The following is a 56544-nucleotide window of genomic DNA, read 5'->3' as shown; positions in this document are numbered from 1 at the left end:
GCAACTGATCGGCGCCGTCTCGGCCGTCGAAAGCCAGGGCCGCCAGAAGGACGTCAAGATCTTCGGCTGGGACCTGACCGCGCAGGCCGTGAAAGGCATCGAGGAAGGCTGGGTCACCGCCGTCGTCCAGCAGGATCCGGCCGGTGAAGGCAAGGCTGCCGTCGAAGCGCTGGTCAAGCTCAAGAAGGGCGAAACCATCGAGCCGATCATCAATGTTCCCGTGACGATCGTCACCAAGGACAATGTTGCCGAGTTCAAGGGCATGTTCAAGTAAGACAGTCGTCTTTTGGCCGAAAGCCCCCTCCGGTAGTCGGCTGCCTTCTCCCCGCTCGCGGGGAGAAGGATTTCGCGACACGCTCCGTCATTCCCTCTCCGTATCGACAGGATGAAGGTAAGGGGTTGTCGAGCCGCAAGACAGGCGGCAGATCTTGAACCGTTACGAACAGGCCAGCACCAACAGGAACGCCACCATGACCGACGGCGAAACTTACCGTGTCCGGATGACCGGTATTTCGAAACGCTACAATCCCATCCAGACGCTGGACAATGTCTCGCTCACCCTCAAGCCCGGCGAAGTGCTGGGGCTGGTCGGTGACAACGGCGCCGGTAAATCGACGCTGAGCAAGGTGCTGTCAGGCGCTGTCATTCCCGATAGCGGCACCATCGAAATCGATGGCAAGACCGTTTCCTTCGCCTCGCCCGCCGATGCCCGTGCCACGCATGTCGAGATGGTCTATCAGGACCTTTCGCTCTGCGACACGGTGGATGTCGCCGGCAATCTGTTTCTCGGCCGCGAACCGCGCCGCCATGTTCTGGGCATTCCTTTTCTTGACAAGAAGAAGATGCACGGCCTGACGCGCGACATGCTCGACCGTCTCGGCATCGTCATCGCAGATACGCGGCTCAAGGTCGAAAACCTGTCGGGCGGCCAGCGCCAGTCGATCGCCATCGGCCGCGCCGCCTCTTTCGAGCCGAAAGTCCTGATCATGGACGAGCCGACGGCAGCGCTTGCCGTCGCCGAGGTCGAGGCCGTGCTCGAACTGATCCGTACCGTCAGCGCCCGCGGCGTCAGCGTCATTCTCATCACCCACCGCCTGCAGGATCTGTTCCTCGTCTGCGATCGCATCCAGGTCATGTATGAAGGCCGCAATGTCGCCGAACGGCTGATCGGCGAAACCAGCATCGAGGAAGTCGTCAATCTCATCGTCGGGCGCAAGTTTTCCGCCCGCTCTGCCCGGCAAGGCAATGAAACCGGAGTGTCCGCATGAGCCTGTCTTCTCCCCAAAATGGGCCAGTGCAGACCGGGCATGCCGGGTCGCACGTTTCTCCATCCCGCCTGCGCAAGGCGACGCTCTGGGACAAGCTGCTGGCCAATGGCAGCGTCGTCTCCATCGCCCTGTTCTTCATTGTCGTCTGCGTCGTGTTCTCGGTCATCACCGATGCCTTCCTGACAGCGCCCAACCTGCTCAACATCATCCGCCAGTCGGCGCCGCTTCTGATCGTGGCCGCCGCCATGACCTTCGTCATCACCACCGGTGGCATCGATCTGTCCGTCGGCTCGGTGCTGGCGCTGGTTGCGACATTGTCGGCAACGGCGCTGCAGGCCGGGCTCGCATGGCCTCTGGTCATTCTGGTGATGCTGCTGCTCGGCGCGATCATCGGCGCGATCCACGGCTTCTTCGTCGCCTATGAGCGCATCCCGGCCTTCATCGTCACACTGGCCGGTCTTTCGGTCATCCGTGGCCTGGCGCTGCTGATTACAGGCGGTTATTCGATCCCGGTCGATCCATCGAGTTTCTTCACCGTCATCGGCCGGTCGTGGTTCCTCGGCGTTCCGGTTCCGGCGCTGATCGCGCTTGCGGTGCTGGTGGTCGCCTATATCGTCTTCAACGAAACGCCGTTCGGCCGCTACGTCACCGGCATCGGCGCCAATGCGGAAGCCGTCCGGCGCGCCGGCATCGATACCCGCTTCACGACGCTGTTCGTCTATATGCTGTCCAGCACGGCTGCGGCGCTGGCCGGCATCATCGTCACCGCGCGTCTCGGATCCGGATCCTCCAATGCGGGGCAGGGTTTCGAACTTGAAGTGATCGCCGCTGTCGTGCTCGGCGGTACCAGCCTGTTCGGCGGTCGCGGCACGGTTGTCGGGACAGTGCTCGGTGCACTGACCGTTGCCGTCATCGCCAATGGCCTGATCCTCGCCCACATGTCGCCCTTCCTGACGCCGATCGTCACGGGCACAATCATCTTGATTGCCGTCTGGCTCAACTTCCGGCTGTTCCGTGGCGCGGTCAGGGGGAAGTAGGCATGGATCATCTGTTCGATACGGCGCCAAGGGAGCGGGCGGAGATCGGCGTCAAATCCGGAACGGTGATGACGGTTCTCGGTCCCGTACCGGTGGCAGACATGGGCATCACCCTGATGCACGAGCATATCCTGCTCGATGGTGCAAAGTCCTGGCGCTGCCCCTGCCATCCGGACGCGCAGGCCATCGGAGAGCAGAAGGTCAGCATGGAGATCATCGGCGAGCTGCGGATGAACCCCTATATGAACCGCGACAACGTCTCGCTCGACGACAGCGACCTGGCGCTGTCGGAGCTGAAGCGCTTTCAGGCGCTGGGCGGTCATACGGTTGTCGACACGACGAATATCGGCATAGGCCGCGAGCCGGGCAAACTCGCCCGTATCGCCAAGATGTCCGGCCTGAAGATCGTCATGGGCACCGGCTTCTATCTCGAATTCAGTCATCCCGACTGGTTGAAAGCCATGGATGTCGATGCCGTGACAGAGTTCATCGTCAATGATGTCGGCGGCGGCGAGACGCAGCCCGAGGTCATGGCCGGCATTATTGGCGAGATCGGTGTCAGCAAGGATTTCACGTCCGAGGAGCGCAAGTCGCTCCGGGGTGCCGCACGGGCGTCGAGGATCACTGGTGTGCCGCTGTCCATCCATCTGCCCGGCTGGGAGCGTCTGGCCCACGAGGTTCTCGATATCGTCGAGGAGGAGGGCGCTGAGCTCCGGCATACTATTCTCTGCCACATGAACCCCAGCCACGACGATCTGCCCTACCAGAAGGCCCTGGCCGAACGCGGTGCTTTCCTCGAATACGACATGATAGGCATGGATTTCTACTATGCTGATCAGGATGCGCAATCGCCGTCCGACGAGCAGAACGCCCGCGCCATCCGATCATTGATCGACATGGGTTATGCCGACCGCATCCTGCTGTCGCAGGACGTATTCCTGAAAATCATGCTCACCCGTTATGGCGGTTTCGGCTATGGCTTCATCTTGAAACACTTTCTGCCGCGCCTGAAGCGTCACGGGGTCGATCAACTGGCCATCGACCGCATGCTGATCGACAACCCGAAATCCGTTTTTTCCAGAGTATTCTGAAACGCTGACCTACACGTCCAAGGAGTTTCCATGTCCAAGTCCAAAGTTCTTCTCGCCGGCGAATCCTGGGTATCCACCGCCACCCATATCAAGGGCTTCGATCAGTTCCCGACGGTCACCTATCACACCGGTGCCGACGAGCTTCTCGCCGCGCTGAAGGACAGCCCTTTCGACGTCCAGTTCATGCCGGCGCACGAGGCGCAACGAGATTTTCCGCAGTCGCTGGAAGCCCTGTCCGCCTATGATGCGATCATCCTGTCGGATATCGGCGCCAACACGCTGCTACTGCATCCCGATACCTGGATCCACTCCAAGACCACGCCGAACCGCCTTCGTCTGCTGCGCGAATATGTCCAGAATGGCGGCGCGCTCCTGATGTTTGGCGGCTATTACAGCTTCCAGGGCATCAATGGCGGTGCGCGCTATCGCAAGACGCCGGTCGAAGAGGTGCTGCCGGTTTCCTGCCTTGCCTATGATGACCGCGTCGAAGTGCCGGAAGGCTTCGCGCCCGTCGTCACCGGCGATGCGGGCCACCCGATCCTGAAAGGTCTCGGGACCGATTGGCCGATCCTGCTCGGCTACAATGAAGTGACGGTCAAGGACGGCTCGGAAGTTCTGGCGACGGTCTCGACCGATTATGGATCGCAGCCGCTGCTGGTGACCGGAACCTATGGCAAGGGCCGCACGGTCGCCTGGACCTCCGATGTCGGTCCCCATTGGCTGCCGTCGAGCTTCATCGCATGGCCGGGCTACAAGACCCTGTTCGAACAGATGCTTTCCTGGGCGACAGCGAAAGCCTGAGCCATGCGCGTCCATGTCGTCGGCAATGTCTGCATCGACACGACCTTCCGTCTCGACCGCCTGCCAGAAGCGGGCGAAACGCGGAACGCGATGAGCCATGCCGATGGCCTGGGCGGCAAGGGCGCCAATCAGGCGGTAGCGGCGAGCCGAACGGGGGTGCCTGCTGCCCTCTGGACGGCCATCGGCCGGGATGCCAATGGCGACTGGATCCGTGATGCGCTGGGCGGCGAAATCGACACCATCCGATTGACGGTGTTCGATCGGCCGACCGACCGATCGACCGTCGCTGTCGATGCGACGGGCGAGAACATCATCCTCAGCGACGTCTCATGCGCTCTTGCCTTCGATCCACTGACGCAGACCGACCTGGTCGACGCGATCAAACCGGGTGACGTGCTGGTGATGCAGGGGAACCTTGCCTCAGCCGCCACCGGCGCCTGCCTGCGCATTGCGCGGAAAAAAGGCCTCACGACAGTTTTCAATGCCAGCCCGCTGGCTTCGGGTGTGCAGCCCGAGCTTGCCAATGTGGACTTCGTCATTGTCAATGAAGGCGAGGCGCAGGCCATCTCCGGCGCACGGAATCCGGAAGAAGCCGCAGTAAGGATCAGGGATGTCGGTGCAGGCGGCGTGGTTGTCACGCTGGGCGCGCTCGGCTGCGTGCTTCTTGGCAGCGGCAGTGCCGACCCCGTTTATATCCCTGCCCCTAAGGTTGCGGTTGTCGATACCAGCGGGGCAGGCGATGTGTTGTGCGGTATCTTTGCCGGATGCCTCGGCCGGGGACTGACGCCAGAGGCGGCACTGCGCATCGCGGTCGCGGCATCGGCTCTGGCAGTCACACGGGCGGGTACGCTTGCCTCGTGTCCTACAGTCGATGAAGTATCAAGTCTCATCCAACAATCAGAAACGGAACGCGCATGACACAGTCCTCGAAACCGATCGGTCCCAATCCCGCCGATGCTGCCGGCGACGCGATCACCTCCCTCTTCGGCCGCAGCAAGGCCATCATCGGCGTGGTGCATCTGGCCCCTCTGCCAGGCGCCCCGCGTTATAATGGGGACGCTGTCGAGAATGTCTACCAACAGGGACTGGACGACGCCCGCGCCTATCTCGACGGTGGTTGTGATGGCATCATCATCGAAAACCATGGTGATATTCCCTTTTCCAAGCCGGACGATATCGGCCCTGAAACAGCCGCCTATATGTCCGTCATTTCCGACCGCATTCGCCGTGAACTTGGACGGCCGATCGGCATCAATGTGCTGGCCAATGCTGCCATTCCAGCCCTTGCCATTGCGAGTGCCGCGGGCGCCGGCTTCGTGCGCGTCAATCAATGGGCCAATGCCTATGTCGCCAATGAAGGTTTCATCGAGGGCGAGGCGGCTCGCGCCATGCGTTACCGCGCGAAACTTCGGGCGAACGGCATCAGGATCTTCGCGGACGCCCATGTGAAACACGGTTCGCATGCAATCGTGGCAGACAGGCCTGTCGAGGAGCAGGTCAAAGATCTCGTCTTCTTCGATGCCGATGCCATCATCGCCACCGGCCAGCGCACCGGCCACGCCGCCGATCTCGGTTACATCAGGATGATCAAGGAGGCAGCCGGACTGCCGACGCTGGTCGGCAGCGGTGTCACGCCGGACAATGCGCGCGATATTCTCGATATCGTCGATGGCGTCATCGTTGCGAGTTCGCTGAAATATGACGGTGTCTGGTGGAACAAGGTCGAGAAGGCGCGGGTCACGGCTTTCATCGCTGGTCTGAAAGCATGATGCCACGCGCAAAGGTCAACGGCGAACGGCTCCTGAAGCGGCTCGACGATTTCGCCGCGATTGGTGCGACGCCGGCGGGTGGCGTCAACAGGCAGGCTCTGTCGACCGAGGACCGCAATGCGCGCGCCCTTCTGGCCAGCCTCGCGATCGAACGGGGCTTTGCGGTGTTTCAGGATGGGATGGCCAATCTGTTCATTCGTCGCGCAGGAAAGAACGCCGACAGCCCGCCCTTCCTGATCGGCAGTCATCTCGACAGCCAGCCAACAGGGGGACGTTACGACGGCGCTCTGGGAACGCTTGCAGCCTTCGAAGTTCTGGAGACGCTGGAAGATGCGGGCATCGAAACGGATGTCCCGATCGAAGCGGTTGCCTGGACCAATGAGGAAGGCAGCCGGTTTGCGCCGGGAACCATGGGCTCCCAGGCATTTTCGCAGGCGAGCGTTCCGGAGGAATGGCATGGCATTCGCGGGACTGATGGGATGGCGTGGCGCGATGAACTGGCTGCCACGCTTCTGGCACTGCCTTGCGCTGAGCAGCGGATGCTCGGCTTTCCGATAAGGGGCTATCTGGAGCTGCACATCGAGCAGGGGCCAATGCTCGAGAATGAAAATATTCCGATCGGAATCGTCACCGGCGTCCAAGGGACGCGCTGGCTGGAGATCACCGTAACAGGGCAGGCGGCGCATGCCGGCACCACGCAACTGGCCTTTCGCCGCGATCCCATGGTTGCCGTCACCTCGGCCCTGCACAGGCTCTACAGCACAATCATGCCGGGGGACGCAAACGCCCGCCTGACGGTGGGTCGGGTCGCCGCATATCCGGGTTCCATCAATGCCATTCCAGGTTCTGTCAGTCTGACGATCGACCTGCGCCATCCGCACATCGACAGGCTGAATGCCATGGAAGCCGATGCGCTTGCCGACTTTCAGGCGTCAGCGGCCATGGAGGGATGCGAGGTCAACCTTCGTCGGACATTCGACATGAGCCCAGCCTCATTCTCAAGCGTGGTGGTCGATGGCATCGAACAGGCGGCACGTGAGCTTGGCGTGCCCTCCAAGCAGATGGTGTCAGGCGCGTTTCACGATGCTCTCTATATTGCCCGGGTGGCACCGGCCGCGATGATTTTCGTGCCCTGCAGAGGCGGTTTAAGCCACAACGAAGCGGAATATGTCGAACCCCGGCATAGCGTCGCCGGAGCGCAGATGTTGTTTCAATCCACTTTGCAAGTCCTGGGTAAGTTAGCCACCATTTCACCGCGTCGACCGTAAAGCCGTTAGAGGGGACGTTGGTGAATGACGGCAGAACCCGTCCGCAAGCGACGTAAGCCGCGTGACTGGTCGGATGACGAAAAGGCGCGGATCGTCGCCGCAACGTTGCAGCCTGGGGCTAATGTCTCGGCAGTTGCCCGGTCTGAAGGCTTGGATCGCTCGCAGCCTTACGGGTGGCGTCGCAAGGCACGGGCATCGGGAGTTGTTGCGCCCCTGACGGAGAGAACGGGCAAGGAGATCAAGTTCGCCCGCGTTGAAACTGTCAGCAGCTCTGCGGTGGAAATCGTCATCGGCGATATCGTGGTGCGCCTCGGCGGCGATTTTAACTCTGATCACTTAGTGAAGGTTCTGCAGGCGGTTCGCAAGGCATGATCGCGTCGGGTGTGGTGGTTTATATGTCGTGCCAGCCGGTCGACTTCCGCAAGGGAGCCGCCTCCTTGATGGCGCCGGTGCGGGCTGGCGGTCTCGATCCTTTCAATGGCGCGCTTTACGTCTTTCGGTCGAAACGGGCCGATTGTATTCGTATTGTCTGGTGGGATGGCAGTGGTGTCTGCCTCTATTCGAAAACCTTGGAAGATCAAGGCTTCTGCCGGCCGGGCATATCGGCGGCACGGATACGTCTGGACCATTCTCAGCCTATGGCATTGCTGGCGGGAATGGATTGAAAAAGATCCGCCCGACCAAGGTCAGGCGGCCCTTGTTGACGGGCTGACAACGCCTGCGGCAAGATGAATCATGCCGCTGTAATGGTTGGGAAAACGGCTGTTTTTGTGCTCTAGTCCTTCCCATGGATTTGCCTCTTCACGACTTGCCGGACGACGTTGACGCGCTAAAAGCGATGGTTCTTGCGCTGGCCCGCGAACAAGCCGCCTGGGAGGTTCGGCTTGTCGCCGCCGAAGCTGAGATCGCCCGACTGGAAGCCGTCGAGAAGAGCGCCAAAGAGCGGATTACCAATCTCAGATCGATCCTGAAGGTTCTGCAGCGCACACAACATGGCACCCGTTCCGAGCGGCTGAGCCTTGGCGTCAATGACGAACAGGTGTCCTTTGCCTTCGAGGAAGTCGAGACCGGCCTTTCCGCAATCCAGAGCGAGCTTGATCACGCGGCTAAAGACAAGCCGAAACGAGCACCACGTTCGCGCAAGGGTTTTGCCGTTCATCTCGAACGCATCGAGCAAGTGATCGAGCCGGAGATCCCGGCCGGCTGCGAGGGACTGGAAAAGGTCTTGATCGGTGAGGATCGCTCCGAACGACTGGATGTCGTGCCGCCGAAGTTCCGGGTCATCGTGACGCGCCGCCCCAACTACGCCTTCCGCGGCCACGATGGCCTGCTCCAGGCTTTGGCAACGGCGCACATCATCGAAAGCGGCCTGCCGACGGAGCGGCTGCTCGCCTATATCGCCGTCTCCAAATACGCCGACGGCCTTCCGCTTTACCGGCAGGAAGCAATCTATCTACGCGACGGTGTCGAGATCAGCCGATCGTTGATGGCCCAGTGGATGGGGCATCTGGGTTTCGAGCTTCAGATTTGCGCCGATTATATCCTCGAGCGCGTCAAGGAGGGAGAAAGGGTCTTCACCGACGTGACGACCTTGCCCACGCTTGCACCCGGTTCGGGGAAAACGACGAAAGCATGGCTTTGGGCTTATGCTCGCGACGATAGACCTATGGCGGAACCAGCCCACCGATGGTTGCCTATCGTTTTGAGGACAGCAGAGGCGCTAATTGCGTGGTGCGTCATCTCGCCGGCTTCAGCGGCATACTGCAAGTGGACGGATATTCGGAAAGAGCGCCTTCGCGCTTCGCTTTCTAGGCTCCCTGAGCCAGTGACGATCCGACTGCGTAGCGTGATGACATCGTCGATATCGCCCGCTCACTGGTCAGGGCAGGGGTAGTACAGGGCGGAATTGGGCAGGCCAGGTAGCGCACTGGTGCGCTGAAAGTGGAATGAGACGACGGGGTCAACCTCCGCCTGCCGGACCAAGGTCAACGCCTTTTCGTTAGCATCGTCGAGTTGGTTGCCAGCCGATCTGAGCTCCTCTTCAATGGGCCGGTCGAGGAAGACCTTCCACTCTCCGAAGGGGAGGATTGGAGGTGATCATGATGGAACGCCGCTCATATCTTGCGCAGATACCATGCGCGGTATTACGGCGGCTGACGATCTCATCGATGAAGGCGCGGTAAGAAACGAGATCGCCAAAATCCCTGGTTCCACGCATCAGCAGAGCATCGCGGATCGCATTCTTGAGATGGCCGTGGGAACTTTCAATCGAGCCGTTGCCAACGGCCCGGTCGCTATTGCAAGAGAAGGCGATCGATTTGGAGAACGAGATGCGCGGGCTCTTGCGCAACTTCGGACTAAATGTTGGTCAGGCCTCGGGCGGCACGTTCGATGGAAGAATACGTGAGCTTGTTGAACACGACGCCGAACTGACGGAAATCATGGAGCCATTGCTCGCCGGACGACGCAAGTTGCGCGAAGGTCTTGCCAAACTTGAAAAGAGGGTTCTAGCCGAGGCGAAGCAGGACGAGGTTTGCAGGCGGCTGATGACTGTGCGTGCCCATCATGTCGACCCAGCGAACGCACACAAGATCCTTTTGTCAGCGCACCGGCTCAACAACTATGTTGTGCGTCCGATCTCCCGTCGCGCAGGCCGCCGACTACATGCTGAAGCGCTGGGTTGGCTTCACGTCCTTCCTCGATGACGGCAGGATTTGCCTGACGAACAATGCTGCCGAACGGGCGCTCAGGGGTTTTGCGCTCGGACGGAAGTCATGGCTCTTCGCCGGATCGGATCGTGGTGCTGAACGTGCGGCGTTCATGGCGACACTGACCATGAGCGCCAAGCTCAATGACATCGAGCCACCTCAGCTACGAAGAAGGACATATGCTCTTGCGAAATATCCACTTCTGGCTCCGCATATCCTTAAAGCGCAGACTTTCCGCGTTGACCTGGGCTCCAGCAGGAGATTGTTAACTACCGTCACGATTTCATTGCGAGCATAAAGCCGGACGTCGTCGCCCGATCGACTCGCAACCCATCTAAAGGGAATGGATGCGATATCACGGACAGAGGCAACGACGCCTTCATGAGCAACCGAAGGGAATTTATGTAATGCGACGCAATTTACGTGTGCTCGCTCGCAAGAGTTCTTAACCAGACCCACATTTTCCAAACGCAACCCGTTGGGCGGCACACTAGGCACGAACAACAACATCTGCAGGAGACAAAAGAATGCGCGCAACCTACAAAGGCCCCTCGATCAGGGCAACTTTGTACCTGCAGATATTCATGCCACTTGCTGGACTAATGGCCCTCTCGATCCTGCAGATGCAAGAGTCTTACAACACATTTGCGAAGCTAAAGGCTGCAACGTATGTTCAGGAGATTGCCAATGTAGGTGGCGAACTGGCCCAAGCTCTGCCGCAAGAGGTCTTTGCGCCCGTCGACCAACTCGAGCACGCCCGGAAGCGCACGGATGCCGCATTCGAGGCAGTTTCTGAAGCTTATCGGAATGGGACCGTCAACGGGATACTGGATGATACAATCGCCCAGAATGTTCGCTTCGTCGAAGCCGAGCACAAAAGGCTCACCGACTACCGCAATGGAATTGATCACGCTAATGAGCAAAACGTTTCCGACATGCGAGCTGCGGGAATCACTCTCCAGCCTATAGCAGCAGCCGGGATTGATTTGACGCGAAGAGCTGGAGCAATTATCGACGATGTGAGCCTTTCTCATATCATCAATGGGTATTTTTCATTGATGCAATTGAATGATGCAGGACTGATCGAAGCTACATTTGCTTCAAAGTACCTTGAAACTGGCGCGCTAGATCCGGAACAGCATGGATTTGTCATTCAATCACGAGATCTATTTAACACATACACAAATCCTGTGTTGGAATTTCTGCCAGATGACATCACGAAAGAATACAGGGAGTTTTTGAAAAGCGGCGAATTCAACTCTATAAAGGACGTTCGTGATGGAATGTATTTATTGAGGCCTACGAGCTCGATCGATGGAAACGTTAGTGCAGATTTCGAGAGTGTCTCTCAAGTTCGGACGGAGCTTCTAACGGAAGCTTTGCGCGTGACAAGTGAGTACTTGAGAAGCGAAACCGAAAAGAAGCTGAATGCATCTTGGATTGCGATGATCGTCTATGGGATTGTTGCAATTGGTGGATTTTTCCTAAGCGTCGCAGTCTCCTTTGTCTGCATTGCTACCATAAGCACCCCTCTTCGCCGGATAGCACACAGAATGGCCGCCTTGGCCGTAGGCGATACATCAAGTAACGTACCTTACGAGGGACGTCCGGATGAAATCGGGGTAATGGCACATGCCGTAGCTCACTTCCGTGACCTGGCAATTGAGAAGGCTCAGTTGGAATCTGCGCATGAATACAACCGCGTCAATGCGGAGCGGCAGCGCTTAGCTGATCAAGCGGAGGCGGAAGCAGAAGCTGACCGCCGACTGAATGAGACGACTAAAGCGCTCGCCCAAGGTCTGAAACGACTATCCGTAGGCGATATGCATTGTGAGATCAGCGAAACTTTCGCACCGCAGTTTGAAGCACTGAGGAGTGATTTCAATACATCGGTCAGTCAGCTGCGTGATGCATTGTCTGCGGTTCGTGGGCTCGCGGATGAGGTGAATAGTGGCAGTGCCGAGATTTCGCAGGCCGCATCAGACCTTGCAAGGCGCACCGAACAGCAGGCGGCCTCACTTGAGGAAACCGCAGCTGCTCTTGAGGAGATCACTTCGAACGTCTTATCCACCACGACAAGAACGAAGGATGCTCGCTCGCTGGTTCTGGATGCACGAACCCGGGCTGAGCGGTCTTCGGAAGTGGTTACTAATGCGGTGGATGCCATGAAGAAAATTGAGGAATCTTCCCGCCAGATTGGCCAGAGAATCGGTATCATTGATGAAATAGCCTTCCAGACCAACCTGCTTGCATTGAATGCTGGCGTGGAAGCGGCCAGGGCTGGAGATGCTGGTAAGGGGTTCGCCGTCGTTGCTCAGGAGGTGCGCGAGCTCGCCCAGCGTTCTGCGAGTGCAGCAAAGGAAATCAAGCAGCTGATCTCCAACTCCGCGGACGCGGTGAGTGAAGGCGTCAAGCTCGTGGACGAGACTGGTTCAGGTCTTTCGGAAATCGATCGTTTGGTCCGCACCGTCAGCGAGCACATGGGCGCGATCGCCCTTGCTGCCCAAGAGCAATCGACCGGTTTGGCCGAAGTCAATAGGGCGGTCAACCACATGGATCAGGCGACGCAGCAGAATGCTGCGATGGTCGAGGAAATGAACGCTGCAGGCGTCGGCCTCGCCTCGGAAAGCGCACAGCTAAACCAGTTGCTTTCCCGATTCGAGATTGATGCAGATGGCCAGCAGCTACGACAGATGGCAACAGCCATGAGAAAAATCCCAACGAAAGCGCGGCAGATTGCATAACAGAAATACCTCGCCGAAAAGCGACTCGTAGATCTATGCAATCTTGCTACCCCGTCTAAAGTTAGCGCGGGGTCCACCGGTGGACGTCTCAACTATCTAGTGAAATTACATGGTCACCCTGTACCCGAGATGGCTCATCCATTCCGGTTCCATTCGCAGGCCACTGGCTGAGCCACCCTGCTTCTCATCACGTGAGAAAGATCACTCGACACTATCTTTCGTTCAATTGTCCAAATTGAGCGAAAAGGACAGGGCCCGCAATCCTTGATTGGCTACATTTACGCTGCATCTTCGAAACTCGAAAAACTGCGAAAGTGCTAAGTATTTCAATGGCCTGAAGTGTAGATGATAAGTCTTGTTGTAAATTCTTTAATGACTTTCCTATAGCCTCAGCGATAGGAAGTGAACATTGTTTCGAGGAGTAACTATGCGATTGTTTGGTGCCAAGCTGTCGTTTGAGCAGAAGATATCTGACCTGGTTTTCGAAAACTCGCCGGATGCCTATTTCGTCATCGAACAGGGAAAGTTTATCCATTGCAATAAGGCAGCACAGACTGCGCTAGGGCTTTCTCGTCAGGAGATTCTCGGCATGACTCCGGCTGATTTTACGCCGAAGTATCAACCCGACGGGCGCGACCCAGCCAAAGTCGTAGCGGAAAACACCGCTAAAGTATTGAAAGATGGTTGGGCTAGGTTTGAATGGGTCCATCAGAAATCCGATGGAACTCCCCTTCCAGTTTTGGTTACCCTAATGGCCGCCAAAATTGAAAGCCGGACATACGAAATCGTATTTTGGCAGGATATTCGGGCACTTACCGAAACCCGTGAAGCCGAACGTCTAACGCAAGAGCGTGAACGAAGGAAGACGATCGACCGCGATGCAGCAATCACGAGTATTGCAAGATCCTTGCACCGACTTGCAATAGGTGACCTCAACTGCGCAATTAATTCTGAGCTTCCGGAGGGATTTGAAGCACTGAGGAGTGATTTCAATACATCGGTCAGTCAGCTGCGTGATGCATTGTCTGCGGTTCGTGGGCTCGCGGATGAGGTGAATAGTGGCAGTGCCGAGATTTCGCAGGCCGCATCAGACCTTGCAAGGCGCACCGAACAGCAGGCGGCCTCACTTGAGGAAACCGCAGCTGCTCTTGAGGAGATCACTTCGAACGTCTTATCCACCACGACAAGAACGAAGGATGCTCGCTCGCTGGTTCTGGATGCACGAACCCGGGCTGAGCGGTCTTCGGAAGTGGTTACTAATGCGGTGGATGCCATGAAGAAAATTGAGGAATCTTCCCGCCAGATTGGCCAGAGAATCGGTATCATTGATGAAATAGCCTTCCAGACCAACCTGCTTGCATTGAATGCTGGCGTGGAAGCGGCCAGGGCTGGAGATGCTGGTAAGGGGTTCGCCGTCGTTGCTCAGGAGGTGCGCGAGCTCGCCCAGCGTTCTGCGAGTGCAGCAAAGGAAATCAAGCAGCTGATCTCCAACTCCGCGGACGCGGTGAGTGAAGGCGTCAAGCTCGTGGACGAGACTGGTTCAGGTCTTTCGGAAATCGATCGTTTGGTCCGCACTGTCAGCGAGCACATGGGCGCGATCGCCCTTGCTGCCCAAGAGCAATCGACCGGTTTGGCCGAAGTCAATAGGGCGGTCAACCACATGGATCAGGCGACGCAGCAGAATGCTGCGATGGTCGAGGAAATGAACGCCGCAGGCGTCGGCCTCGCCTCGGAAAGCGCACAGCTAAACCAGTTGCTTTCCCGATTCGAGATTGATGCAGATGGCCAGCAGCTACGACAGATGGCAACAACCATGAGAAGTGCCCCAACGAAAGCGCGGCAGATCTTGCAAGTCGCCAATTGAGCGACAGCTTCGGATACTGCTTCCATTTAGGAAGCTAGCTGTGCGGGAACACAATAATATGCGGATTTGGGATATATCGGCCAGAAGTGGCGCTTCCGCACTCTCCGTTGCTCTTCTAGAATGAGGTGGCGCTGGAAGCTCACTTACTCTTACCTTCCCGCGCGCGACGCCATGCGAGGAACAGTTGGAGGCTTGGGTAATGGATTCACTGATGTCGGCGGGGAGCAGTGGACCTGCACCGCTCCAGGCTGACGGTACGTCTGGAGAATGGCTTGGTGCTGCGTCGGTCGTAGATTCACGTGGGCCGACGCCGGTGAAATTTGGTGATTGGCAAGCGGATTACGCGCGCCAGCTTGACCACATGACAGCATCGATGTTGAAGGGGCGCAATATTCGTATCGCGTTGATCACCCTAGACGACAAGCAATCTGGCATCCGGACTCTATGGTCTTCACCCGGGCCGGTGATCGAGGCATTTCCGGGTGAAACCCTTGATAGACTGATATCGACGCTTTCAAAAGCGGCGCAGTTCGGACGAGAGCTTTGGTTCTCGCTACATACGCAGGCGAAGCCAAGTATTTCCGGGCTGGTCCTTCGGTGGCAGGGTCTGTCTGCGCCCACTGCCTTGGTCGCCTGGGGAGACGATCTGGATGCTCTGAGGACGATGACGCAAATCTCCGATCGATTGGCTAACCTCGATGACCTGAGGAGGCCCCACAAGCTCGGCCTTACCTTGCGTGAGCTCCAGATCGTAGCTCTGATGGCCGAAGGGCATACCTCCGTCGAGGTTGGTCGGCTGTGTAGAATCGCCGATGCGACGGTGAACATCCACATAGCAAATGCCATGCTGAAGACCGGTGCCAAGAACAGAATGCATCTGATCGCCAGCACACTTAGGGCCGGCATTGTTTGACCGATGCAGGGAAGTAATTGTTGCGCCTCGACGATAAATGATACATTCGGCGATCGAAACCACGACACCTGTCGCTCATGCGAGAGGAGGGGGCATGCGACAGGATCGGGCGGCTCATAGCGGCACCTTAGTTAAAGAGGATGAAATTCTTCAATGGCTGCTGGTCGGAACCCGTACCGAACTTAGCATAGAGAAGATCTTTGTGGATTTGTGCGTCAAGCTAGCGAGTTCCGGTCTTCCGCTTGCGCGAGCATCTCTTCACTTTAGAACTCACAATCCGGAATGGTTGGGGTCTCGCATTCTATGGCAGGCGGCAATTCTGGGCTGTAGAACTGAAAGCGTTGCCTACGAAGTGGAAGAAACAACAGCTTTTACCCTCAGTCCTTTCAAAACGATAATAGACGGTGCGGACGAAGTCCGGCAGCATCTTGAAAAAGCGCTGCCTGGCTCAAAGGAATATCCCATCTACACGGGACTTCGGACGGAAGGTCTAACCGACTATATCGCGTTACCGCTCGATCACACGGGTGACAGGCGACATCTCGTTACCTTCTTGAGCGATGTTCCAGGCGGCTTTCGTTCACAGCACATCAGCACTCTCAGAGGACTGCTCCCGGCCCTGGCGCTCGTTACCGAAATTCGCTTGAAGAACCAGTTAGCCAAAACCCTGCTGGATACCTATGTCGGCCCCCGTGCAGGTAACCAGATCTTGGAAGGCGTCACGAGGCGAGGCAGTGGAGCTACCGTGAATGCGGGAATCATGATGTGCGATCTTAGAAATTTTACGGCACTATCCTGTAAGCTGAGCCGCGACGAGACGATCAGTCTTCTGAACGGATATTTCGACGCTCTGGCCGAGCCAATTCAGGCCAATGGAGGAGAGATCTTGAAATTTATGGGAGATGGGGTGCTGGCGATCTTCCCTCTCGAAAATGTCACTATCTGCCAAGCGATGATCAGGGCGATTGACGAAGCGAGAGTGTCGCTTGCGGCGATGAATGAGCGAAATTTAGAGTCCGGCCGAACCGTGGTCGGCTACGGTATCGGCGTCCATGTCGGCGAAGTTATGTATGGCAACATCGGGTCGCGGAACAGGTTGGATTTTACAGTGATCGGGCCTGCTGTAAACACGGCCTCCCGGATCGAGGGCTTGGCGAAGGAACTTAAATGCACGGTTCTATGCTCTGACGCCTTCGTCAGACTAGCGGGTTGCCAAGACCGTTCGGAATATATGGGGAATCATTTGCTTCGGGGCATCGACGAGCCAATCGGCGTCTATTCTCTCTTTAGGGAATAGTGTTGGTTGTCGCGGGAGCTTGCGGAGAAGCTCGTGCGTTACGCGTCGGTATCCGTACAGGGCAGCTCGTCCTGGATGTCCTCAATGATTGCAACGAGTTCGCCATCCCCGAGGTTTAAGGCTCTCGCAGTTGATCGGTAAGAGCTGATGTTGTGGACGGCCCCACCCCCTGAGTTTGTGGCAAAGTGTGGTCGTTTTGAAACGCTCACATGAGGAGCCGTCCATGGAAACGATGTAAGCGCTAATTTCGGCGCACCTTTTTCCGTCGACGCCTCTGCCGCATGAAGTGTCCACTTAAAATAGAGCGCGTCCGCTTTACTCGGGGTCATATCCGCACGATTTGAAGTAGTTGGCGCATTCATGCGGCTCGAACAGTGTGACGGCATGGCCGACGGTATTCCATAAGCCATCGACCGTTCGCTCAGCTTTGGCGCGCAAGACGGCCTTGAGCTTCGCGAAGGCCTTCTCGATGGGGTTGAAGTCTGGACTGTAGGGAGGAAGGTAGAGCAACCGGCACCCCGCGCCTTCGATTGCGAGACGCACGCCCTCCGCCTTATGTGCCGGCAGGTTGTCCATGATGACGATGTCGCCCGGCACCAAGGTTGGAATGAGAACCTGTTCGACATAGGCCTGGAACGCGACGCCGTTCATCGCACCGTCGAGGACCATGGGCGCGGTCATGCCGGATAGCCTGAGCGCGCCGGTAAATGTCGTTGTCTTCCAGTGCCCGTGCGGGATCGGTGAGCGGCAGCGATCTCCGCAATTGGCCCGTCCGCGAAGCCGAGACATTTTCGTGCTCAGGCCGGTTTCATCGATGAAGACGAGGCGCGCCGGATCGAGGTCGAGTTGGCCGTCGAACCAGTCCTGGCGACGTTTCAGCAGGTCAGGACGGTGCTGCTCCAGTGCATGTGCGGTCTTTTTTTGAAAGTCCAGCCGCGCTTTCGCAGCCAGACGTCAAGCGCACTGCGGCCGATCGATACGGCTCTGTCCTCATGCAATCGCAGAACCATCTCGTTAAGCGTAAGACCGTATGTCCGTCTTCGTGGCTGAGGTGGCTCGCCCTACACTGGTCTTCCGAGGGTTGCTCGGACAGGCCGAGCCGATCCTCATCACAGGAGGACGAGCCGTGGCAAATTATAGAGAAGCTTTTGTTGGAATCGACGTCGCCAAGTTAAAGAATGCGATTGCTGTTGCTGAATCCGGCCGGGAGGGAGAGGTTCGCTTTTGGGGTGAGGTTGACACGTCCGATACCAGCATGCGCCGCATCATCCAGCGGATAGCAGCAAAGTTTGATCGCGTTCATTTCTGCTACGAGGCGGGTCCGACCGGATATGGCCTTCATCGGCTGATCCAATCGCTTGGCCAATGAATGTGTGGTCGTCGCGCCTTCCTTGATTCCCAGGAAACCAGGCGACAGAGTCAAGACCAACCGTCGAGATGCACTCGCGCTCGCCCGGCTATTGAGAACCGGCGAGCTCACAGCGGCTTGGGATCCCGACGAGAGTCATGAAGTAGTGCGAGATCTCGTTCGCGCCCGGGCTTCTGCAGTCGAGACGTTGCGGGTTCACCGGCAACAGATCAGCGCCTTCATGCTCAAACACAGTCGCATCTACCCACGCAAGACGGGGTAGACGATGCGATACTTGATCTGGCTCCCTGAGCAGCATTTCGATCATCCGGCGCACCAGATCGCGCTACAAGAAATGGTCGACTCGGGCACGTCTCCAGGGAGCGTGTCAATCGACTGTGGAAGGTAATCGAGGAGTTCGTCCCGAACTCATCGACCTACAACATTCACATGCTCTACAATTTGTTCGGCACGAGCGGAGTGACCGCCAGCCAGAACTATCAAATCGTACCGTTTTTCTCCCGTAATTTCATCTGGAACGATGGTCAGGTTTCGAAAAGGTACGTGTATTGAAAGTGTATTTCAAGGAGATCAAGTCTCTTAACGCGTCGTAGAAGACTGCTTTTGTTCTCACTCCCCGTCGAGAAAATGCAGGGTGGCCGCAAGCGCGAAGGGTATCCAGAAGACGTGCATGCCGATCTGCAGGAACAACAAGGCCGCAGAGCCACATCCGAGCGCAAATGCACAGACCGCGCTCAGCATTCGGCTGAGGCGGTTGCGCCGCAAACGCTTCTCATCGTCCGGAACTCGTAGGGCGAGATCGGAGAGGTCCATCATGATCTGTGTCGTGGTGCCCGTCATCAATGTCGTCGGCGGAGAAGCGCCGAGATGGACGCGGTGGATAGCGTTCTGGATCGCCATAGCGCTGACGAGGACCATCCCGGTCAGAACCGCCTGCCAAGTACCAGCATCGTGGAACGGACCATAGCGGACTGCAAGGACCGCGGCGATTCCGAACAGCAGACATTTGATCGTCAGCATGACGCGCAGGCTTTTTGTTCCGCGTTCTTTGAGAAAATGGTCAAGTAAACGAACAGAGAACACGACGATGCAAAATACGGGCAGCGCCATGAGTTTTGCAACAGCGCCGGAGGTGCCGAGAACCAAGGAGGCACCGAAGGTCACGAAATTCCCCGTCACATGGGCAGTAAATAGCCCCTGCAAGGCGAGGAAGCCTGCAGTATCAACGTAGCCGCCACCAAAACTCATCAAAACAGGCAAGGACGGTTTTATCATTTATGCTCCGGCATTTTCAATGCTCCGCCACATGGTTGTGGTGCAGCCGAACGTAAACAAATATCCCCCAACCAATTTGGAGGAACTCTCATGCAGTTAAAATCGCCTACTCACTTCCTGCCAGACGACAAACAAAAGTCCGCCCGCCCGCTAAAATGCTCAAAGAACGCGTTCGTGATCGCTAAGCGCTCTGCGCCATCTGGCAACTCCAAGACCACAAAGCAACAAAGGTGGCGGCAAGCGTGAATAGTGCAAGGGAGAGTACTTCGAGCCACCGAAACACTGCCGTTAGGATGCATGGGCGCGCTGTTCTCAATCAGGACCACACCGGACGCGATTTGGCACGGCGGGTACGATGCCAAGGTGGTTCATTTCGCCGATAGCTGCCTCGAAATTGAGGGACTTTGTGACGCCGCCCTGTAGGTAGGCCGCACAAAGCCCCCGCAATCCGAGGAACTTTACTATTTGGGAGGAGAGGACGGCATTGAAATGCGCCACGTGTGTGAAGTTCAGCTAACTTTGACATGATGCATTAAACCGCTCAGCAAGAACAGCTGAGCGCCCCAATGAAGCCTTTCGCGTCAGCGATCGGAAGTTTCGAGGACCAGGCGTCTGCAAGGTCGTGTCCATGCAGGCTATACGAACTGGCTCAGCCGCAAACGCCGGTAGCCTTTGCACGCAAGGAATTCTGGTCTGCGCCTTCCAGTTCACCCCACGCGGCATAGCCTTTGAAATATTGACCGACGGGCCAGTCAGGCGTGGGAGGCGGCTCGTCGTTCTCATCGAGTGCGGCAAAGAGCCGATATCGTACACGACATGCCGCTCCCCATAGTAAGCTCGGAGCTCCTGCTGTGGAGAATCAGGCCATTTTAGCGGCGATCTTGGCGACGTGAGCGCCTTGGAACTTGGCACCTTCCAGTTCAATTGCCGAAGGCTGACGTGAACCATCACCGTCGGTAATCGTAGACGCGCCGTAAGGTGACCCCCCCTTGATTTCGTCGACACCCATCTGACCAGCGAAGGCATATGGGAGACCAACATAGACCATACCATGGTGCAGGAAGGTCGGAACAAAACCGAGGATCGTGGATTCCTGCCCCCCGTGCTGGGTCGCCGAAGATGTAAACATTGAGCCAACCTTGCCGACCAGCTTGCCCGCAAACCAAAGGCCACCAGTCTGGTCCCAGAAATTGCGCATCTGTGAGGCAACGGTGCCAAAACGTGTACCGGCGCCGACGATGATGGCATCATACTCAGCCAGCTCATCGACAGTCGCAATTGGAGCCGGCTGATCCATCTTGAAGTGCGAAGATTTTGCGACATCTTCCGGAACAAGTTCCGGTACGCGTTTAACTACAACTTCTGCACCCGCTGCTTTCGCACCCTCAGCAACGGCATATGCCATCGCCTCAATGTGACCATAAGCTGAGTAGTAAAGAACGAGAACTTTCGCCACTTTTAGAGTATCCTTGTTGGGAGATATTGAATATTTACTGATCGGAAAGCCGAATATAAGCCGTTTTATGAAATCAAAGATCATTCAGATCTACCTCAATTCCGTTGATGGAGTGACGGTAACTTAACCGCCTTGAACTTTCTAGCGATGGAGCGAAGACAGACTGTTCGAAAAGCGTGAACGCTCAACACTTCAAACCGCCCGATTGGATTTCAAGCAGCATTGCCATAAGACTGCGGCTTCCTGGAAGTAACTGGACGGCTTGTCCCGGGATCGTGTCCCATGACGTGGTGTAGCTTAGAGTCGGACTCGAAAAGCCCTCAACGATATCGATACCTTGCGAGGCGTCGGGTGATGAGACGAATGTGGGCGATCATGATTCACGCCTCGGCTGATGCGATGGAGCGCTCGACGTCCTTGGCCAATCTTCGGCATCTACCGAGCCACGCGAAGGTCCGCTCGACCACCCAGCGACGCGGCAAACCTTGAAAGCCTTTCGCTTTGTCCGGGCGCTTGATGATCTAGATCGTCCAGCGCCCGATCTTCTTCAGCCGCCGCTTCAACTTGTCGCCCGCATAACCACCATCGGCGAAGACATGCAGCAACCAGGGCCACCTGTGGCGTATGGATTTCGGGAGATCGGGAGCACCGTCGCGATCCTGGATATCGGCGCTGTGTACCATAAGACCGACCATCAGCCTAAGCGTATCGACGATGATATGGCGCTTGCGCCCTTTGGTTTTCTGCCCGCATCATAGCCTCGTATACCGCCGCTTTCCGTGATTTTCACGCTCTGGCTGTCGATCACACCGGCCGTCGGGCTTGCCTCTCTGCCCTCCAGCTCGCGGGCCTCCATCACCAGATGATGGTTGATGCGCGCCCAAAGTCCCAGTGCCCGCCATTCATAGAAATAGCGCTGGACGGTTGAACAGGGCGGAAAGTCCTTCGGCAGCATGCGCCACTGGCAACCGGTCATGGCGATGTAAAGCAGAGCGTTGACGACCTCACGTAAATCCGAGGTCCGTGGACGGCCCAAGCGGCGCGGCATTGGTAGGAAAGGCTGAACCAGCCCCCATTCCCGATCTGTCATATCGCTTGCGTAGCGTGCCGTTCGCCGGGCATATTGCCGACGGGTGATTTCAGTCCAGGCCATCGTGAACTCCATCGAATCTTTGTAAATCCGAAGGAATCATAACCTATTGAAATCACCCACTTCTTTTTGAGGCAGCCTCTTAGGGCATTCTTGGTGGGATAACCCAACTGCCGAATAGTCGCCTTAATCCGCTTGCCGAGCTTGATATAAAGCTCGATTTCTCGAAGTCTGTCTGCGTACGAATACATGAACTACCTCCTGGTGGTCCAAGTTTTCGTCCCATCCCCTTTGGTTCAAATTCTGCTGAAACTCAACAATGCTGGGATCAGAACTCTTCCCAGTTGCCCTGCAAAGTCACCGCGGCAGCACTGCCGCCACCAAGGGCCTTGGCCAAGCCGCTGACCATCTTGCGCGCCGGAGAGGCGACCGGGCGGGCCTGAGCGGGAGCTGCAACTGGACGTGGTGCTGCCGCACGCGAGGTCGGGGCTGCCGGCTGGTAACCGGTGGTCTGGCTTGCGCCACCGGCGATACGGAACTGCGAGACGAGGCCCGCGAGGTTGCGGGCGCTTTCGCCGAGGCGGTGCGTGACGGCGGTTGCCTCTTCCACCATGGCGGCGTTCTTCTGGGTGAACTGGTCCATGTGGTTGACCGAGTCGTTGATCTCGTTCAGGACGGTCGACTGCTCATGCGCCGCAGACGCGATCGCCGTGATGTGGTCATTGATCACCGCCACCTGATTGGAAATCTCGCCGAGCGCGCTGCCGGTCTGCCGGACCAGCGACACACCGCCGGCGACGGCTTCGCCCGACTTGTGAATCAGCGCCTTGATGTCCTTGGCGGCGTTCGCCGAACGCTGAGCGAGTTCACGGACTTCCTGTGCGACGACTGCAAAACCCTTGCCGGCATCCCCGGCGCGCGCGGCCTCCACACCGGCGTTCAGTGCCAGCAGATTGGTCTGGAAAGCGATTTCGTCGATTACGTTGATGATCTTGGAGATTTCGCTCGAAGCCTGCTCGATGCGGCTCATCGCCTCGATCGCGTTGGATACGACCTTGCTCGAGCTTTCGGTGCTCTGGCGGGCCTTGGTTGCAATTGTTGCTGCTTCGTCGGCCTTGGCCGAGGATCCACGAACCGTGGAGGTGATCTCTTCCAGGGCGGCAGAGGTTTCTTCGAGCGACGCTGCCTGCTGTTCGGTTCGCTTCGACAGGTCGTCGGTTGCAGAGCGCATCTCGGCGGAGCTCGCCTCGATGCCGGAGGTTTCCTCGCGGATCTCCGAGAGCGTACTGCTGAGCTTTTCGACGGAGGCGTTGAAGTCGACACGCAGGCGGTCGAGATTGCCGGCGAAGGTGCGGTCGATTCTCACGGTCAAGTCGCCATCGCTGAGCTTGTTCAGGCCGTCTGCGAGACAGTCGACGGCGTCCTGCACGGCGCGGGCGTCCTCGGCCTTTGCGATTTCGCGCTCGGTGCGGTCCTTCTCACCCTGTGCGGCAGCGTCTGCTGCAGCGCGCTCGATCTCGATCTTCTGGATGGCGCTTTCGCGGAAGAGTTTGATAGCCCGGGCGAGGGCGCCGATCTCGTTCTTCCGTTCCTGATCCGGCACCAAGGTCTCGAGCTGGCCCGAGGCCAGGCGTTCGGCGACAGCTGTCAGGCGCGGGAGCGAGCCGACAATGCGGCGGACGAGCAGTGCGATGAGGGTCGCTGCGATCAGGAGCACGATCAGCGCGGTGGTGCCTATCGCGTAGGTCATATCGGTGGCGATGCTGTTGATGTCGGCTTTGCGGACGCCGGCATAGAGAATGCCGAGCACATCACCGGCCGGCGAGAAGATCGGCTGGTAGATCGTGTAGTATGGGGTCTCCAAAATTACGGCTTCGCCGCGATAGACCTCACCCTTGACGGAGAAGGAATAGACAGCGCCGCTCTGGCCGAGTGCCGTGCCAACGGCGCGGTTGCCATCGGGCTTGATGATGTTCGTCGTGCGGCGCCAGAAATCCTTGCTCTTGGCATCCCAGGCGAAGATCGTTGCCGTCTGACCGGTCATCCTGCCGATCGTGTCGATCATGCCGTGTTCGGTGAATACTGCAGGGATGCCATCCATCACGATGCGCTCGACATTGCCGTCCTTGGCCCAGGTGACCTTGGTGCCGGGCAGATCCCGTTCGATGATGGTTGCGGCGGTTCGAAGGCTCGCATCCTGCCCAGCGATTGCCTGTTTCTGGATGCGCGTCTGGACAATCGCGGAAATGACCAACGACACCGTGACCAAGGAAAGCAAGAGAACTAATGTCGCGACTACGGTTATCGTTCTTGTAATACTGAGTCGAAGTGGATTTTTCGTCATTTTCCCCTCGGATTTCCTTGGTTCATAGTTCATTGAAGATTCAGAAAAGGTCTTTTATTTGTAAATATTTGATAAATGTGCTTGAATTAGGCAGCGATAGTTACGATTTTAACGCGGAATATGGATAGCAGTGCGTTTTGTGTGCTGGCCACAACTAGGCATTTTACCCAACTCTTGGCTTGAGGGCGTCCGTAGAAAGACCTTGCTCTAGAAGTCTAAGTCCCGGTCCCAATAAGGCACGGTGCCGAGCGCGCCCACCAGATGGTCGACAAACGCCCGGACCTTGCCGACGTCGATCCGCCCCGGAGGCATGACGGCATAAAAGGATGGCTCCAGTACTTTCCAATCGCATAGCAGCGGAGTGAGAGTACCCGATTTCAGGTGTTCCGAAGCTATAAAAGTCGGAGCAAGGACCACGCCGACGCCAGCGACTGCAGCCTGGACCAGTGTCTCTCCATTGTTGCTACGAAGCCTGCCTGACACCCGGATATTCTCGGTCTGACCATACCGTTCGAAACTCCAGGTGCTCCTTCGCGCCAGGTAGTCGTACACGAGACATTGGTGCCGCTCGAGATCCGCTGGATTCTCGGGGGTACCGTTTACGTCGAGGTAACTGGGAGATGCGCAAACGACCATTCGCGCCGGCCCCAGATGGCGCGCCACCAACGTAGAATCTTCAAGTCGTCCTACACGGATAGCGATGTCGTAGCCCTCTTCCACGACGTTTATCGTCCTGTCGTCAAGCGTGAGCTCAACGTCCACATAGGGATGCATGCAGAGAAAATCGCTCACAATTTCGCTGAGATGGAGCGTGCCGAACGACATTGGTGCGTTTAGCCGTAAAGTCCCCTTCGGCGACGAGGTCGCCCCCCTGATGTCCTGTTCGGCACCTTCAAGAAGACCGAACATCGTCGACGCTGTTGAGCAGAGAGTGCGACCGGCCTCGGTGAGGCTCAGCTGCCGCGTGGTTCGGTTGAACAGCTTCGCACCGAGCTCTTTTTCCAGAGCAGCGACGTGCTTGGTGGCGAGTGGTCTCGAAATCCCGAGCTTGTCCGCCGCTTTGGCGAAACTGCCCTGGGACGCGATAGTGACGAAAGTTTTCAGCGAGATAAGGTCGCGAATCATAGGTTACATCCGATCTTTCCACTATTCAGCGTTACGAAATAGTATGTTCGTTTTCTTCGGAATTGTTATCAAGGCGGACATGGAGGAGTTTTGCTTCTAGCGATCTGAAAATCGCTTCACAAGGAGACGAATCATGAAAATCTCAAATATCTTCAACGCCCTCGCACTGGTCCTTTCCTTGGGCCTAATTGGTGCGAATGCGGAGGCTGCTCCTGGGGCGAATAGCCTGCTGACACCTGAAAACCACGCGCTGCTGCTCATTGACCACCAGCCGCAAATGGCATTTGCCACCCGCTCGATCGACATCGCGGAACTGCGCAACAACGTCACCGGCCTAACCAAGTCCGCAAAGGCCTTCAACGTACCTACCATTCTGACGACAGTCGCTGGGCAATCTTTCAGTGGCCCCATCTTCCCCGAAATCCAGGCTGTTTTTCCTGAACAAACGCCGATCGACCGTACGACGATGAATTCCTGGGAAGACCAGCGCGTTGTGGACGCCGTTGCAAAGTCCGGACGCAAGAAGCTCGTTGTGGCTGCTCTCTGGACGGAAGTCTGCGGCGTGATGCCGGTGCTCTCCGCTATCGATCAGGGCTACGAGGTCTATTTCGTGACCGACGCATCCGGAGGCATCAGCAATGAGGCTAACGACAGAGCGATCGAGCGGATGGTTCAAGCTGGTGCCCATCCGATCACGTGGGTTCAGTACCTTCTCGAGCTTCAGCGTGACTGGGCGCGCGGCGAAACCTATGCCGCTGTCACGGATATCGCGAAGGAACATGCGGGTGGCTACGGGCTGGGCATCTTCTATGCGCAGACGATGCTCCATGCCAAGGAAGGCCAGTAACCTTGGCGGGCGGCCGGTCTTCCCGGCCGCTTTCTTCCCAGCAATCATCATCGAAGGTCCGCTACTCATGAAGTTATGGGTACTTGCTATCGTTTTGCTCACTGCCATCACTGCATCGGCAATCGCCCAGGATCGCGCCGCTGAAGAAGTCTATCGCGACTACTGCTCTGCCTGCCACGCGCCTACAAATGTGATGGTGAGTTCCCCGAAAGCCGGCGTTTCCAAGGACTGGGGTCCTCGACTGGGAAAGGGTCTCCCCGCATTGCTGAAGTCGGCCATCGAAGGATTTAATGCGATGCCTAGGAAAGGCACGTGCGAAGACTGTTCGGCCAAAGAACTGGAATCTGCGATCCGGTTTATGGTGGGTGAGTGATTGAAATTTAGAAGCCACCGAAGACGTTATCGGTATCTATCGAGGCCCCTATGCCCTGACTTCTCTGCACTCGCCCGAGGGTCAATAAGATGTAGGTGCTGCGCTTCGTCGCAAGCAGCGGGACGCTCCGTCGATCCAAGCTTCAACTTCACCACACCACACCACAAACAACAACATCAAGGCGTCCCCATTATGCATCCATGTCAGATTGAAGATGAATCGAGACCAAGCAAGCCGATTCCCTCCGACATCGAGGTGGAAGCACGCATCTTTGAGGCAATCTACGATGTCGCCGCCCTGCGTCTTGGTGCGAAGAGGAAAGCACCGAAGCAGGAGTTCGATTTCTTCGGCTCGATGGTTAGGGCACACCGAATCTTCAGCAGAGGTCAAACTTGAAGCTTAAGTGGCAGGCAAGGAGACCCCATCTGGCGTGGTGATGCGGGGTGAAGTTTTCCGGACACCCGCAGGAGCGCAGACCTTGACATCGACCACTTCAAGCGCGTGAACGACACCTATGGACATGGTGCCGGCGACACGGCGTTGAGAACATTGTAAGCGGCAAGGAGGCCCCATCTGGCGCTGGTGATACTGGGCAGGGTATTTCGGGCAAACGACTTCTCTGAATGTGAGGATCTATGTCTAGGCCTGCGGCTAGGCAGTGTGGACGGATTTGATCAAGATGAAGCCTGCGGCGATTGCGACGATGGAGGAGAAATTTTGTTTGGTCTTCTCGCATCGTAGCGCGACGCGCTTGAAGCGCTTGAGTTTTCCGACTGCTTGCTCGATGCGGGCGCGACCTTTGTAGAGCGCTTTGGGAAAGAACGTCGGCTTTGATTTTGCCGTTGAACGATAAGGAATGACGGGAACCGCACCCCGCCTTCTTGCGGCCCGCCGGTTAGCCTTGCTGTCATTTCCCTTGTCGCCCATGGCGGCGCGGGGATCTACATCGGGGCCAAGGCCAAGCAGGATTGGAAAGTGCGGAGCGTCACCTTTCTCGCCCCCGGTCAGATCAAAGGCGATGGGATGTCCGTCGAAATCGGTCTTCAGGTGGATTTTGGTCGAGAAGCCGCCTCGCGAGCGGCCAAGCGCTTGGCCATATTGCCCCCTTTTGCTCCTGCTGCCGAAACATGCGCGCGCACCACGGTGCTGTCGAACATCTGAACCAGATCGGCCGACGTGCTCAGGCTGGCAAGGTGCTCGAAGAAAATCTCAAAAACACCCGCCTTGCTCAATCGGGAAAAGCGCCTCCAGACACTGTTCCAATGTCCATAGCGCTCCGGCAGACCGCGCCAGGTGATATTGTTGACGGAGAATTAGTGCAGGGCCTCCAAAAACAGCCGGTCATCTCAACCCTTGTCGCCCCGCCGTGGAAGCGAGACGCGGAAAACCTCAAGTGCGACCGCCCAGTCCGCTTCTGTCATCTTCGTCAGCATCGCCGATCTCCTCTGAAACCGGCAACCCATGAATCATTCAAATACTGATTTGGGAATCGCAGAAATTAAACATGCGGCAATCCGTCCACACCGCCTAGCCTTGGATTGATGCGGATGATCGAGGCGGTGCCCGATCACCTTGACGGCTCGCCGCGACAGTTGCGGCGGTTTTGGTCTGGCGAGCTCAAGGCCACAGCGGTCGAGCAGTCACCATCTGCGGCTCTATTCTAAGCGTCACGAGACCGGCGACCTGTGACGCCCACTACGATCAACTTGACAACCGCAACTAGAGAACCTCCCGGGGCATGATCGATATCCATATTCCGGGCCGCTTGTCCGAAATCCGCAAGGCATTTGATCGCTTTCTAGCCACCCGATATTTGATTAACCACAAGTATACGATTGAGGCCAATTCTGGGTCTCATCGAAAAGGCGGATGAACGCCGAGGCTGGCAGGATGTCGGGTTTCGATACGCCTGAGGTGTCTGCCCAGTCGATATCTTCCGTCACCGTCTTCGAGTTCACTGTTCCAGCTCTTTCATCAGATCCGCCCAGTTCCTGACTTCCTGCCAGAATGCTGTACCGGTGCGCGACGGCTATTCGCGACTGAGATGGAGTGCCGATCTGAAAGTACGAAGTATCGCTGCTGGCGAGATAAAGAGAACGTCTACTTTGATAAATCTAGGGGAATATACGCAAAATGTCGAACATCATTTCCTTTCCCAGCGCCAGGCTTCAACAGCATTCATCGCCTGATCTCGGGACTGCACGCGACCTGATGATGGAGGTATTCACGACGCTCGAAGAGATCCGCATGGCCGTGGCATCACTATCGAAAAACGAAAACGCTCCTCGAATTGAGCTGACAAGCCATGTGGAACTAAGCCTCGGGGCTGCGGAAGAGCCTCCTGCGGAAGCGTCTACAAAACTTTCGAGCGAGGGAGCATGAGATGTCCGGTACGGGACAGCCCATAAGCGAGCACAACAAATCCATGGGACGGTACATTCGGTCGATCGGCCGGCAGTACTTCAACACGGTCGTCATCATGATGTTGCTTGTCGGGGCCACATGCGCGACGGTACTGGTGGCGCTTGATCGCCACTCATTGCAGCAGAACATCAGCTTTCTGACCAGCAATCAGTTCATACGGTTCCAACAACTCGCCAACCAGACCCGAGCCTTGATGCGCGCTTCCGTGGACGTCAAGTTGCCTGAATATATTGTCGACGCAATGCGTGATGACATTCACGAGGCGATCAAGGACCTGCGTACAGTCGGCAGTCAGCTGGAGATAATGCATGAACAAATCAACAGGAATTATCTTGAGCGCATCCTTCCGAAGGCTGAGCGGTTCGAGCGTGCGCGACATGATCTAGCTGCTTCGGTCGAGGGATTTCTTGAGCGAGCTGAGAAGATTGCAACTACGAATACACAAGAGCTTCGGGATCGCTATTCATTCTGGGGGGCGATAGATTTCGCGGCGGCATCTGACAGCATGCTGATGCGTGGATTTGCCGATCTCAGCCAGAGTGCTCACGATAGAAGCACAGTCAGCATCTACAATGCCAAGCTTGCAGGCATGAGCCTCCTTACGCTCATTGCAACCACAGTCCTTCTCACCGCCAGTTTAGTATTCCGTCCCCTCCTGCAAAAGCTGCGCAATGAGCATTTTCGAACCGTGGATTACGAGTGCAAACTGTCGCTCCTTGCGGGCACTGACGATCTAACTGGTCTCGCAAATCGTTCTCACTTTAATTCCGCCATGACGCGCCTCTTTTCTGAAACAGGAAGTAAAGAGTTAGGCTTCTCACTCCTCTTGGTGGATCTCGATCATTTCAAGAGTGTCAACGACAGCTTCGGTCATCCCGCCGGAGACGCGATTCTACGCCATGTTGCCGAATCGCTTCGCAAAGTTATCCGCGCAGGTGACATAGCAGCGCGTCTTGGTGGGGACGAGTTCGCGGTGCTTCTTCCTGGGGTGAGAGACGCATCGCTGCTGGCCGCGCTCGCGGAGCGCATACGCCAGTTCATCGCAAGAGATATCCCTTTCGAGGGACGGGTTCTACGAACGTCGGCATCCGTTGGCGGCGCTATCGCGCCAAATCACGGGAACGATGGCACAAGCCTGCTTCAGGCGGCCGATGTGGCATTGTACTCCGCCAAAGGACTTCGTGGCACCTCCATCATCTTCGACGAAGCGGCGCTTGCCAAGCGCCTTGAGAACGCTCAACTCGTAATTGCGCTTGCTGCTGCTGCTGATCGAAGTGAGTTTGTTGTACATTATCAACCCAAGGTGAACCTTGTATCAGGGGTCCATATGGGATTTGAGGCTCTGGTGCGCTGGCAACACCCATGCCTCGGATTGCTGCCACCAAGCCGCTTCCTGCCTCTTATGGAGGGAACCCAGCTTATGAAGGGTATGACTCAAACAGTCATATCGACGGTTGGTCGTGACATCGGTCATTGGAAGAACGCCGGCTTGGCCCCCGGCGCCGTGGCCATCAACCTGCCAGAGATGCTTCTTCTTTCCGACGAAGGTTATGATATCTTTGCGGAAGTGATCCGAAAAAACCGTCTCCAATGGAGCGATTTTTCTGTCGAAATCACCGAAGATGTATTCCTTAATCGAAATTCTCAGCGAATTCTCAGCGCTGTGGAGACGTTTCGCCGAAACGGCGTCTCCGTCTCACTTGATGATTTTGGCACCGGGTTCGCATCGCTGGTGCATTTACGCGATTTCCCGTTTGATGAACTGAAGATTGATCGCAGTTTCGTTTCTGGAATCGAGACGGATCCGCGATCGGCACAGATCATCCGAGCGATAGTAGACCTGTCCAGGCATCTCGGAAAACGCTGCGTTGCTGAGGGTATCGAAACGGACGCACAGCACCGTTTCCTGCTCGAGATCGGCTGCGAACTTGGTCAGGGTTACCTGTTCGGTAAACCGGGATCGGCCGAGATCGCTATTTCTCACATCCCTACGGTCCAACTCGTACCGCTTGGGAAATCAATCCACCCGGATTCCAGAATAGCTGGAACTGCACATTGAGGCACACAAGGCGAGCGTGAGAGGAATTGACGTTGTCGAGGAAAGCAAATTACCTTGCCCAGGTACTTACATCACTGGCATTGAGCCTGCCATGCAGTCATGTTTCCGCCGCAGAAAGCGACGCAGTCGATGTTGTCCACTATTGGGTATCGAAGAGTGAAGCAAGGGCGCTTGATGTATTCCGAGACGCCTGGGGCCGCGCGGGGAACCGCTGGATCGATTTACCGATGGAGAACAAGGTCGCCGTTCAGCGCGCTGTGAGTGATCGTGTAGCCAATGGCTACGCACCCTCTGTAATGCAATGGAATGCCAATGAAGGATCGCGGGAATTGCCGGAAATGGGCATCGTCCTTGACTTGGAAGAGGTCGCCGCCGCCGACCACTGGCGTGATGTTCTGCCTGCGACCGTGCTTGATCGTATAAGTTATCAAGGAAAGATCTACTTCGCTCCGACGAGTATTCATGCAGAGAACTGGCTGTGGACCAGCAAGGCCCTGTTCGACCGGATTGGGTTGCCTGTCCCACGGACGTGGGAGGAAATATTCGTGGCCGCAGATAGGATTAAGCGTGATGGGCATGTGGCCCTAGCACTAGGCGGCGGTCGTTGGGAAATCTCGCTCATCTTTAACAACATCATGCACCACAAGTTGGGTTCGGAAGGGTATGCCCGGATTATCCGGGGCGATGCTTCGATGGTACGCGATCCCCGAATGGCTGATGCGCTCGCCATGCTGCGACGGCTATCGCAATATGTCGAGCCCGCGCAGGCGCGAATAGGAAAGTCCTGGGCGGACGCCACCGCAGCGGTAGGAAGTGGCCATGCTGGGATGCAGTTCATGGGCGACTGGGCCAAAGGCGAATTGATGACGCATGGCTACGCCGTAGACAAGGATTTTCAATGCAGCCTCGTCCCGGGCACCGAAATCGCCTACTTCATGGTCATCGATGCCTTCGCCTTCCCCACTACAAATCGCGAAGCGTCGATCGAAGTTCAACGCGATTTTGCCCGTATGGTCATGGACCGAGAGAACCAGGTTGCCTTCAGCAGTGTCAAAGGATCGCTTCCCGTACGGACGGACGTGGACCCGAATAGCCTCGATCGCTGTGGCCGTCTTGGTTTGGAGATGATCGCGGAGAAGAGCGGTGTTAGCGCCCAGTCCATGGCAATGTCGGCTCAGGTGTCCGAGGGATTTATCGCGATTCTTGCCAACTTCTTCGACGACGATCGCTTATCAGTCGAAGCGGTCCAGGAGCAATTATACGCTATCCTAAGCAAGGGATAGCGAGCCCCGAGTTGCACAGACAAACCGAACCGTATGCGCGGTCTATGCCCCATTGATTTTTCAGTTTGTTGATTTCCACTGAGAGCTGACCCGGCGTTTCCACCGAGAAGTGACCCGCCTTTAAGTATCGTTTGTGCTGGTCGTAGTGGTCAAGGCCCTGCGTTTCTCCTTCGTTGTTTTGGGCTCATGCGCCGAGCTGTTCTTGAAGCGGAAGCTGTCGTTTCCGGTTTCAAGGATGTGGCAATGATGGGTAAGCCGATCGAGCAATGCCGTGGTCATCTTGGCATCACCGAAGACGCTGGCCCATTCGCTGAAGCTGAGGTTCGTCGTGATGATGACGCTGGTTCGCTCGTAGAGCTTGCTCAGCAGATGGAACAGCATCGCACCGCCTGACGCGCTGAACGGCAAGTACCCAAGCTCATCAAGGATGACGAGATCGGAGTGGACGAGGCGGTTGGCGATCTGGCCGGAGCGTCCTTGCGCCTTTTCCTGTTCCAGCGCGTTGACCAGCTCGACCGTCGAGAAGAACCGGACCCGCTTATGGTGGTGCTCGATGGCTTGGACACCGATCGCCGTAGCAATGTGCGTCTTGCCCGTGCCGGGACCGCCGACCAGGACGATGTTGTTGGCGTCGTCGAGGAAGTCGCAGCCATGGAGTTGCTGCACGAGCGCCTCGTTGATCTCGCTGCTGGTGAAGTCGAAGCCGTTCAGATCACGATAGGCCGGGAAGCGTGCCGTCTTGAGTTGATATGCGGTCGATCGGACCTCTCGTTCGGCTGTTTCCGCCTTGAGAAGCTGGGACAAAATTGGAATGGCAGCCTCGAACGCCGGCGATCCCTGTTCGGTCAGATCACCGACGGCTTGGGCCATTCCGTGCATCTTCAGTTGCCGCAGCATGATGACAATCGCGCCGCTTGCCGGGTTATGACGCATGGCGAGCCTCCGTCTTTCTCAAGGTATCGTATCGTTCGACATTGGGTAAGCGGTGTTCCCTTGACACGCATTGTCACGCTCCCAAGCGCACGTAGCGCTACGCCGTCACCAGATCGGTTGTTTAGGTGAGTTGAATTTGTCTGGGTGCTTGGAATCGAGATAGAGCTGGGCGTACGCAATCACGAGGTTTCGGTATACTGCGAATGGGACTGCTCCTCATCTTGATCATCGGCCTGCTTGCCGGGACCATCAGTGGCATCATCGGTACTGGCTCCTCCATCATGCTCGTCCCGGTGTTGGCCTATGTCTATGGGCCAAAGGAAGCTGTACCAATAATGGCGGTGGCTGCCGTTATGGCGAATATCTCCAGAATTCTTGTGTGGTGGCGGGAAGTTGATTGGCGGGCTGTGGCAGCCTATGCGGTTACCGGCGTTCCTGCGGCGGTTCTTGGTGCACGAACAATGCTTGTTCTGCCGCCTCGCGCAGTAGATGCGGCGATTGGAGCATTCTTGCTCTTGATGATCCCCGGACGTCGCTGGTTGGCAACAAGCCTTATCCACTTACGCTTACCTCATCTGGCCGCAGCCGGAACATGCCTCGGCTTCTTGACCGGGATCGTGGCCTCTTCTGGACCTGCCTCCGTACCAGTGTTCATCGGTTATGGCCTGACCAAGGGAGCCTTTATCGGTACCGAAGCAGCAGCTTCGCTAGCGATCTACACCGCCAAAACGCTCACCTTTCAGGGCTCGGGAGCGCTTCCTTTTGCTATTGTCGTCAAGGGTCTGACTGTGGGGGCATCTCTGATGATCGGTTCCTTCATAGCGAAACCTTTCCTCCTCCGGCTCACGCCGGAGGCTTTTCGCCATATTATGGATGCGCTGCTGGTTACCTCAGGACTCAGTCTGCTTTGGGGAGCGACAGTTTGAGCAAGCCGACGGGGCCATCCGCGCGAGACCGCAACCAATTAGTCACCGGTCTTTGTTGGCATTTCCACAAATGGGATGGTTCCACGGCAGCAGCTCCTTCACCCGGCTCTGCTTGTGGCCGTTGACGATGGCGGTGAGCGTGGCAGTCAGATAGGCCAGAGGATCGACAGCATTGAGCTTGCAGGTCTCAATCAGCGAGGCGATTATCGCCCAGTTCTCGGCTCCGGCGTCGTGCCCCGCGAAGAGCGCGTTTTTGCGATTGAGGGCAATCGGCCGGATGGTCCGCTCGACGCTGTTGTTGTCGATCTCAATGCGGCCGTCGGTCAAGAAGAGCTTCAGACCATCCCAGTATTTGGCAATGTAGGCCAACGCCTCGCCAAGTGGCGACTTCGTCGCGACACGGGCGCGGTGATGGACAAGCCAAGCCTGCATGTCGGCGACCAGCGGCGCTGATCGTTCCTGCCGACCTGCAAGGCGAGCGTCCGGATCAAGACCGCGCAGTTCGGCTTCTATACGATACAGCTCACCGATCCGCTTGACGCCATCCTCGGCAATCGGCGCTGAGCCGTTACGGGTGATCTCCACCAGCTTACGACGAGCGTGTGCCCAGCAATAGGCAAGCCGAATGTCCGCGCCGACCCTGTCGGGTGCGATCAGCCTGTTGTATCCGGCATAGCCATCGACCTGCAGGATGCCGGAGAAGCCCTGCAATATCCGTTCCGCATGAATGCCCCCGCGACCGGGAGCATAGGTGAAGGCGACGCCTGGCGGCGCACCGCCGCCCCATGGGCGATCATCACGCGCCAGCGCCCAGAAGTATCCGGTCTTCGTCTTGCGGGAGCCCGGATCGAGAACCGGAGCACGGGTCTCGTCCATGAACAGCTTGGTCGAGCGCTTCAGGTCGGCAATCAGTGCATCAAAGACGGGACGCAGTTCATAGGCTGCCCGACCGACCCAGTCGGCCAGCGTTGATCGGTCGAGATCGATGCTCTGGCGGCTCATGATCTGCGCCTGCCGATAGAGCGGAAGGTGATCGGCATATTTGGAGACCAGAACATGTGCGACGGTCGCTTCCGTCGGCAGCCCAGCCTGGATCAGCCGGGCCGGAGCTGGGGCTTGGACGACCCCGTCGGTGCAGGCACGGCAGGCATACTTAGGGCGGCGAGTGACGATCACGCGGAACTGTGCCGGGATCACGTCCAGCCGCTCGGAGACATCCTCGCCAATGCAGTGCAGGCAACCACCGCAGGCGCAGATCAGGCTTTCTGGCTCGATCACCTCCTCGATACGCGGAAGATGCTTTGGAAGGGAGCCGCGATTGGTCGCACGTGGCTTGCTAATCCTGTTTCCTGCAGGAGCGTCCGCCTCATCCTCAGCATGGGTTACGGCGATAGCCGTCTCCAGGTCTTCCAGCGCCAGGTCGAATTGGTCAGGATCGGCCTTCTCGGATTTGCGTCCGAAGGCTGCCTGCTTGAACGCTGCGACGAGCTTCTCAAGCCGTTCGATCCGCTCATCCTTGCGGGCGATATGCTCGTCTTTTCTGGCTATCGCGACGTCCTTGGCCGCCTCGCGTGCCTGTGCCGCAATCAGCATCACCTTCAGGGCGGCAACATCATCGGGAAGGTCGGCGGCATCAAGCATGGCCGGAAACTACCAAATCCTGAGCTGATTTGCCTTCGGGATTTGCCGTGCTGAGTCATCGTGCCGCAGCTATTCGATAGCCTCTGGGGTTCTCGTCTGGACGGCATGAACACGCCGCCAATCAAGGCCCGCGAACAGCGCTTCAAACTGAGCGTGGGTCAGCGTCATCAGGCCATCTCTGATGCCAGGCCAGGTGAAGCTTTGCTCTTCCAGCCTTTTGTAGGCCAGGACTATCCCGGAGCCATCCCAGTAGATCAGCTTCAACCGGTCCGCCTTTCGTGACCGAAACACGAAGACGGTTCCGGTGAACGGGTCCTTGTGCAGTTCGTTCTTCACCAGCGCCGCCAATCCATCATGACCCTTGCGGAAATCCACGGGTTTGGTTGCCACCATGATCCTGACGCGGTTCGACGGAAAGATCATGTCGTCGCCGCCAGGGCGCGGGCGATGGCGGCGATCCGGGACGCTGACGCGCCTTCCTCAAGACGGATTGTAACTGGACCCACGACGATCTCGGCGCGGGAAGCGACGTTGACGGTCTGCGGCTCCGGCGCTGGAGCATCAACAACGATGGACGCGAACTCCACCGGGTCCTCAGGCTCTGGCAACACCAACTTGCCTTGCCGTGCCAGCGTGCGCCAGGAAGACAAGTGATTGGCCTTCAGCCCGTAGCGTCCCGCTACTTCATTCACCGTTACGCCCGGACGCAAGCTCTCCGAAACGATCCGCGCCTTGACCTTGTCAGGCCATTGGCGATGCGCCTCGCGTCGGCTCCGCCGCGTTGTGAGAACCTCCAACGTAGACTCCATGGAGAAACTCCTTGTCGCTCATCCATGGAATGTCGATCACAGATCAGGCGACGGCGGACAATGTGGGGCGAAAACACCGGTTACGACATTGGCCTTGGGCTCGTTGGTGAGCGTCAGGGCCTGAGGTGCGTCGAGGGTCGGCGGCGTGAAGGTTTTGCCGTCGACGAGGCGATGCAGCAGGTTCAGGACATGCGTCTTCGTCGGAACACCGGACTTTAGCGCCATGTCGACGGCCGAGAGCACTGCCTGTTCGTCGTGCTGGAGAACAAGCGCCAGAATATCGACCATCTCGCGGTCGCCACCTGGCTTCTTGAGCAGATATTGTTGCAAGGTCCGGAATGCTTCGGGAAGCTCGACGAATGGAGCACCGTTGCGAAGAGCACCTGGCTTTCGCTGCACCACCGCCAGATAATGCCGCCAGTCGTATATGGTCTGTCCCGGCCGGTCATGGGAACGATCGATGACGCGACGGTGCTCGCAAACGATCTGACCTTCCGCCGCGACGACAACACGATCCGGGTAGACGCGAAGGCTTACCGGTCGATTGGCAAAGGATGCCGGAACGCTGTAGCGGTTGCGCTCCAGATGCACGAGGCAGGTTGGTGTGACCCGCTTCGTGTATTCAACAAACCCGTCGAACGGCCTGGAAACGGGCATGAGAGCTGGAGCCTCCTCGGCCCAGATGTCGGCGATGGTGCCACGCATCTGACCATGTGGTGTCTTGGCCCAGAACTCCTTGCAACGCTGCTCGAGCCAGTCGTTCAGAGCGTCCAGCGATGGAAAGCGCGGGATCGGTTGGAAGAAGCGATGACGCGCATCCTGAACATTCTTCTCGACCTGCCCCTTCTCCCAGCCGGACGCCGGATTGCAGAACTCGGGTTCGAACAGGTAATGACTGGCCATCGCCTGGAAGCGGACGTTGACGTCACGCTCTTTGCCACGGCCGACCTTGTCGATCGCGGTGCGCATGTTGTCGTAGATGCCACGGCCGGGGATGCCTCCGAACACGCGGAATGCATGATTGTGGGCATCAAACAGCATCTCGTGCGTCTGCAGGAGATAGGCCCGGACGATGAAGGCGCGGCTGTAGCTCAGCTTCGTATGCGCCACCTGCAGTTTTGTGCGCTCATTGCCGATGATCGCCCAATCTTCCGACCAATCGAACTGGAAGGCTTCGCCGGGGTCGAACGCTAGGGGCACATATGTCCCGCGGCCCGTCGTCTGCAGTTCTCTCTGCCGGTCATCACGCCATTCTCGAGCAAATGCTGCCACCCGGTTGTAGGAGCCCTCGTAGCCGAGGCTCATCAAGTCAGCATGTAGCTGCTTTATCGTCCGCTTCTGCTTGCGGCCCTTCTTCGATTCCGTCTTCAGCCAGGCCGACAACCGATCCGCAAACGGATCAAGCTTGCTCGGTCTCTCCGGCACCTTGAACGTTGGCTCCACGCCGCCGGCACGCAGGTATTTGCGGATGGTATTCCGGGATAGGCCGGTCCTGCGGCAAATCTCCCGGATCGATAGATGCTCTCGAAAATGCCAGCGTCGGATCACGCTCAGAAACGCCATGTCGATCACTCCAGAGCCCCCGCTGAAAAAATGCGAGGGACGGTTGAAACATGGGTCAATTCTCAACGGAAATATGGGGCTGCGCCGGGTCAGCTCTCAGTGGAAATCAACAGAGTCGCGTTTGATGACTTCGGCTTCTTGCGCACTGAGTTTCGCCGCCTGTTCAGCGACGAGCGCGCGCAATGCCAATAGCTCGTCCTGACTGTCCAGCGGCGGTGCTTTCATGCCCAAAAACATAGCCGATTTGCAGGGAAAGTACTAGCGTTTTGCCCCGGATGTCCCTGTAAAATATAGCTTTTAACCCGTGCGGCCAGGGGCGGAAGTCCACGCTGGTCGGCGCCAGCCAATCCCTTCAACAAGCATCGACAACTGAGCCTGCGTCAGATGCGCAACACCATCTTTCGCCGTCGGCCAAGGAAAGTATCCGCGCTCGAGAATCTTGTAGAATAGGCAGAACCCTTGATCACCGCCTCGACCATAGCAGACAGACCATCGATACCGCGCCGCATATCGGTCACCCCGCAAGCCACGTAGACCCGCACATTTCCTGTCGGCCCGATCATGCAGCCTCAACACACGCGGTCAACGATGACAGCGTCTTGCGTTCAATGTCCGCCGGAACTTTCAGGCTGCGACCATTTCGTAGCTGGATCTTGATAAGCGCGGGCGCCCCGCCGGCCGCCGGCATCTGCCCGAGGCTTACTTCGTTGACCAGGTGGACCGGAAGGAACGTTGCTGACACATCGAAGTGGCTAAGCGTTTCCGCCATAAACGGATCTGCGCAGGATAAATGTCATGGCGACGAGCGACATCACCAATGCGAACGCCCGGTTGATCGGCTTCAGCCAATATCGCCAGCTTCGCTTCCTTCGACCACCGCCGCCTACGCTCAACGCCGGAAATGATCTCCATGCGAGCCATGCCAACCTCTCAGATCTGATATTAGTGTCAGCACTAATGCTGGTTCTAATGCCAGAACATCGCCTAACTGGCTCGTTCAGCAAAATCCGCTCACCGGACGCTCACGAACGTCCAGGATGCCCGACCACGCTTGTGGCAACAGATGCCGGACTTTCCCGATTTGGCGGCGTTGAATGACTGGCTGGAACAGCATTGCCAGGACCTATGGCGGGAGACGGCGCATGGAACCTTGTCCGGCACGATCGCGGATGTCTGGGCTGATGAGCGGGCAGCATTGATGTCGCTCCCCGCCATGTTTGACGGCTTCGTCGAGCAGAGCAAGCGCGTCTCGCCGACATGCCTGATCACCTTTGAGCGTAATCGTTACAGCGTACCAGCATCGTTTGCGAACCGGCCCGTCAGCCTGCGGATATATCCCGAGAGACTGGTGGTTGCGGCCGAGGGCAATGTCCTCTGCGAACATCCGCGGGTCATTGAGCGCAGCCACGACAAGCCGCCGCGAACGATTTACGACTGGCGCCATTACCTTGCCGGCCTTTCCGCTCTGTGGCTGTAAACACCACAATCTTGGCACATCACGATGCCGTCGCGGGACGGCGGCAACGACCCCATCTTGCATACCGCATTGCGCGTCGGGCAAATCGCCGACGGGTGAAATCGGTCCAGCCCATTGTGGGCTCCGTTCGTCCTAAGCAAACAAACTGAATCACAACCTTCTGATTTCACTCAACTCTTTTTCGATCAGGCGCTAAACAAGAAATATCCGCCCCAAATCCTCCGAAGGCTTCACGCCGAACTTCTTTCGATATTCCCGTGCAAAGCGACCCATATGCGTAAAACCCCAACGTCGAGCAACATCAGCTATTGTGATCGACGCGGGGGAGGCGTGTTGCAAATCACGACGAACGCCGTCGAGGCGTAGCAGATGTAGATAGAGCCGAGGCGTCGTGTCGAGAAATGTGCGGAAGTTGACCTGCAAAGCTCGGACACTGACGCCCACTGCTTCCGCAACATCGGCGATAGCAATTGGCAGATGTGCGTTCGCATGAAGAATCTCGCGTGCCCTCTTGACCTGAATGGGAGCAATCCTTGAAGAAAGGGGCACGAAATTGGAACATGAATGCTCAAGATTTCCGACCATCAAGAAACTAAGCATTTCCTGAAAGCTAACCACGGCAAGCGGCGATACATTCAAATCAGGAGCCCCGAGTACGTTATCTCTAAAATATCGCATAAGGCCAACTATATGTTTAATATTCTGACTTCTAAGATCAAGCGTTGGTGAGAATTCGAAATCACCAACTATGGGTCTCTGGTATATATCAAAAAGCGCTTTCGTAATTGCTGTTCGTGAGACGACGAAGCCTTCACCAGCCGATAGCTCAGAAATATCTATACCTGAGTAGCGGTCTGCCGATGTGATTAGCCCGCTGTCACGACAAAGACCATGAGAGATGGCCCCTGACCTGATGGTGTAGGACGTATTTTTCTCTAAGAAAAACATAAAATTGTCACCATTGAGTCCCACGTCAAATTGGCGACTTGCTGCACTCGACGCATCCCAGGCAGCAAATCCGTCAACCGCCCGCATAGTGAACGAATAGGAGCCAACGCGATCACTACTGATGGGCCGATAGTGGTCAAGATCCTTGTTTTTCAAAAGCCAGTCGGAAATTTCACCCGCCGAGAGGGGACGTCTGTCCAAAGCTACATCGATTACTTGTGTCATCGTTCCCCTCAATTTGGAGCTAGATTTCCCAATAATAGAACGCTCGTGGCCGAAGATTCCAACGCCGGCCCGGCATTTCCCATTGGTGGCTCTCCGTAACAAAAGCCATTTCGGTTTCGCATTGGTGGATGAATTGCCAGGTAGATCGAAATGCGTGCAACGCGCTGTGCCATTCAATCGGCTTTCACCAAGGGTTTCTTCGAGACTTCCCTCAAGGTGCGGCGGACCGGAAAGAGTTCGATGCCGGTACGGTCGGTGATCAGGCCCCAGATCCCGCGCGGCGCAAACAGCATGGTGACGATGGCGAGCGCGCCGAGCAGCAGCAGGTACCAGGACCCGTAGTTCGAGAGGGCATTCTGCATCAGGAAAAAGAGAATGACCCCGAGGATCGGCCCCTCGATGGTGCCGATGCCGCCGATTACCACGATGAAGATGACATAGGCCGTCCAGTCGGTAAGCGAGAAGGCGGCATCCGGCGAGATTCGGGCCTTCTGCAGGTAGATGAGCGCGCCCACGACCCCGGTGATGAAGGCGGTCGAGAGATAGATCACGAGCTTCAGTCGGCGCGCGTCGACGCCCAGTGCCCGGGCCGCCGTCTCGTTGTCGCGCACGGCCGCGAGCCCCAAGCCCTGCTTGGAGCTCAGGAGGCGGTAGACGAACCAAATCGTCAGGACGAGTACAAGAAGTGCCAGCCAGTAGGCGACCGCATCGGCTGCGGCTGCGGCCCGCATGCCGAACCAGTCCTCGAGCAAGGAGACGCCGAACATCTCGCGCGTCGCTTCCCGGGGGAGCGACGTGCCCGTGCCGCCGCCGAGTGCCTTCCATTGGGCAAAGAGTAGGCGGCCGACCTCGGCGATGACCCATGTGCCGATGGCGAAATAGGGGCCATAGAGCCGGAAGGTGAAGAAGGCCGTCGGTACCGAAACCAGCACGGCAAAGAGGCCGGCGAGGGGGATAGCGAGGATGGGATCGATATCGACGAGTATGACGAAGCCGAAGAGCGCATAGGCGCCGCATCCGACGAAGAGTTGTTGGCCGACTGAGATCAGCCCGGCATAACCGGCCAGCAGGTTCCAGCTCTGGGCGAGCGTCAGCATGGTCAGGATGAAGAAAAGGTCCTGCACCACGCCGCGCGAGGCGACGAAGGGAGCCGCCGCCAAAAACAGCACGAACAGAATGGCTGCGTTCGAAAACAGCGCGGAGACTCGGGTGCGTGTCTCGACCCGCCAAGACGGTGTCGGCCGAATGACCTTCGACAGGGTTTCTCTTTGGACGTTCATCGTAACCTCAATCAACGGCGCGCGGGAAGAGCCCACGGGGGCGGAACAGCAGGACGAGCAGGAAGGCGATATGGCCGGACAGGATCTGCCATTCCGGGTTGATGGCAGCACCCAGCGTCTGCGCGACACCGAGGATGATGCCACCGGCAAGGGTTCCCCAGAGCGAACCGAGTCCGCCTATGATGACTGCCTCGAAGGCGTAGATCAGGCGAGCCGGACCCGCCGTCGGATCGAAATTGGCACGGCTACCGAGATAAAGTGCGGCAATGGTGACGATGACCATGGCGAGCCCCGTGGCAATCGCGAAGATCTGGTTCGGGCGGATGCCCATCAGCCCCGCCGTCACGAGGTCGTCCGACGTCGCGCGGAAGGCGCGGCCAAGGGCGGTTTTGTAGATGAGTTGGTTGAGACCGACGATCACCAGGATCGCCGAGGCGAAGGTGAGGAGGGGCATCACGCCTGCATTGATGCCGGCTAGCGAGATCGACGCTTGTTCCAGGGCGCCTGCGGGGATGCGTCGGCTGTCGGCGGTGAAGCCTTCGAGCAGCCCGTTCTGGATGACGATCGACAGGCCGAAGGTTACGAGCAGCGGCGGCAGGATGTCCTTGCCCAGCGTACGGTTGAGCAGATGGTGCTGCAGGAGATAGCCGATGGCGAACATCAGCGGCCCCGCGATGAGCGCAGCGATGAAGGGGTTGAGCCCCAGCGTCGAGACGAGGACCAGGATCAGGAAGGCGGCAAAGACGATGAGGTCGCCATGGGCAAGATTGACGAGACGCATGATGCCGAAAACGAGGGATAGCCCCGCGGCAAACAGCGCATAGAGCCCGCCGAGCAGGATACCCTGGAGGATGGTATCAAGCCAATTCATGGGTTTCCGCTCCGAAATAGGCTGCATGGATATCCGCGCGGTCGAGGTCTGCGGGGCGTCCTTCGAGGGTGATCCGGCCTTCCATCATGCAATAGACGCGGTCAGCGACCTTGAGCGCCTGGGCGATATCTTGCTCGACAATGACGATGGCGGCACCCGTTTCTCGGATGCGCGGGAAGGCGGCGTAGATGTCCTTTATGACAACGGGGGCAAGGCCGAGGCTGAGTTCGTCGCACAACAGCACTTCCGGATTTGACATCAGCGCGCGGCCGATTGCCACCATCTGCTGCTGTCCGCCGGAGAGGGCGGTGGATGGATTGCGGCGTCGCTCCTTGAGGACAGGGAACAGCGCGTAGACGGTCTCCAGGGACCAGGGACCATCCACCTTGCGGCCATGTCGCCCGACGAGCAGGTTTTCCTCGACGGTCAGCGACGGAAAGAGCTTGCGGCCCTCCGGCACCAACGCGATGCCGCGTGCCATGACGTCCGGTGCGGCGAGTGCCCCGATTGGTTCACCGCGATGCAGAATCGCTTCCGGTCGGTTGCGCAGCGCCCCAGCTATGGAGCGCATCAGCGTCGACTTGCCAGCCCCGTTGGCGCCGATCACCGCAACCGTCTCACGGGCATGCAACTCCAGGTCAACCCCGAACAGAGCCTGGAAGTCGCCATAGGCGGCCGTCAGGTTTTTCGTCTCTATCAGGCTCATCTTCAGACCTCCATTCCGAGATAGATCTCGCGGACTTCGCGCGAGGCCATGATTGTCTGGGGATCGCCGTGTCCAATGACGCGGCCAAAATTCAGGACCAAGATCTTCTCGGCCACCGCCGTCAGCGCATGAAGCACGTGCTCGATCCAGATCACCGCTATGCCGCGCTCGTGTACGCGCTTAATCGTAGCGACCAGTTCCTGGCACTCGCCCTCTGTCAGTCCGCCGGCGATCTCGTCAAGCAGCAAAAGCTTGGGCTGAGTGGCAAGCGCCCGCGCCAGTTCGAGACGCTTGCGCTCGAGCAGCGACAGACTGCCGGCCAGTTGATTCGCCTTGCCGATCAGTCCGGTATCGACGAGGATCTCGGCGCAAAGCTCCGATACCTCCGCCTCTCGCATCTGGTTGCCGAAGGCTCCCGCGACCGACAGGTTTTCATAGACGGTGAGACGTTCGAAAGGCTGCGGGATCTGGAAGGTTCGGCCCAAGCCAGCAAAGCAGCGCTGCATAGGCGGAAGCCTCGTCATGTCCCGACCATCGAAGCGGATAGTGCCCTTCGCTGTCGAAAGATTGCCGGTAATTAGGTTGAACAGCGTCGACTTGCCGGCCCCGTTTGGACCGATCACGCCAAGTACCTCGCCTGGCTCGACTGAAAAGGAAATATCCTCGGCTACCACGAGGGCACCGAAGGACTTCGAAACACCGTTAAGTTCGAGGATCGACATACAGCATCTTCCCGTTTAAGAGGCGGCGACCTGGACGACCGGGGCACCGCTAATCGGTTGTCACTGGTTCAGGCCAGCGCTTCGAGCTTGCTGCCGAGCGGGATGTTCGTGGCCTGCCCGTTCTCGACCACGATGAGGTCGTAGCCGCCACCCGGCTTCAGCCGCCACTGTCCGCCGACGAGCGGGGTCTTGGCCACGTTGTTCTTGGCGAAGGGCGGCAGGTTGGCGCTGTTCCAAGCGATGGGGCCAACCAGTGTATCGAGCTTGGTCTCGCCGATCGCTTTCGCCACGGCGTCGCTGTCCGTCACGTCCTCGGCCCGCTTCATCACATCCACAGCGAGTTCGAACAGCGCATGAGAAAAGCCGATCGGCTGCGTCCAGGGGCGGCCAGTCGCGGTCGAGAAGGCATCAGCGACCTGCTGGGCACTTTCGCCGGTCAGGGACGACTTGAAGGGATGGGTCGGCGTCCACCACACTTCGGTCGAGAGATTGTGGCCGGCGTCACCCAGCGACTCCACTGTCTGCGGGAAGAGCAGCGCCTTGCCAATGGAGGCGATCTTCGGTTTCAAGCCCTGCTGCTTGGCCTGGTTCCAGAAGGTCGTGAGATCCGGCGGGATCATCACCCCAGTCAGGATGTCGGTGCTGACCTGCTTGAAGGCGTTGATCTGGGCGGAGAAGTCATCCGTCAGGTTCTGGTAGCGCCCCGTATCCGTCAGGCCATAACCGAGCTTCTCTAGCACCGGCGGAAAGCCGACGACGGTGTCGCCCCAGGCATTGCCATCACCATCATTCGGGAAGAGTCCGCCCACTTTCTTGTTAGTCTCGATCTGCCCCCACATGCCGGTGAAGACGGCGATGATGTCCTCGAGACCCCAGAAGAAGTGGTAGGCATAGTTGAATGGCTTCCAACTCGCCGGATCGCTGGGATTACTCTGCTGACCGATGAACCAGGGCTGCCACGGTGCAACCGTCGAGAGGCACGGCACCTGCTCGGCCTCACAGGTCGTCGAGACCGGATTGGTCGTCTCAGGCGTCGAGGAGACGAGCATCAGGTTGATCTCGTCCTCGACAATCAGTTCCTTGGCGACTTCAGCGGCCCGGTTGGGGTTGGACTGGCTGTCCTTGACAATGACCTCATAGTTCAGCCCCATCATTTTGGCGGTCTTGAGAAAACTGCCGATGACGAAGGTATCAGCCTCGCCGAAGGCGGCGAGAGCCCCGGTCTGCGGGCTGACATAGCCGAGCTTCACCCCGGCTGCCTGCGCAATGGCCGGCGCGGCCAGGCCGGACGTGGCGATCAACGCTCCACCAGCCGCGGTGGTTTTCAAGAAATCGCGTCTCGTAAATATGCTGTTTCCCATGAACTTTTCCTCCCAAGTGCCCGTCGCTCCGGCGGGCGTTCATCCTAGTCTGGCCGACGGCCCTCCCAGGCCGCCTGCAACAGCGCCCGGATCGATGCACGGGATCGCACGCGGATTGTTGTAGAGGTTCTCCACCGCGGCCTCCGTGGCGCGATCAAGGTCCGCGCCGACCACCTTCGACATGCGTCTCTTCCCAAATCCAGTGTCTTCGAAGGTAAAGGGTAACAGGCGGCAATCACATAATTGATCTGTTTTCTCATGGAAAACATGTCATCAGGTTATGAACTGCCGCCGTTGCGTCAAAGTGCAAGAACCTGACGCAACACACGACGCAGGTCATCGGCCGGGGTGGCGCTCACTCCCGTACTACGCCAGCAGACATGATGGTCGGGCCGCACCAGAAGGCAGCCGGTGTCGCGGATCTCGCTCAGTCGCGCCCAGTCGCCACTATGGTCGACATAGTTCTGGCGCGGCCCGATCACATGGGTGACAATTTCAATACCGAGTTCGGCGCCAACCACCTTGGCTGCCTCGGCCCAGGCTTTTCCCCCGAGCCCGGTCAACAGCGTGAACTTGCCGTGACCGCACAGATCAAAGGTGGATACCTCAGTGCCGCAAACATGTTTGTAGAGCCAGGCATGCGGCACGCGGGCACCCGGCCACGTGGTCGGCTGATGGTGAAGATCCGCATCAAGCAGGAAGTCGGGCTCGATCTGCCCATCGGTCACGATAGCATCGGAGCGGTATCGCTGGTTCATCTCCACGCCATGGGCATCGAACTCGTATTTCTTGAAAGCAATCGCCTTGCGGATAGCATCACGCTGTTGCTCGGCGGCCTCAGTTCCATCGGTGCGCGCCTCAAGATTCTTCTGCATCTGCAGGGGATCTACACCCTCGCTCATGCCCAGCGCTGCGAAGATCGGTCCTGTTTCGCCAATCGACTGGTTGGCGCGGGTCACGATCTGCTTGGCGATGGGCGCACGTTCCGTATTATAGGTTTCCAGCAGGCGTTCGCCGGCTTGCCCCTTCAGCACCATCGCCAGTTTCCATGCGAGGTTATAGGAATCCTGTATCGAGGTATTCGAACCAAGGCCATTCGATGGCGGATGGCGGTGAATAGCGTCGCCGACGCAGAATACACGGCCGTTCGACGTGCGCGTCGCATAATAGTTGTTCACGGTCCAGGTGTTGGCGGACAGCAGCTCGATTTCCAGATCGGGATCACCGATCAGTTGCCGCGCTACGCCCGTGGCGAATTCAGCGGTGACATCCGGTTCAGGTTCGTTAATGTCATACCCCCAGACGATCAGCCACTCATTCCACGGGCGCACCATACGTACCAGACCCATGCCGATGCCGCCGACATCGGCTCCGGGCTGCATGACCCAGTAAAGAACAGAGGGACGGTGAGCGGCATATTTGCTGAGATCGGCGCGAAATAGGATGTTCATCGAACCGCCGACACCCATCTTCCCCTCGAACGGCAGCCCGGCATGCTCGGCAACTAGCGATTTGCCGCCATCGGCACCGATCAGGTATTTCGACTGGATGGTGAATTCGCGCCCCGAAAGCCGGTCACGGCAAGTGGTGATCACGCCATCGGTATTTTGCTCGTGGCGGAGATACTCGGTGGACATGCGGGCCTGCGTGCCACGCGAACACGCTGTCTTGAACAACAGCGGTTCCATAAACGTCTGCGGCAAGTCGTTCATCTTCGTCGGCGACGACATCAGATGCTCTGCTTTGCTGAGCGGGTGATTGCCCCATGCTTTCAGGCGGCCAATCTCCTCGCCGGCCAGACTTTCACAAAAGATGTTCTCGCCCATCAACTCCTGATGTGTCGCGAACAGATAAGCCTCGTCCTCCACATCGCGACCCAGATCCCGTAACACCTCCATCGCGCGCTGATTGGTGACGTGGGCGCGGGGCGTGTTGGCCAGCCAGCGATAGCGATTGATTGCAATATTGCCGATACCATATGTCGACAACAGGGCCGCTGCTGCCGAACCCGCCGGTCCCGTGCCGATGATCAACACATCCGTTGCAATTTCAACCATTTCAATTCTCCTCCCAATTCCAAACCAATTCCAAACCAATTCCAAAAATGTCAGGCGACCGGTGGACCACCGGCCCAGGCAACCTGAAGCAGCCGTCGGATCGCACCGCGTTCCACCGGGCGCGGATTCCAGTAGGGGTTTTTCGCCGCCAGATCGGCTGCACGATCGAGATCGCTCTCCTTCAACCCCAAATCTTGAAGCGCGGTCGGCGCAGTGACCGAGCGCGCGAACCGATGCAGTCCCATGCCGGGCTCATCGTCGCCGAACAGTTCGGCCACTGGTCGCAGCTCATCACGCGCTCCCGCCGCGTTGTAGGCGATGGCATGCGGCAGAATCACTGCATGAGTCTCGGCATGCGGCAGGTCGAAGCTGCCGCCCAGCGTGTGACACAGCTTGTGATGCAGGGCCATTCCCACCTGCCCCAGTACCGTGCCGCACAGCCAGGCGCCGTAGAGCGTTTCGGCCCGAGCCCTAAGGTCGTCAGGATCGGCGATCACCTGCGGCAAGGCATCCCGGAACGCGCGCAGGCCTTCGACTGACATCAGCGAGGTAAGCGGCGTGCGGTTGCGGGCATATAGCCCTTCTGCGGCATGCGCCATCGCATTGAGCGCACTCGTCACCGTCATGGAGACCGGCAGGCTGCGCACCAACTCGGCATCATAGAGAATGACCTCCGGCTGCACCTTCGCGTCTGTCAGCGTGGTTTTCACGCCGTCGTTAGTTTGGCCGAGAATGGGGGTCGCCTCACTGCCGGCATAGGTCGTTGGTACGACAATCTGCGGGAGGTCGGTGCGCAACGCAATCGCCTTGCCAAGCCCTGTGGTCGAACCACCACCGATGGCGACGAGGCAGTCCGCCCCGACCTCCCGGGCATAAGCTGAGGCCTCCTCGGAAATTGCCACCGGCGTATGCATCCGGGCACGAGTGAAGGTTCCGGCAGCATGATCGCCGCACAACGCCGCAAAGTCATCCGCCAAATGAGCCTGCTCCGGCGTCGTCAGGATTAAAGCGTGACGACAGCCGAGCCGCTTGATCTCCTCAACAAGATCATAACGCACACCGAGCCCGAAACGCACGCGAACCGCCGGCCATTGCGCGGCAAACTCTTCGCGGAAAAATGACATAAGGCTCCTCCCAACGGTCGTCCATGTTCATTGAGATACATCATATGCCAGCACGAGATGGATATTGATCGTAAGATTGATATATAATATGATGTTTCGTTATGAAGATTGACAGTGAACACCTCGAAATCCTGGCTGTTATTGTCGAGCATGGCGGCTTGACCGAAGGCGCGGATGCGCTGGGCAAGTCGCAACCGGCCGTGTCGCGCACCATGGCATTGCTCGAAGAGCGGATTGGTACGCCTCTTTTCGAGCCAGGACGCCGTCCCTTACGCCCCACTGAGCTTGGCAGCCATCTTGCGCGCCTCGGCGCACGGATACGTGCGCAAAATCAGGAGGCCAGCCGGCTGGTGCAGCGCTATCGACAGGGACAGGCGGGGGCTCTGCGGCTGGGTGGCACGCCGATCTTCTTCGATGGCGTAGTTGCCAATATCATGGCGGAGTTTCAGAGCCGTCATCCGGATGTCCAGATCGCCCACACCTACGGATATTTCGATGAATTGTCCGCCAGCGTGCGCAGCGGTGCGCTAGACCTCGCTTTCGTGCCGCTGCATGCCCGGATGATTTCGTCGGACATGCACTTTACGCCGCTGCTTACCGGTCGCAACGTCATCGCCTGCGGCGCAACGCACCCTTTGGCGCGGCGAAGTGTTATCACGCTCGCCGATATCGAACCGTATTCGTGGATTTCCCCACCGACCGACAGTCCGCTTTTTCGCGATCTTCAGCGGGCGGTGAAATCAATAGGGCTCGACGATTTTAAGGTCAGTTTTTCCGGCGGCACGCTGGCTTCGATCTTCAGCGTCGTCGTGGGTTCGGATGCCCTAACCGTGCTGCCCTATTCAGTAGTATTCAGCCACCAGCGGACCATTCCGATCCAGGCTTTGCCGCTGCGCATCGAGCACCCAGAACGCCAGCTCGGGCTTTTGACCTCTGCAGACCGTACACCGCCACCGAGCCTTCCTCGCTTCGTGGCATTCGTCACAGAGAAGTTCAAACAGCTCAACGCGCGCATGGAGCACGAGCAACAGGTGACCCGCCGTCGCGGCTGAGCTGCCATTTCTATTTAAGCGCCACATAGGTCAAGGGGTCCAGTTGCGAGATGCGCACAGCAACACGCGCATCGGTAGCGGAAGCCAAAAGTGAACGCAGCCGCTCGCCCGCCACACGTATGGCCTCACCCGTCCGCTCGGCACGTGGGAAGATTAAGAGCTCTATATTAACCTGCGGCTGGTCCGGCAATCCTAGAACCGGGATCACCGCCAACTGGCAGGCCTGCGGTTCCACGCGAAAGGCATCACAGAGCAACGCACGGATCGGCTCAAGCGCATCGCTGAGACGGGGACGCGTCCAGTCGAAAATCGTCTCATCGACATAAATCTTCAGGTTTGGCACCGCCACCTCACTCCCATTCAGGCGTCATGATGAAGTCGAAGGCAGACCGCCAGAGCGTCGGTGCGCCTTCCAACCGCTCATAGGGCGCCACCAGCGTTTCCTTTACCCCGAACACCGCATCGGAAGACAGATATTCATCGCCTCCGACGAAGGTGTGAGTCACGAGTTTGCGGAATCCGTGGGCGCTGATCATGTAATGCATGTGGGCCGGTCGCCAGGGATGGCGCCCGAGATAGCCGAGAAGCTGCCCCACTGGCCCATCGTCAGGGATCGGATAGCTGACAGGGCGAATGCCGACGAAGCTGTAGCGGCCATCGGGCCCGGTGAAGAAACGGCCCCGATTGTTCCACTTCGGTTGGACGCCTGGCTGCTGCACATCATAGAATCCGTCGGCATTGTCCGACCAGACATCAACGCAGGCTCCTTCGACCGGTTGGCCTTCTAGGTCCAGCACGCGGCCTTCGAACAGGCAGCTTTCCCCCTTGCCATCCAGACTGATGACCGCACCATTCTCGCGGACCGGAGCATTCTCGACATGGAAGGGGCCGAGCACTGTACTTTCCGTTGCCCCCTTTGGCCGCCTATTGGTGATCGCGTCTACCAGCATGGAACATCCAAGAACATCCGAAAGCAAAATGAATTCCTGCCGCTCCTGCGTGCAGATCTGGCCCGTTTTGGTCAGGAAATCGATGGCCACCGTCCATTCGTCGGTCGTCAAATTCACCTCCTTGACGAAGGCGTGCATGTGTTTGACGACACCGGCCATGATTTCCAAGAGGCGCCGATCCGTATTCTTGTCCATCCGGGAATTCACGATCGCAACTGAATTTTCTTCCACGAAGTAGTTCACAATTACCTCCCAATGGCTCCTCACCCTGTCCCATGCAGCAAAACGTCGGCGTGCATACATACCGCTCCTCTGCGACACATCCTGAGCGATCCGCAAACGAACCCTAGAAGGTCTTCGCGAAGAGTTTGATCGTTTCACACACTCATAACATACCATTTTTGCATAACAGGTGTGCCCCGCCCCAAAAAATCGAACGGCTCATATTGGAGTTCTCCGTATGCGGCCTCTCGCTCGATCCGATCACCCAATGCCCCAGAGCGCCGCGGCTGATGGTGGACGCCGGCGGGCTCGAGTGCCTGGTTCAAGCGGTAGAGCGGCGTGCCGTCGATGTATTTGTGGACGAGCGCGAAGGCCAGCGTCGAGGCCGTGGCGATGCTGCCCGGCAAGGACTTTGCAGGGCTGCGGCGCAAGGACAGCAGGTGTGTTGATGCCGGTCCGGTCGCAATGACGGCATGGATATTTGAGCCGTAAGAATTCTCCGAGAACCGCAGGTTCAATGTTTCATGCGCGGTCAGCGCTTTCACTTTCCAGCATGATCAAGGAGATTTTCCGAGCCGGTTCCCATACTCGAAGTGAATCGAAAACCACCGATTTGCATAGCTTTTCCTGGGCCGTCGCCCGCAAAACCCGCCCAAAAAGACGCTATCCCGCGCCCGTCGGGCGCCGTGTCTGGTGCGGGTTTCGTCAGTCAATTCCCTCAAGCAAAGAGGACATCTGGCCAGCCGTCAGCGCAATCGCCCCACCTTCCTTTGCCGGTCAAATAAAACGGTCGCGCTCGAGCCGCTTTGCATATAGCGAAAGCCCAATTCCGTCATGCCAAAGAGCCTTGATCAGCCGGCCACTTTTCCCTCGGAAGACAAAAACGTCACCCTTGAAAGGATCACGATCCAGACCTTCCTGCACAATCAGAGCAAGACCCTGTATCCCCTTGCGCAATGGCCGCTTGCAATCCAAACGCGCACGCTCGAACTGATCGGGATCATTTGAGCGCTCGCATCACTGCTGCGGCAAGATTACAACATGCCCCGGACGCAATCCCCACCTTGATACCGTTCGCAAAGTCCACAACGATGGTCGCCGCACCACCATCGCCGCCGGCACGAACGCAGGGGGGCATCCGTCACCGCAACCGCCATCGCTTGGTGGCGCTGCATGTAGATAAGCCCAATAGATACATCAAAGCGACGCGCTACCTCAGAGACATTTGCCCCCGGCGCAAATGCTGCCCCCAGAATTTCCAGCCTATCATCCGCTGACCAACGACGGCGCCGATCCCGACCCGTCAGCAAAATTGCCTGTGCCATCGTTCCTCATTGCGCTCTTAATTCCACTCTCAAGAGCGCAAAATCTCGATATCGCCAAAACGCGCACGCGGCCAACGCCGGAGGGGTATGAACCGCACATTCTGCAGGATTTTGGTAAGACCGTCGTCCAATAGCGAGATTTGCAAGCGCCTTTTTAGGTGTGAGAGGCTGTTTGCCGAGAGCATGGTCGTCTACGCGGTCGACATGGGTTGCCGCATTATGGTGCTTCGCGGGACGGTCCTTCCAATGTATGTCTCGCACGCTCCGAGCAAACTCGTGGTGCAACGGCCTCAACGGAATGGACCAGCCTCGGTCCCGGCAGGGACGCCTCTTCACGCCATAGGCGTTACAGAGCTTGAAATTTAGATGATGGCTGTCGCCCTGTTAAAGAGCTCGCCGGAGCACAGCATTGCCTGCATGGTGACGGCGAGCTTGAAGGCGACAGCGACAGCGGAGCGTTTGAAGCCAATCCTCTCGCGTAGTTTTATACCCCATCTACGCAGATCGCTGTCGGTCCGGCTGCGGGTCAGGATCACCACCGCCGCTTCATAAAGAAGCGAACGCACATGGGTGTCACCCCGTCGGGAGATATGGCCGTCACAATCTACTTCGCCTGACTGATAGCACCGCGTCGTCAACCCCAGCCAGACGCCCAGTGAGCGGGATCGCTTGAAGTTCGCTGGATCCTCGACGGCGGTTAGGTAGGCAGTAGCTGTGATCGCACCAATGCCGGGGATCGACATCAGCAATCGACATCGCTGGTTTCTACGTGCTTCGGCGAGGAGCTGCTTCCCCGACTTAGCCGCCTGGAGACGCAGACTATGCCACGCTTCGAGCAAGGGCAGGATTATCCTTGAAAGGCCCGCGTTGGTGGCCAGGAGGGAGCCAACATGCACCTCAACCTTGCCACCCATACTGCATGGAACGATAAGGCCGAACGTTTTCATCAATCCTCATCTGGTTCGCCACGTCCAGTGTCGTTCGCATGAGTTTCGTACGAGCCGCGACCAATGTCCGAGAAAGCATGCTGTCGAAGGCTTTTACTCGGACTTCGCGGAAGACCTCCGCCAGATGCGCGAGCCCGTCGGCGTCATTGGCATCGGTTTTGTTGGCGGCCATGTCGAGCGCCGCCTTAGCGTGACGAGCGTCGACGCAAATGGCCGGCAATCCTTGGGCGCGCAGCGTATGATAGAACCATACCGAGAGAGGGCCCGTTTCGAACACCAGGCGCTCCGCATATGGCGCTCACATGCGGACAAGTTCGGCTATGGCGGCGGGATCAGAGGCGCATTTTCCGCACCAGATCGGCTAGCCCGCGCGACGGATCGAAATTGCTGTCTCTTTCATTGATACGTCGAGACCGATTTACTCTTTCATGTCACCTCCATCGATGCTGGGGCTCGGCGTCCAGTCGAGAGCCCGTATCTCATCATATCGGGGGCAGCCGCCTTCCAAGATCATGATCGGATCTGGAGCGGCCTCGTGCCCGCGAATACACCATGTATGTCCTTCTTCTTAGCTGAGGTGGCTCGCCCTATACCGGTCTTCTGAGGGTTGCTCGGATGGCCCGAGCCGATTCTCACCACAGGAGGATGAGCCGCGTCACATTATAGAGAGGCTTTCGTTGGAATCGACGTTGCGAGGCTAAAGAATGCGATTGCGATTGCCGAGTTCGGGAGAGACGGAGAGATCTGGTATATCGGTGAGGTTGAGGCATCAGATATCAGCATGCGTCGTGTTTGCGCCTGCGGTTTTTGCCTTTTGCAATCGCCGCCGCGACCGGATGAAGCTCCTGTTCTTCGATCGGTCCGGTTTTGTGATGGTGCTGAAGCGATTGCCGGAAGACAGGTTCAACTGGCCCTGCCGGTAGACGATGGTGGTGACACTGACGACCGAGCAGCTCCACTGGATCTCCGACTGCATTGATATCGATGCGATGGTCCGTCATCCGGTGTGGTAATACCAGATCGCGGGCTGACAGGTCTCGACGTCTGCGGTTGAAGGGGCAAAACGGTTCAAGGATCTGATGATCCGACCCGACGAACCCACTGTTGATGAGTTGATGGCGCGCATTGCGGCCCTGCAGGCGGAGAACCGTCAATTCACGGAACGCGTGGTCAAGCTCGAGGAAGAGTTGGTGCTGGCCCGGCTGCATCGGATTGCGCCGAAGAGCGAAAATCACATCGATCGCCTCTTCAATGAAGCCGAGCAGGTTGCCGATGAAGACGACGACGGCGAAGTAGATTGCGATCTCGTCGACCTGTCGGAAACGGGATTTCCGTCGACCGAGAAGCAGGAGGGGAAGAAGCGTGGCCGAAAGCCCCTGCCGGAGATAGCAGGACCAGACGTTCCACCAATCAGACTACGTTTTCTCAACAAATTCGACGCCCAGCTCAGTAAGTTTCCGCCAACGGACCTCGCAGAAGCGCTCGGAGCCGTCTTCCAGAGACAGCGCAAAACTCCCGGGAAGCCCCATTGTCGTCTCCATCACCAACTTGGCGCCGCCAAAAGAAAAATTGCGGATCGTGCAATCTCGTGTGGTTGTGCCATTGTTGCAGATGATACGCGCGCCCTTCAGGGCGCGCACTCTGGGGAACTGCCGTTGTTCATCCTTCATCACAGCGCCCGGAAAGTTTGATGCCTTTGGAATGGCACCATTATCGGCGAAGGGCTCAATAGTTGGTGTAGCACGCTTCAGCTTTCAGCAGGGTCCCACCAACCAAGGATGCCAGCAAATCTGGCACCATTGTTGTGAACCTATGGTCGATCCTGGCCATTGAAAGGCCCTCCATCCCATTGCAGCTGGAATTCCGATCGAGAACGATCGCTGTCGGATCGATGTGGATAAGCCAACCTGCTGCTTTTGACCTTGCGAAATCGATAGCACTTTCGGAGCTGTAGGCTCCTCCGTTCTCGCATTCGAGCTGTGGTATCCCCATACACCGTGCTGTTGCGATCGCTGTTTCGTGAAGAGCATGGGTCGTCCAGAGCAGCCGTGCGAATTCGATCATGCCGAACAGCATCAACAGAAAGACCGGCGCAACCAGTGCGAACTCGACAGCACTTGCGCCGGAACGCTCGCGAAGAAGGTTTCCAATGAAGTGCTTCATTGTGTTTGCACAATCGCGCTAGCCGCTATGAATCCGTCGTTGACGACATCGAACATAGAGAAGAACGGCGTGTATGCCTGCTGTGCAGTGACCGAGACATATCGACCAGCACGCCCGCCATCAGGACATGACGTGCCGCAAGTACGGCCTGAACCCCAGTCGACAGTTGCTGCAGTGCCCGTCGGACAGTAGCACGCGTTGGCCCCACTTGGGGCTCCACCGATCTTTATCTTCGATCCGCTATAGTAGGCCTTCGAACCATTGTTGATATTGACAACAGCGGTCGCACCACCCTGGTAGTTGCTAGCGATCATCAGCGCCATGTTTTTGGCCAATTCATCGCCGTTGATGCTATCAACTTGGTCGGCATGCGCTATGGCATAGCTGGCGCTTGCTGAAACCGCCGCCTCCAGTTGAAACCGCGAGAAAATCACCATTCCAAGATCCACGCTTGCCACGAAGACGAGAGCGAAAATAGGGGTCACCAAGGCAAACTCGATGGCAGCGTTGCCCTTTGTGTCCCACAGCATACCGAACACACGTTCGAGACCGAACCGGTTCGGTTGTAGAAATGATCGTTGAAGATAAGTCATTGAATCAAGGCGACCTTTCCGACACCACTTAGTTTGGTACATTCAGACATCGCCTGGGAGCCGCCCGACAGGGAAATGCTGGTACCGATCAATTGCAGGCAGCCATTGCCCGCGTCACCAATCTGACCGCCGCCTCCGAAATCGATCATTCCGTGCGGAAAATAGAAGGCCCCGGAAATCTTGCCTCGGCCACCTGACGTGACCTCAGCGCCCGTCGTGTTCTTGGGTGAATTCGGGCCAATGA

At 57.8% G+C, this 56544-nt stretch carries 54 protein-coding genes and 13 pseudogenes (2 of these 67 cut by a window edge); 29 read left to right on the top strand and 38 right to left on the bottom strand.

The genetic code is table 11. The annotated features are described in order from the left end of the window. From IM739_RS23720 to IM739_RS23635, 17 genes and pseudogenes are all read left to right on the top strand, one after another. Positions 1–274: the final stretch of an ABC transporter substrate-binding protein gene (locus tag IM739_RS23720; RefSeq protein ID WP_237371800.1), read on the top strand. Its footprint begins 668 nt before the window's first position; the window shows 274 of its 942 coding nt (coding positions 669–942); its start codon lies beyond the left edge, outside the window; its stop codon occupies positions 272–274. Positions 275–470: 196 nt separating this feature from the next. Next, positions 471–1268: an ATP-binding cassette domain-containing protein gene (locus IM739_RS23715; protein ID WP_237371799.1), complete on the top strand. Its 798-nt coding sequence runs from the start codon at positions 471–473 to the stop codon at positions 1266–1268. Continuing rightward, the gene (locus IM739_RS23710) at positions 1265–2305 is read left to right on the top strand and encodes an ABC transporter permease (RefSeq protein WP_237371798.1); all 1041 of its coding nucleotides are present in this window, start codon (positions 1265–1267) and stop codon (positions 2303–2305) included. Before IM739_RS23715 ends, IM739_RS23710 begins: the two co-directional genes overlap by 4 nt. A 2-nt stretch (positions 2306–2307) precedes the next feature. Then, positions 2308–3396 (top strand): phosphotriesterase family protein, encoded by a 1089-nt coding sequence (locus tag IM739_RS23705; protein WP_237371797.1) that lies wholly within the window; start codon positions 2308–2310, stop codon positions 3394–3396. A gap of 30 nt (positions 3397–3426) precedes the next feature. After that, complete coding sequence (locus IM739_RS23700) at positions 3427–4197, top strand: glutamine amidotransferase (protein ID WP_237371796.1); 771 nt, start codon at positions 3427–3429, stop codon at positions 4195–4197. A 3-nt stretch (positions 4198–4200) separates the two neighbouring features. Then, complete coding sequence (locus tag IM739_RS23695) at positions 4201–5115, top strand: ribokinase (RefSeq protein WP_237371795.1); 915 nt, start codon at positions 4201–4203, stop codon at positions 5113–5115. After that, entirely contained in the window at positions 5112–5966 is an 855-nt protein-coding gene (locus IM739_RS23690) for a BtpA/SgcQ family protein (protein WP_237371794.1), read from the top strand. Before IM739_RS23695 ends, IM739_RS23690 begins: the two co-directional genes overlap by 4 nt. Next, complete coding sequence (locus IM739_RS23685; protein WP_237371793.1) at positions 5963–7234, top strand: Zn-dependent hydrolase; 1272 nt, start codon at positions 5963–5965, stop codon at positions 7232–7234. The genes IM739_RS23690 and IM739_RS23685 overlap by 4 nt, the downstream gene beginning before the upstream one ends. 24 nt (positions 7235–7258) lie before the next feature. Then, complete coding sequence (locus IM739_RS23680) at positions 7259–7606, top strand: transposase (RefSeq protein ID WP_237371792.1); 348 nt, start codon at positions 7259–7261, stop codon at positions 7604–7606. Continuing rightward, the gene (gene tnpB, locus IM739_RS23675; protein ID WP_237371791.1) at positions 7603–7899 is read left to right on the top strand and encodes an IS66 family insertion sequence element accessory protein TnpB; all 297 of its coding nucleotides are present in this window, start codon (positions 7603–7605) and stop codon (positions 7897–7899) included. The genes IM739_RS23680 and tnpB (IM739_RS23675) overlap by 4 nt, the downstream gene beginning before the upstream one ends. A gap of 122 nt (positions 7900–8021) precedes the next feature. Next, positions 8022–9016 (top strand): annotated as a pseudogene (gene tnpC / locus IM739_RS23670) (IS66 family transposase); the annotation flags it as partial. Positions 9017–9510: 494 nt separating this feature from the next. Then, positions 9511–9789 (top strand): annotated as a pseudogene (locus IM739_RS24205) (IS110 family transposase); the annotation flags it as partial. 82 nt (positions 9790–9871) lie between these two features. Then, positions 9872–10099 (top strand): annotated as a pseudogene (locus IM739_RS23660) (IS66 family transposase); the annotation flags it as partial. A 370-nt stretch (positions 10100–10469) separates the two neighbouring features. Next, complete coding sequence (locus IM739_RS23655; protein WP_237371790.1) at positions 10470–12686, top strand: methyl-accepting chemotaxis protein; 2217 nt, start codon at positions 10470–10472, stop codon at positions 12684–12686. Between the two features lie 427 nt (positions 12687–13113). Next, the gene (locus tag IM739_RS23645) at positions 13114–14550 is read left to right on the top strand and encodes a methyl-accepting chemotaxis protein (RefSeq protein ID WP_442981178.1); all 1437 of its coding nucleotides are present in this window, start codon (positions 13114–13116) and stop codon (positions 14548–14550) included. Between the two features lie 199 nt (positions 14551–14749). Continuing rightward, positions 14750–15463: a helix-turn-helix transcriptional regulator gene (locus IM739_RS23640; protein ID WP_237371789.1), complete on the top strand. Its 714-nt coding sequence runs from the start codon at positions 14750–14752 to the stop codon at positions 15461–15463. Positions 15464–15557: 94 nt separating this feature from the next. Next, complete coding sequence (locus tag IM739_RS23635) at positions 15558–16760, top strand: adenylate/guanylate cyclase domain-containing protein (RefSeq protein WP_237371788.1); 1203 nt, start codon at positions 15558–15560, stop codon at positions 16758–16760. A gap of 315 nt (positions 16761–17075) precedes the next feature. On the opposite strand, the pseudogene IM739_RS23630 reads toward IM739_RS23635, so the two are convergent. Then, positions 17076–17785: pseudogene (locus IM739_RS23630) on the bottom strand (IS630 family transposase); the annotation flags it as partial. A gap of 101 nt (positions 17786–17886) precedes the next feature. On the opposite strand from IM739_RS23630, the pseudogene IM739_RS23625 reads away from it, so the two are divergent. Then, positions 17887–18543: pseudogene (locus IM739_RS23625) on the top strand (IS110 family transposase); the annotation flags it as partial. A 195-nt stretch (positions 18544–18738) separates the two neighbouring features. On the opposite strand, the gene IM739_RS23620 reads toward IM739_RS23625, so the two are convergent. The 6 genes and pseudogenes from IM739_RS23620 to IM739_RS23595 form a co-directional block, all read right to left on the bottom strand. Next, positions 18739–19401, bottom strand: a complete 663-nt coding sequence (locus IM739_RS23620; protein WP_237372003.1) for a YoaK family protein — start codon at positions 19399–19401, stop codon at positions 18739–18741. 544 nt (positions 19402–19945) lie between these two features. Beyond that, positions 19946–20200 (bottom strand): annotated as a pseudogene (locus IM739_RS23615) (amidohydrolase); the annotation flags it as partial. A gap of 63 nt (positions 20201–20263) precedes the next feature. Continuing rightward, the gene (gene wrbA, locus IM739_RS23610) at positions 20264–20860 is read right to left on the bottom strand and encodes an NAD(P)H:quinone oxidoreductase type IV (RefSeq protein ID WP_237372002.1); all 597 of its coding nucleotides are present in this window, start codon (positions 20858–20860) and stop codon (positions 20264–20266) included. Between the two features lie 380 nt (positions 20861–21240). Next, positions 21241–22013 (bottom strand): annotated as a pseudogene (locus IM739_RS23605) (IS5 family transposase). A gap of 265 nt (positions 22014–22278) precedes the next feature. Further along, positions 22279–24228: a methyl-accepting chemotaxis protein gene (locus tag IM739_RS23600; protein WP_237371787.1), complete on the bottom strand. Its 1950-nt coding sequence runs from the start codon at positions 24226–24228 to the stop codon at positions 22279–22281. A 273-nt stretch (positions 24229–24501) separates the two neighbouring features. After that, entirely contained in the window at positions 24502–25419 is a 918-nt protein-coding gene (locus tag IM739_RS23595; RefSeq protein WP_237371786.1) for a LysR family transcriptional regulator, read from the bottom strand. Between the two features lie 133 nt (positions 25420–25552). On the opposite strand from IM739_RS23595, the gene IM739_RS23590 reads away from it, so the two are divergent. The 3 genes and pseudogenes from IM739_RS23590 to IM739_RS23580 all read left to right on the top strand — a co-directional run. Continuing rightward, positions 25553–26266 carry a hydrolase gene (locus IM739_RS23590; protein ID WP_237371785.1) on the top strand — a complete coding sequence of 238 codons (714 nt, stop codon included), beginning with the start codon at positions 25553–25555 and terminating at the stop codon, positions 26264–26266. Continuing rightward, a complete protein-coding gene (locus tag IM739_RS23585; protein ID WP_237371784.1) occupies positions 26247–26639 on the top strand; it encodes a c-type cytochrome in 393 nt (130 codons plus the stop codon). Before IM739_RS23590 ends, IM739_RS23585 begins: the two co-directional genes overlap by 20 nt. Positions 26640–27116: 477 nt before the next feature. Further along, positions 27117–27191 (top strand): annotated as a pseudogene (locus IM739_RS23580) (diguanylate cyclase); the annotation flags it as partial. A 99-nt stretch (positions 27192–27290) separates the two neighbouring features. Here the strand turns inward: IM739_RS23580 and IM739_RS23575 are convergent. Beyond that, positions 27291–27704: pseudogene (locus IM739_RS23575) on the bottom strand (transposase); the annotation flags it as partial. Next, positions 27683–27922 carry a hypothetical protein gene (locus tag IM739_RS23570; protein WP_237372001.1) on the bottom strand — a complete coding sequence of 80 codons (240 nt, stop codon included), beginning with the start codon at positions 27920–27922 and terminating at the stop codon, positions 27683–27685. The gene IM739_RS23570 and the pseudogene IM739_RS23575, both read right to left, overlap by 22 nt. An 850-nt stretch (positions 27923–28772) precedes the next feature. Here IM739_RS23570 and IM739_RS23565 point away from each other — a divergent pair. From IM739_RS23565 to IM739_RS23555, 3 genes are all read left to right on the top strand, one after another. After that, the gene (locus IM739_RS23565; protein WP_237371783.1) at positions 28773–29021 is read left to right on the top strand and encodes a hypothetical protein; all 249 of its coding nucleotides are present in this window, start codon (positions 28773–28775) and stop codon (positions 29019–29021) included. A gap of 1 nt (position 29022) precedes the next feature. Further along, complete coding sequence (locus tag IM739_RS23560; RefSeq protein WP_237371782.1) at positions 29023–31122, top strand: putative bifunctional diguanylate cyclase/phosphodiesterase; 2100 nt, start codon at positions 29023–29025, stop codon at positions 31120–31122. A 74-nt stretch (positions 31123–31196) separates the two neighbouring features. Beyond that, positions 31197–32405, top strand: a complete 1209-nt coding sequence (locus tag IM739_RS23555) for an ABC transporter substrate-binding protein (RefSeq protein ID WP_237372000.1) — start codon at positions 31197–31199, stop codon at positions 32403–32405. A 120-nt stretch (positions 32406–32525) separates the two neighbouring features. Here IM739_RS23555 and istB read toward each other — a convergent pair whose 3' ends face one another. Next, complete coding sequence (istB, locus tag IM739_RS23550) at positions 32526–33338, bottom strand: IS21-like element helper ATPase IstB (RefSeq protein ID WP_237371781.1); 813 nt, start codon at positions 33336–33338, stop codon at positions 32526–32528. 203 nt (positions 33339–33541) lie between these two features. Between istB and IM739_RS23545 the strand changes: the two genes are divergently transcribed. Further along, complete coding sequence (locus IM739_RS23545) at positions 33542–34264, top strand: sulfite exporter TauE/SafE family protein (RefSeq protein WP_237371780.1); 723 nt, start codon at positions 33542–33544, stop codon at positions 34262–34264. Between the two features lie 42 nt (positions 34265–34306). Here the strand turns inward: IM739_RS23545 and tnpC (IM739_RS23540) are convergent, their stop codons facing one another. The 9 genes from tnpC (IM739_RS23540) to IM739_RS24190 all read right to left on the bottom strand — a co-directional run bounded on the left by tnpC (IM739_RS23540) (position 34307) and on the right by IM739_RS24190 (position 39189). Next, positions 34307–35905, bottom strand: coding sequence for an IS66 family transposase (gene tnpC, locus IM739_RS23540; protein WP_237371779.1), 1599 nt, complete (start codon positions 35903–35905; stop codon positions 34307–34309). Positions 35906–35974: 69 nt separating this feature from the next. Beyond that, the gene (gene tnpB / locus IM739_RS23535; RefSeq protein ID WP_237371778.1) at positions 35975–36328 is read right to left on the bottom strand and encodes an IS66 family insertion sequence element accessory protein TnpB; all 354 of its coding nucleotides are present in this window, start codon (positions 36326–36328) and stop codon (positions 35975–35977) included. Next, complete coding sequence (gene tnpA / locus IM739_RS23530; RefSeq protein WP_237371777.1) at positions 36325–36714, bottom strand: IS66-like element accessory protein TnpA; 390 nt, start codon at positions 36712–36714, stop codon at positions 36325–36327. The genes tnpB (IM739_RS23535) and tnpA overlap by 4 nt, the downstream gene beginning before the upstream one ends. A gap of 36 nt (positions 36715–36750) precedes the next feature. Next, positions 36751–38277: an IS21 family transposase gene (gene istA / locus IM739_RS23525; RefSeq protein ID WP_237371776.1), complete on the bottom strand. Its 1527-nt coding sequence runs from the start codon at positions 38275–38277 to the stop codon at positions 36751–36753. A 96-nt stretch (positions 38278–38373) separates the two neighbouring features. After that, on the bottom strand, positions 38374–38502 hold the full coding sequence (locus tag IM739_RS24085) for a hypothetical protein (RefSeq protein WP_272911350.1): 129 nt from the start codon (positions 38500–38502) through the stop codon (positions 38374–38376). A 72-nt stretch (positions 38503–38574) separates the two neighbouring features. Beyond that, complete coding sequence (gene tnpB, locus IM739_RS24200) at positions 38575–38715, bottom strand: IS66 family insertion sequence element accessory protein TnpB (protein ID WP_442981186.1); 141 nt, start codon at positions 38713–38715, stop codon at positions 38575–38577. Further along, positions 38658–38786: a hypothetical protein gene (locus IM739_RS24195; RefSeq protein ID WP_442981185.1), complete on the bottom strand. Its 129-nt coding sequence runs from the start codon at positions 38784–38786 to the stop codon at positions 38658–38660. The genes tnpB (IM739_RS24200) and IM739_RS24195 overlap by 58 nt, the downstream gene beginning before the upstream one ends. A 50-nt stretch (positions 38787–38836) precedes the next feature. Continuing rightward, positions 38837–39046, bottom strand: a complete 210-nt coding sequence (locus IM739_RS23515; protein ID WP_237371775.1) for a hypothetical protein — start codon at positions 39044–39046, stop codon at positions 38837–38839. Further along, positions 38977–39189 (bottom strand): transposase, encoded by a 213-nt coding sequence (locus IM739_RS24190; protein ID WP_442981184.1) that lies wholly within the window; start codon positions 39187–39189, stop codon positions 38977–38979. Before IM739_RS24190 ends, IM739_RS23515 begins: the two co-directional genes overlap by 70 nt. A gap of 115 nt (positions 39190–39304) precedes the next feature. Between IM739_RS24190 and IM739_RS23505 the strand changes: the two are divergent. Then, positions 39305–39730, top strand: a pseudogene (locus IM739_RS23505) (Mu transposase domain-containing protein); the annotation flags it as partial. A 216-nt stretch (positions 39731–39946) separates the two neighbouring features. Here IM739_RS23505 and IM739_RS23500 read toward each other — a convergent pair. From IM739_RS23500 to IM739_RS23460, 9 genes are all read right to left on the bottom strand, one after another. Next, on the bottom strand, positions 39947–40927 hold the full coding sequence (locus IM739_RS23500) for a helix-turn-helix transcriptional regulator (RefSeq protein WP_237371773.1): 981 nt from the start codon (positions 40925–40927) through the stop codon (positions 39947–39949). A gap of 173 nt (positions 40928–41100) precedes the next feature. Beyond that, on the bottom strand, positions 41101–42207 hold the full coding sequence (locus tag IM739_RS23495; RefSeq protein ID WP_237371772.1) for a branched-chain amino acid ABC transporter permease: 1107 nt from the start codon (positions 42205–42207) through the stop codon (positions 41101–41103). 7 nt (positions 42208–42214) lie between these two features. Beyond that, on the bottom strand, positions 42215–43078 hold the full coding sequence (locus IM739_RS23490; RefSeq protein ID WP_237371771.1) for a branched-chain amino acid ABC transporter permease: 864 nt from the start codon (positions 43076–43078) through the stop codon (positions 42215–42217). Then, positions 43065–43784 carry an ABC transporter ATP-binding protein gene (locus IM739_RS23485; protein WP_237371770.1) on the bottom strand — a complete coding sequence of 240 codons (720 nt, stop codon included), beginning with the start codon at positions 43782–43784 and terminating at the stop codon, positions 43065–43067. Before IM739_RS23485 ends, IM739_RS23490 begins: the two co-directional genes overlap by 14 nt. Before the next feature lie 2 nt (positions 43785–43786). Then, positions 43787–44506 (bottom strand): ABC transporter ATP-binding protein, encoded by a 720-nt coding sequence (locus tag IM739_RS23480; RefSeq protein WP_237371769.1) that lies wholly within the window; start codon positions 44504–44506, stop codon positions 43787–43789. A gap of 68 nt (positions 44507–44574) precedes the next feature. Continuing rightward, entirely contained in the window at positions 44575–45855 is a 1281-nt protein-coding gene (locus IM739_RS23475) for an ABC transporter substrate-binding protein (RefSeq protein WP_237371999.1), read from the bottom strand. Between the two features lie 51 nt (positions 45856–45906). Continuing rightward, positions 45907–46050: a hypothetical protein gene (locus tag IM739_RS23470; protein ID WP_237371768.1), complete on the bottom strand. Its 144-nt coding sequence runs from the start codon at positions 46048–46050 to the stop codon at positions 45907–45909. 116 nt (positions 46051–46166) lie between these two features. After that, positions 46167–47924 (bottom strand): FAD-dependent monooxygenase, encoded by a 1758-nt coding sequence (locus tag IM739_RS23465; RefSeq protein WP_237371767.1) that lies wholly within the window; start codon positions 47922–47924, stop codon positions 46167–46169. Positions 47925–47974: 50 nt separating this feature from the next. Further along, positions 47975–49048: a maleylacetate reductase gene (locus IM739_RS23460; protein ID WP_237371766.1), complete on the bottom strand. Its 1074-nt coding sequence runs from the start codon at positions 49046–49048 to the stop codon at positions 47975–47977. 158 nt (positions 49049–49206) lie between these two features. Here IM739_RS23460 and IM739_RS23455 point away from each other — a divergent pair, with 158 nt between their 5' ends. Then, positions 49207–50100, top strand: coding sequence for a LysR family transcriptional regulator (locus IM739_RS23455; RefSeq protein WP_237371765.1), 894 nt, complete (start codon positions 49207–49209; stop codon positions 50098–50100). Positions 50101–50110: 10 nt separating this feature from the next. Here the strand turns inward: IM739_RS23455 and IM739_RS23450 are convergent, their stop codons facing one another. The 6 genes and pseudogenes from IM739_RS23450 to IM739_RS23430 all read right to left on the bottom strand — a co-directional run bounded on the left by IM739_RS23450 (position 50111) and on the right by IM739_RS23430 (position 53944). Further along, positions 50111–50443 carry a hypothetical protein gene (locus tag IM739_RS23450; protein ID WP_237371764.1) on the bottom strand — a complete coding sequence of 111 codons (333 nt, stop codon included), beginning with the start codon at positions 50441–50443 and terminating at the stop codon, positions 50111–50113. A gap of 7 nt (positions 50444–50450) precedes the next feature. Then, complete coding sequence (locus tag IM739_RS23445; protein ID WP_237371998.1) at positions 50451–51296, bottom strand: dioxygenase family protein; 846 nt, start codon at positions 51294–51296, stop codon at positions 50451–50453. A 220-nt stretch (positions 51297–51516) separates the two neighbouring features. Next, positions 51517–51764: pseudogene (locus IM739_RS23440) on the bottom strand (IS66 family transposase); the annotation flags it as partial. Between the two features lie 285 nt (positions 51765–52049). Further along, positions 52050–52196, bottom strand: a complete 147-nt coding sequence (tnpB, locus tag IM739_RS23435; RefSeq protein ID WP_237371997.1) for an IS66 family insertion sequence element accessory protein TnpB — start codon at positions 52194–52196, stop codon at positions 52050–52052. Positions 52197–52306: 110 nt separating this feature from the next. Beyond that, positions 52307–52597 carry a transposase gene (locus tag IM739_RS24185; RefSeq protein WP_442981177.1) on the bottom strand — a complete coding sequence of 97 codons (291 nt, stop codon included), beginning with the start codon at positions 52595–52597 and terminating at the stop codon, positions 52307–52309. Between the two features lie 362 nt (positions 52598–52959). Next, positions 52960–53944, bottom strand: a pseudogene (locus IM739_RS23430) (IS110 family transposase). A gap of 355 nt (positions 53945–54299) precedes the next feature. On the opposite strand from IM739_RS23430, the gene tnpB (IM739_RS24180) reads away from it, so the two are divergent. Further along, positions 54300–54467, top strand: a complete 168-nt coding sequence (tnpB, locus tag IM739_RS24180; RefSeq protein WP_442981176.1) for an IS66 family insertion sequence element accessory protein TnpB — start codon at positions 54300–54302, stop codon at positions 54465–54467. Positions 54468–54623: 156 nt separating this feature from the next. Further along, positions 54624–54929, top strand: a pseudogene (locus tag IM739_RS23415) (IS66 family transposase); the annotation flags it as partial. A 30-nt stretch (positions 54930–54959) separates the two neighbouring features. Here IM739_RS23415 and IM739_RS24175 read toward each other — a convergent pair. The 4 genes in view from IM739_RS24175 to IM739_RS23400 are tightly spaced (at most 55 nt apart) and all read right to left on the bottom strand, a layout consistent with a single transcriptional unit that may run on beyond the window. Next, complete coding sequence (locus tag IM739_RS24175; RefSeq protein WP_442981183.1) at positions 54960–55214, bottom strand: PilZ domain-containing protein; 255 nt, start codon at positions 55212–55214, stop codon at positions 54960–54962. A 55-nt stretch (positions 55215–55269) separates the two neighbouring features. Further along, a complete protein-coding gene (locus IM739_RS23410; protein WP_237371763.1) occupies positions 55270–55707 on the bottom strand; it encodes a TadE/TadG family type IV pilus assembly protein in 438 nt (145 codons plus the stop codon). Next, positions 55704–56300, bottom strand: coding sequence for a TadE family protein (locus IM739_RS23405; RefSeq protein WP_237371762.1), 597 nt, complete (start codon positions 56298–56300; stop codon positions 55704–55706). The genes IM739_RS23410 and IM739_RS23405 overlap by 4 nt, the downstream gene beginning before the upstream one ends. Then, positions 56297–56544: the 3' end of a pilus assembly protein TadG-related protein gene (locus IM739_RS23400; RefSeq protein ID WP_237371761.1), read on the bottom strand. Its footprint extends 1627 nt past the window's final position; 248 of the gene's 1875 nt are visible here — the last part of the coding sequence; the start codon falls outside the window, past its right edge — the gene reads right to left on this strand; it ends in the stop codon at positions 56297–56299. Before IM739_RS23400 ends, IM739_RS23405 begins: the two co-directional genes overlap by 4 nt.

The organism is Rhizobium sp. SL42, from assembly GCF_021729845.1.
In the GTDB taxonomy this organism is placed as follows: Bacteria; Pseudomonadota; Alphaproteobacteria; order Rhizobiales; family Rhizobiaceae; genus Allorhizobium.
Note: the sequence above shows the minus strand (reverse complement) of the source record. Positions and strands in the feature narration are given on the sequence as shown.

What these genes read in the sequence shown, in the direction of transcription:
- IM739_RS23715 (WP_237371799.1), top strand. Translation starts at nt 471, where the DNA reads ATGACCGACGGCGAAACTTACCGTGTCCGGATGACCGGTATTTCGAAA.
- IM739_RS23710 (WP_237371798.1), top strand. Translation starts at nt 1,265, where the DNA reads ATGAGCCTGTCTTCTCCCCAAAATGGGCCAGTGCAGACCGGGCATGCC.
- IM739_RS23705 (WP_237371797.1), top strand. Translation starts at nt 2,308, where the DNA reads ATGGATCATCTGTTCGATACGGCGCCAAGGGAGCGGGCGGAGATCGGC.
- IM739_RS23700 (WP_237371796.1), top strand. Translation starts at nt 3,427, where the DNA reads ATGTCCAAGTCCAAAGTTCTTCTCGCCGGCGAATCCTGGGTATCCACC.
- IM739_RS23695 (WP_237371795.1), top strand. Translation starts at nt 4,201, where the DNA reads ATGCGCGTCCATGTCGTCGGCAATGTCTGCATCGACACGACCTTCCGT.
- IM739_RS23690 (WP_237371794.1), top strand. Translation starts at nt 5,112, where the DNA reads ATGACACAGTCCTCGAAACCGATCGGTCCCAATCCCGCCGATGCTGCC.
- IM739_RS23685 (WP_237371793.1), top strand. Translation starts at nt 5,963, where the DNA reads ATGATGCCACGCGCAAAGGTCAACGGCGAACGGCTCCTGAAGCGGCTC.
- IM739_RS23680 (WP_237371792.1), top strand. Translation starts at nt 7,259, where the DNA reads ATGACGGCAGAACCCGTCCGCAAGCGACGTAAGCCGCGTGACTGGTCG.
- tnpB (WP_237371791.1), top strand. Translation starts at nt 7,603, where the DNA reads ATGATCGCGTCGGGTGTGGTGGTTTATATGTCGTGCCAGCCGGTCGAC.
- IM739_RS23655 (WP_237371790.1), top strand. Translation starts at nt 10,470, where the DNA reads ATGCGCGCAACCTACAAAGGCCCCTCGATCAGGGCAACTTTGTACCTG.
- IM739_RS23645 (WP_442981178.1), top strand. Translation starts at nt 13,114, where the DNA reads ATGCGATTGTTTGGTGCCAAGCTGTCGTTTGAGCAGAAGATATCTGAC.
- IM739_RS23640 (WP_237371789.1), top strand. Translation starts at nt 14,750, where the DNA reads ATGGATTCACTGATGTCGGCGGGGAGCAGTGGACCTGCACCGCTCCAG.
- IM739_RS23635 (WP_237371788.1), top strand. Translation starts at nt 15,558, where the DNA reads ATGCGACAGGATCGGGCGGCTCATAGCGGCACCTTAGTTAAAGAGGAT.
- IM739_RS23595 (WP_237371786.1), bottom strand. Translation starts at nt 25,419, where the DNA reads ATGATTCGCGACCTTATCTCGCTGAAAACTTTCGTCACTATCGCGTCC.
- IM739_RS23590 (WP_237371785.1), top strand. Translation starts at nt 25,553, where the DNA reads ATGAAAATCTCAAATATCTTCAACGCCCTCGCACTGGTCCTTTCCTTG.
- IM739_RS23585 (WP_237371784.1), top strand. Translation starts at nt 26,247, where the DNA reads ATGCCAAGGAAGGCCAGTAACCTTGGCGGGCGGCCGGTCTTCCCGGCC.
- IM739_RS23565 (WP_237371783.1), top strand. Translation starts at nt 28,773, where the DNA reads ATGTCGAACATCATTTCCTTTCCCAGCGCCAGGCTTCAACAGCATTCA.
- IM739_RS23560 (WP_237371782.1), top strand. Translation starts at nt 29,023, where the DNA reads ATGTCCGGTACGGGACAGCCCATAAGCGAGCACAACAAATCCATGGGA.
- istB (WP_237371781.1), bottom strand. Translation starts at nt 33,338, where the DNA reads ATGCGTCATAACCCGGCAAGCGGCGCGATTGTCATCATGCTGCGGCAA.
- IM739_RS23545 (WP_237371780.1), top strand. Translation starts at nt 33,542, where the DNA reads ATGGGACTGCTCCTCATCTTGATCATCGGCCTGCTTGCCGGGACCATC.
- tnpC (WP_237371779.1), bottom strand. Translation starts at nt 35,905, where the DNA reads ATGCTTGATGCCGCCGACCTTCCCGATGATGTTGCCGCCCTGAAGGTG.
- tnpB (WP_237371778.1), bottom strand. Translation starts at nt 36,328, where the DNA reads ATGATCTTTCCGTCGAACCGCGTCAGGATCATGGTGGCAACCAAACCC.
- tnpA (WP_237371777.1), bottom strand. Translation starts at nt 36,714, where the DNA reads ATGGAGTCTACGTTGGAGGTTCTCACAACGCGGCGGAGCCGACGCGAG.
- istA (WP_237371776.1), bottom strand. Translation starts at nt 38,277, where the DNA reads ATGGCGTTTCTGAGCGTGATCCGACGCTGGCATTTTCGAGAGCATCTA.
- IM739_RS24085 (WP_272911350.1), bottom strand. Translation starts at nt 38,502, where the DNA reads ATGAAAGCACCGCCGCTGGACAGTCAGGACGAGCTATTGGCATTGCGC.
- IM739_RS24195 (WP_442981185.1), bottom strand. Translation starts at nt 38,786, where the DNA reads ATGCGGCGCGGTATCGATGGTCTGTCTGCTATGGTCGAGGCGGTGATC.
- IM739_RS23515 (WP_237371775.1), bottom strand. Translation starts at nt 39,046, where the DNA reads ATGGCGGAAACGCTTAGCCACTTCGATGTGTCAGCAACGTTCCTTCCG.
- IM739_RS24190 (WP_442981184.1), bottom strand. Translation starts at nt 39,189, where the DNA reads ATGGAGATCATTTCCGGCGTTGAGCGTAGGCGGCGGTGGTCGAAGGAA.
- IM739_RS23500 (WP_237371773.1), bottom strand. Translation starts at nt 40,927, where the DNA reads ATGACACAAGTAATCGATGTAGCTTTGGACAGACGTCCCCTCTCGGCG.
- IM739_RS23495 (WP_237371772.1), bottom strand. Translation starts at nt 42,207, where the DNA reads ATGAACGTCCAAAGAGAAACCCTGTCGAAGGTCATTCGGCCGACACCG.
- IM739_RS23490 (WP_237371771.1), bottom strand. Translation starts at nt 43,078, where the DNA reads ATGAATTGGCTTGATACCATCCTCCAGGGTATCCTGCTCGGCGGGCTC.
- IM739_RS23485 (WP_237371770.1), bottom strand. Translation starts at nt 43,784, where the DNA reads ATGAGCCTGATAGAGACGAAAAACCTGACGGCCGCCTATGGCGACTTC.
- IM739_RS23480 (WP_237371769.1), bottom strand. Translation starts at nt 44,506, where the DNA reads ATGTCGATCCTCGAACTTAACGGTGTTTCGAAGTCCTTCGGTGCCCTC.
- IM739_RS23470 (WP_237371768.1), bottom strand. Translation starts at nt 46,050, where the DNA reads ATGTCGAAGGTGGTCGGCGCGGACCTTGATCGCGCCACGGAGGCCGCG.
- IM739_RS23465 (WP_237371767.1), bottom strand. Translation starts at nt 47,924, where the DNA reads ATGGTTGAAATTGCAACGGATGTGTTGATCATCGGCACGGGACCGGCG.
- IM739_RS23460 (WP_237371766.1), bottom strand. Translation starts at nt 49,048, where the DNA reads ATGTCATTTTTCCGCGAAGAGTTTGCCGCGCAATGGCCGGCGGTTCGC.
- IM739_RS24185 (WP_442981177.1), bottom strand. Translation starts at nt 52,597, where the DNA reads ATGGCACAGGCAATTTTGCTGACGGGTCGGGATCGGCGCCGTCGTTGG.
- IM739_RS24175 (WP_442981183.1), bottom strand. Translation starts at nt 55,214, where the DNA reads ATGAAGGATGAACAACGGCAGTTCCCCAGAGTGCGCGCCCTGAAGGGC.
- IM739_RS23410 (WP_237371763.1), bottom strand. Translation starts at nt 55,707, where the DNA reads ATGAAGCACTTCATTGGAAACCTTCTTCGCGAGCGTTCCGGCGCAAGT.
- IM739_RS23405 (WP_237371762.1), bottom strand. Translation starts at nt 56,300, where the DNA reads ATGACTTATCTTCAACGATCATTTCTACAACCGAACCGGTTCGGTCTC.